This window comes from Pseudomonas sp. AC136 (genome assembly GCF_979258585.1).
In genome coordinates this window covers 3,373,230-3,430,258 of the sequence record NZ_OZ409865.1, presented here as the reverse complement: position 1 = coordinate 3,430,258, position 57,029 = coordinate 3,373,230, and the positions used below count along the sequence as shown (strand labels likewise).

49 protein-coding genes (1 of these 49 only partly in view) are annotated in these 57,029 nt (G+C 62.6%); 14 read left to right on the top strand and 35 right to left on the bottom strand.

The genetic code is table 11. From position 1 onward, the window contains the following. The 6 genes from ACZZZU_RS15160 to ACZZZU_RS15135 form a co-directional block, all read right to left on the bottom strand. Positions 1-11 carry the beginning of a response regulator gene (locus ACZZZU_RS15160; RefSeq protein ID WP_122492358.1) on the bottom strand. It extends 898 nt beyond the left edge of the window, so 11 of the gene's 909 nt are visible here — the first part of the coding sequence; it begins with the start codon at positions 9-11; the stop codon falls past the left edge of the window. A gap of 223 nt (positions 12-234) precedes the next feature. Continuing rightward, complete coding sequence (gene phoU / locus ACZZZU_RS15155) at positions 235-966, bottom strand: phosphate signaling complex protein PhoU (protein ID WP_122450000.1); 732 nt, start codon at positions 964-966, stop codon at positions 235-237. A gap of 148 nt (positions 967-1,114) precedes the next feature. Beyond that, positions 1,115-1,948, bottom strand: a complete 834-nt coding sequence (gene pstB / locus ACZZZU_RS15150; protein ID WP_122492357.1) for a phosphate ABC transporter ATP-binding protein PstB — start codon at positions 1,946-1,948, stop codon at positions 1,115-1,117. 103 nt (positions 1,949-2,051) lie between these two features. Then, the gene (gene pstA, locus ACZZZU_RS15145) at positions 2,052-3,731 is read right to left on the bottom strand and encodes a phosphate ABC transporter permease PstA (RefSeq protein ID WP_463384388.1); all 1,680 of its coding nucleotides are present in this window, start codon (positions 3,729-3,731) and stop codon (positions 2,052-2,054) included. Positions 3,732-3,734: 3 nt separating this feature from the next. Next, positions 3,735-6,023: an ABC transporter permease subunit gene (locus ACZZZU_RS15140; protein ID WP_463551082.1), complete on the bottom strand. Its 2,289-nt coding sequence runs from the start codon at positions 6,021-6,023 to the stop codon at positions 3,735-3,737. 174 nt (positions 6,024-6,197) lie between these two features. Continuing rightward, on the bottom strand, positions 6,198-7,169 hold the full coding sequence (locus ACZZZU_RS15135) for a phosphate ABC transporter substrate-binding protein PstS (RefSeq protein WP_463384386.1): 972 nt from the start codon (positions 7,167-7,169) through the stop codon (positions 6,198-6,200). A 313-nt stretch (positions 7,170-7,482) separates the two neighbouring features. On the opposite strand from ACZZZU_RS15135, the gene ACZZZU_RS15130 reads away from it, so the two are divergent. After that, positions 7,483-8,793: a PQQ-dependent sugar dehydrogenase gene (locus tag ACZZZU_RS15130; protein WP_463551081.1), complete on the top strand. Its 1,311-nt coding sequence runs from the start codon at positions 7,483-7,485 to the stop codon at positions 8,791-8,793. On the opposite strand, the gene ACZZZU_RS15125 is transcribed toward ACZZZU_RS15130, so the two are convergent. Then, positions 8,777-10,066: an MFS transporter gene (locus tag ACZZZU_RS15125; protein ID WP_463551080.1), complete on the bottom strand. Its 1,290-nt coding sequence runs from the start codon at positions 10,064-10,066 to the stop codon at positions 8,777-8,779. The two genes, ACZZZU_RS15130 and ACZZZU_RS15125, sit on opposite strands and share 17 nt — an antisense overlap. A gap of 303 nt (positions 10,067-10,369) precedes the next feature. On the opposite strand from ACZZZU_RS15125, the gene ACZZZU_RS15120 reads away from it, so the two are divergent. From ACZZZU_RS15120 to ACZZZU_RS15110, 3 genes are all read left to right on the top strand, one after another. After that, positions 10,370-10,768 (top strand): acyl-CoA thioesterase, encoded by a 399-nt coding sequence (locus ACZZZU_RS15120; RefSeq protein ID WP_108095192.1) that lies wholly within the window; start codon positions 10,370-10,372, stop codon positions 10,766-10,768. A gap of 151 nt (positions 10,769-10,919) precedes the next feature. After that, positions 10,920-11,822 carry a D-hexose-6-phosphate mutarotase gene (locus ACZZZU_RS15115; protein WP_463551079.1) on the top strand — a complete coding sequence of 301 codons (903 nt, stop codon included), beginning with the start codon at positions 10,920-10,922 and terminating at the stop codon, positions 11,820-11,822. An 87-nt stretch (positions 11,823-11,909) separates the two neighbouring features. After that, positions 11,910-12,959: a GGDEF domain-containing protein gene (locus tag ACZZZU_RS15110; protein ID WP_463551078.1), complete on the top strand. Its 1,050-nt coding sequence runs from the start codon at positions 11,910-11,912 to the stop codon at positions 12,957-12,959. Positions 12,960-12,964: 5 nt separating this feature from the next. Here the strand turns inward: ACZZZU_RS15110 and ACZZZU_RS15105 are convergent, their stop codons facing one another. From ACZZZU_RS15105 to ACZZZU_RS15060, 10 genes are all read right to left on the bottom strand, one after another. Next, positions 12,965-13,885 (bottom strand): ZIP family metal transporter, encoded by a 921-nt coding sequence (locus ACZZZU_RS15105; protein WP_463551077.1) that lies wholly within the window; start codon positions 13,883-13,885, stop codon positions 12,965-12,967. A gap of 99 nt (positions 13,886-13,984) precedes the next feature. After that, on the bottom strand, positions 13,985-14,515 hold the full coding sequence (locus ACZZZU_RS15100; protein ID WP_463384380.1) for a DUF3299 domain-containing protein: 531 nt from the start codon (positions 14,513-14,515) through the stop codon (positions 13,985-13,987). Between the two features lie 36 nt (positions 14,516-14,551). Then, entirely contained in the window at positions 14,552-15,316 is a 765-nt protein-coding gene (locus ACZZZU_RS15095; protein ID WP_463551076.1) for a sulfite exporter TauE/SafE family protein, read from the bottom strand. Positions 15,317-15,374: 58 nt separating this feature from the next. Then, entirely contained in the window at positions 15,375-15,620 is a 246-nt protein-coding gene (locus ACZZZU_RS15090; protein WP_463551075.1) for a GlsB/YeaQ/YmgE family stress response membrane protein, read from the bottom strand. A 118-nt stretch (positions 15,621-15,738) separates the two neighbouring features. Further along, entirely contained in the window at positions 15,739-16,818 is a 1,080-nt protein-coding gene (locus tag ACZZZU_RS15085) for a 5-(carboxyamino)imidazole ribonucleotide synthase (protein WP_463551074.1), read from the bottom strand. Between the two features lie 65 nt (positions 16,819-16,883). Then, positions 16,884-17,375: a 5-(carboxyamino)imidazole ribonucleotide mutase gene (gene purE / locus ACZZZU_RS15080; RefSeq protein ID WP_122449988.1), complete on the bottom strand. Its 492-nt coding sequence runs from the start codon at positions 17,373-17,375 to the stop codon at positions 16,884-16,886. A gap of 220 nt (positions 17,376-17,595) precedes the next feature. Further along, positions 17,596-18,093 (bottom strand): acyl-CoA thioesterase, encoded by a 498-nt coding sequence (locus ACZZZU_RS15075; protein WP_122492345.1) that lies wholly within the window; start codon positions 18,091-18,093, stop codon positions 17,596-17,598. Positions 18,094-18,216: 123 nt separating this feature from the next. Beyond that, positions 18,217-19,014 carry a substrate-binding periplasmic protein gene (locus tag ACZZZU_RS15070; RefSeq protein WP_463551073.1) on the bottom strand — a complete coding sequence of 266 codons (798 nt, stop codon included), beginning with the start codon at positions 19,012-19,014 and terminating at the stop codon, positions 18,217-18,219. A 47-nt stretch (positions 19,015-19,061) separates the two neighbouring features. Further along, positions 19,062-20,429, bottom strand: a complete 1,368-nt coding sequence (locus tag ACZZZU_RS15065) for a glutamine synthetase family protein (RefSeq protein ID WP_463551072.1) — start codon at positions 20,427-20,429, stop codon at positions 19,062-19,064. A 5-nt stretch (positions 20,430-20,434) separates the two neighbouring features. After that, complete coding sequence (locus ACZZZU_RS15060) at positions 20,435-21,835, bottom strand: aspartate aminotransferase family protein (RefSeq protein WP_463551071.1); 1,401 nt, start codon at positions 21,833-21,835, stop codon at positions 20,435-20,437. 203 nt (positions 21,836-22,038) lie between these two features. Between ACZZZU_RS15060 and ACZZZU_RS15055 the strand changes: the two genes are divergently transcribed. After that, positions 22,039-22,734, top strand: coding sequence for a GntR family transcriptional regulator (locus tag ACZZZU_RS15055; protein WP_122492341.1), 696 nt, complete (start codon positions 22,039-22,041; stop codon positions 22,732-22,734). A 301-nt stretch (positions 22,735-23,035) separates the two neighbouring features. Here the strand turns inward: ACZZZU_RS15055 and ACZZZU_RS15050 are convergent, their stop codons facing one another. The 4 genes from ACZZZU_RS15050 to uvrD form a co-directional block, all read right to left on the bottom strand. Next, positions 23,036-23,443: an SMI1/KNR4 family protein gene (locus tag ACZZZU_RS15050; protein ID WP_110615634.1), complete on the bottom strand. Its 408-nt coding sequence runs from the start codon at positions 23,441-23,443 to the stop codon at positions 23,036-23,038. Between the two features lie 127 nt (positions 23,444-23,570). Beyond that, positions 23,571-24,440, bottom strand: a complete 870-nt coding sequence (locus ACZZZU_RS15045; RefSeq protein WP_463384373.1) for a Tim44 domain-containing protein — start codon at positions 24,438-24,440, stop codon at positions 23,571-23,573. 95 nt (positions 24,441-24,535) lie between these two features. Next, a complete protein-coding gene (locus ACZZZU_RS15040; protein ID WP_463551070.1) occupies positions 24,536-26,359 on the bottom strand; it encodes a hypothetical protein in 1,824 nt (607 codons plus the stop codon). A 126-nt stretch (positions 26,360-26,485) separates the two neighbouring features. After that, positions 26,486-28,675 carry a DNA helicase II gene (gene uvrD / locus ACZZZU_RS15035; protein ID WP_463551069.1) on the bottom strand — a complete coding sequence of 730 codons (2,190 nt, stop codon included), beginning with the start codon at positions 28,673-28,675 and terminating at the stop codon, positions 26,486-26,488. Between the two features lie 223 nt (positions 28,676-28,898). Here uvrD and ACZZZU_RS15030 point away from each other — a divergent pair, with 223 nt between their 5' ends. After that, positions 28,899-31,781, top strand: a complete 2,883-nt coding sequence (locus ACZZZU_RS15030; protein WP_463551068.1) for an EAL domain-containing protein — start codon at positions 28,899-28,901, stop codon at positions 31,779-31,781. 214 nt (positions 31,782-31,995) lie between these two features. Further along, positions 31,996-33,189 (top strand): type IV pilus assembly protein FimV, encoded by a 1,194-nt coding sequence (locus ACZZZU_RS15025; RefSeq protein WP_463551067.1) that lies wholly within the window; start codon positions 31,996-31,998, stop codon positions 33,187-33,189. A 557-nt stretch (positions 33,190-33,746) separates the two neighbouring features. Here the strand turns inward: ACZZZU_RS15025 and ACZZZU_RS15020 are convergent. The 4 genes from ACZZZU_RS15020 to ACZZZU_RS15005 form a co-directional block, all read right to left on the bottom strand. Then, on the bottom strand, positions 33,747-36,887 hold the full coding sequence (locus ACZZZU_RS15020) for an autotransporter outer membrane beta-barrel domain-containing protein (protein WP_463551066.1): 3,141 nt from the start codon (positions 36,885-36,887) through the stop codon (positions 33,747-33,749). A 745-nt stretch (positions 36,888-37,632) separates the two neighbouring features. Next, entirely contained in the window at positions 37,633-38,313 is a 681-nt protein-coding gene (locus tag ACZZZU_RS15015; RefSeq protein ID WP_463551065.1) for a GNAT family N-acetyltransferase, read from the bottom strand. Between the two features lie 17 nt (positions 38,314-38,330). Then, complete coding sequence (locus ACZZZU_RS15010) at positions 38,331-38,777, bottom strand: N-acetyltransferase family protein (protein ID WP_463551064.1); 447 nt, start codon at positions 38,775-38,777, stop codon at positions 38,331-38,333. A 10-nt stretch (positions 38,778-38,787) separates the two neighbouring features. Further along, positions 38,788-39,426, bottom strand: a complete 639-nt coding sequence (locus tag ACZZZU_RS15005; RefSeq protein WP_463551063.1) for an FMN-binding negative transcriptional regulator — start codon at positions 39,424-39,426, stop codon at positions 38,788-38,790. A gap of 123 nt (positions 39,427-39,549) precedes the next feature. On the opposite strand from ACZZZU_RS15005, the gene pdxR reads away from it, so the two are divergent. Both pdxR and glsB read left to right on the top strand, forming a co-directional pair. Further along, complete coding sequence (gene pdxR / locus ACZZZU_RS15000) at positions 39,550-41,025, top strand: MocR-like pyridoxine biosynthesis transcription factor PdxR (RefSeq protein WP_463551062.1); 1,476 nt, start codon at positions 39,550-39,552, stop codon at positions 41,023-41,025. Between the two features lie 64 nt (positions 41,026-41,089). Continuing rightward, positions 41,090-41,998, top strand: coding sequence for a glutaminase B (glsB, locus tag ACZZZU_RS14995; RefSeq protein WP_463540654.1), 909 nt, complete (start codon positions 41,090-41,092; stop codon positions 41,996-41,998). Between the two features lie 238 nt (positions 41,999-42,236). On the opposite strand, the gene aspA is transcribed toward glsB, so the two are convergent. Beyond that, positions 42,237-43,667, bottom strand: a complete 1,431-nt coding sequence (gene aspA / locus ACZZZU_RS14990; protein ID WP_122492459.1) for an aspartate ammonia-lyase — start codon at positions 43,665-43,667, stop codon at positions 42,237-42,239. Between the two features lie 173 nt (positions 43,668-43,840). Between aspA and ACZZZU_RS14985 the strand changes: the two genes are divergently transcribed. The 3 genes from ACZZZU_RS14985 to ACZZZU_RS14975 all read left to right on the top strand — a co-directional run bounded on the left by ACZZZU_RS14985 (position 43,841) and on the right by ACZZZU_RS14975 (position 47,219). Next, positions 43,841-44,761, top strand: coding sequence for a LysR substrate-binding domain-containing protein (locus tag ACZZZU_RS14985; protein ID WP_463551061.1), 921 nt, complete (start codon positions 43,841-43,843; stop codon positions 44,759-44,761). Between the two features lie 212 nt (positions 44,762-44,973). Next, complete coding sequence (gene ybaL, locus ACZZZU_RS14980) at positions 44,974-46,653, top strand: YbaL family putative K(+) efflux transporter (protein WP_122492327.1); 1,680 nt, start codon at positions 44,974-44,976, stop codon at positions 46,651-46,653. 89 nt (positions 46,654-46,742) lie between these two features. Then, the gene (locus tag ACZZZU_RS14975; RefSeq protein WP_122492326.1) at positions 46,743-47,219 is read left to right on the top strand and encodes a DUF3301 domain-containing protein; all 477 of its coding nucleotides are present in this window, start codon (positions 46,743-46,745) and stop codon (positions 47,217-47,219) included. Positions 47,220-47,229: 10 nt separating this feature from the next. Here the strand turns inward: ACZZZU_RS14975 and ACZZZU_RS14970 are convergent, their stop codons facing one another. Continuing rightward, entirely contained in the window at positions 47,230-48,114 is an 885-nt protein-coding gene (locus tag ACZZZU_RS14970) for an alpha/beta fold hydrolase (RefSeq protein WP_463551060.1), read from the bottom strand. 65 nt (positions 48,115-48,179) lie between these two features. Further along, positions 48,180-49,157, bottom strand: a complete 978-nt coding sequence (locus ACZZZU_RS14965; protein WP_463551059.1) for a CobW family GTP-binding protein — start codon at positions 49,155-49,157, stop codon at positions 48,180-48,182. A 121-nt stretch (positions 49,158-49,278) separates the two neighbouring features. Between ACZZZU_RS14965 and ACZZZU_RS14960 the strand changes: the two genes are divergently transcribed. Further along, a complete protein-coding gene (locus tag ACZZZU_RS14960) occupies positions 49,279-49,632 on the top strand; it encodes an NADH:ubiquinone oxidoreductase (RefSeq protein ID WP_122492323.1) in 354 nt (117 codons plus the stop codon). 7 nt (positions 49,633-49,639) lie between these two features. Here the strand turns inward: ACZZZU_RS14960 and zigA are convergent, their stop codons facing one another. Both zigA and ACZZZU_RS14950 read right to left on the bottom strand, forming a co-directional pair. Beyond that, on the bottom strand, positions 49,640-50,845 hold the full coding sequence (zigA, locus tag ACZZZU_RS14955) for a zinc metallochaperone GTPase ZigA (protein WP_463551058.1): 1,206 nt from the start codon (positions 50,843-50,845) through the stop codon (positions 49,640-49,642). 199 nt (positions 50,846-51,044) lie between these two features. Continuing rightward, on the bottom strand, positions 51,045-51,566 hold the full coding sequence (locus tag ACZZZU_RS14950; RefSeq protein ID WP_463551057.1) for a DUF3617 domain-containing protein: 522 nt from the start codon (positions 51,564-51,566) through the stop codon (positions 51,045-51,047). A 135-nt stretch (positions 51,567-51,701) separates the two neighbouring features. On the opposite strand from ACZZZU_RS14950, the gene cls reads away from it, so the two are divergent. Next, positions 51,702-53,141, top strand: a complete 1,440-nt coding sequence (gene cls, locus ACZZZU_RS14945; RefSeq protein WP_463551056.1) for a cardiolipin synthase — start codon at positions 51,702-51,704, stop codon at positions 53,139-53,141. Between the two features lie 8 nt (positions 53,142-53,149). Here cls and ACZZZU_RS14940 read toward each other — a convergent pair whose 3' ends face one another. The 5 genes from ACZZZU_RS14940 to ACZZZU_RS14920 all read right to left on the bottom strand — a co-directional run bounded on the left by ACZZZU_RS14940 (position 53,150) and on the right by ACZZZU_RS14920 (position 57,003). After that, positions 53,150-53,650 (bottom strand): GNAT family N-acetyltransferase, encoded by a 501-nt coding sequence (locus ACZZZU_RS14940; protein ID WP_463551055.1) that lies wholly within the window; start codon positions 53,648-53,650, stop codon positions 53,150-53,152. 76 nt (positions 53,651-53,726) lie between these two features. Beyond that, positions 53,727-54,908, bottom strand: coding sequence for a C17 cyclopropane fatty acid synthase CfaB (cfaB, locus tag ACZZZU_RS14935; RefSeq protein ID WP_463551054.1), 1,182 nt, complete (start codon positions 54,906-54,908; stop codon positions 53,727-53,729). Between the two features lie 124 nt (positions 54,909-55,032). Further along, positions 55,033-55,788 carry a precorrin-4 C(11)-methyltransferase gene (cobM, locus tag ACZZZU_RS14930; RefSeq protein ID WP_463551053.1) on the bottom strand — a complete coding sequence of 252 codons (756 nt, stop codon included), beginning with the start codon at positions 55,786-55,788 and terminating at the stop codon, positions 55,033-55,035. Continuing rightward, the gene (locus tag ACZZZU_RS14925) at positions 55,785-56,198 is read right to left on the bottom strand and encodes a cobalamin biosynthesis protein (RefSeq protein ID WP_463551052.1); all 414 of its coding nucleotides are present in this window, start codon (positions 56,196-56,198) and stop codon (positions 55,785-55,787) included. The genes cobM and ACZZZU_RS14925 overlap by 4 nt, the downstream gene beginning before the upstream one ends. 85 nt (positions 56,199-56,283) lie before the next feature. After that, a complete protein-coding gene (locus ACZZZU_RS14920) occupies positions 56,284-57,003 on the bottom strand; it encodes a CbtA family protein (protein WP_463551051.1) in 720 nt (239 codons plus the stop codon). Positions 57,004-57,029: the final 26 nt, after the last annotated feature.

Here is a 57,029-nt window from a genome sequence, read left to right as displayed (position 1 = left end):
ATTTTGCTCATCGACCACCCCTTCAGTAATGGCATAAGCATAGCCTCGCCACGCGGCGAATAGGCAAATCGGCTTACGGAACCCGACGGTAGTGCACAAAAACGACAACGCCCGGGCTGGGCCGGGCGTTGTAGCCGTGCTGCGCATACCTGTAGGAGAGGCTTTAGCCTCGAGCTTTTTGACATCGCAAAAAGCATCGCGGCTAAAGCCGCTCCCACAGGGGGGCGCGTGGGGTCAGCCTTTGTCGGCGATCCCTTTCACTTCTTCTTCCATTCTTGCCAGACCCAGGTGTTTAACGTCGGTGCCGCGCACGAGGTAAATCACCAACTCGGCGATGTTCCGCGCGTGGTCGCCGATGCGTTCCAGCGAGCGCAGTACCCAGATGATGCTCAGCACGCGCGTGATGGAGCGCGGGTCTTCCATCATGTAGGTGACCAATTCGCGCAGGGCGGTTTTGTATTCGCGGTCGATGGTTTTGTCGTACTTGGCTACAGACAGGGCCAGGTCGGCGTCGAAGCGGGCGAAGGCGTCGAGCGATTCCTGCACCATTTTGCGCACCTGATCGCCGATGTGGCGCACTTCCACGTAGCCGCGTGGCGACTCGCCGCTTTCGCATAGTTCGATGGCGCGCTTGGCGATCTTGGTCGCTTCGTCGCCGATGCGCTCGAGGTCGATCACCGATTTGGAGATGCTGATGATCAGACGCAGGTCGGACGCGGCAGGCTGACGACGGGCCAGAATGCGGATGCACTCTTCGTCGATGTTGCGCTCCATCTGGTTGATCTGGTCGTCGATCTCGCGCACTTGCTGAGCCAGACCGGAGTCGGCGTCGATCAGCGCGGTAACGGCGTCGTTCACTTGTTTTTCCACCAGGCCGCCCATGGCCAGCAGGTGGCTGCGCACGTCTTCCAGCTCAGCGTTGAACTGGGCGGAAATATGGTGGGTGAGGCTGTCTTTGTTGATCATGTTCTAGCCCTTGGAAACTGGATGTTTGGCACTTCAACGAATCTGGTCTTTGGCAAAGCGTGTCGGGCAAGGCAGCGGGACGCAGACAGTACAACGAGTACGGCAAGTCCCGCTAACGCCGCCCGGCGCGCTTTGACATGGCCAGGGGCTAGCCGTAGCGACCGGTGATGTAGTCTTCGGTCTGCTTTTTAGCCGGGTTGGTAAACAACGTGTCCGTGTCGCCAAACTCGATCAGCTTGCCCATGTACATAAACGCCGTGTAGTCAGACACCCGCGCGGCCTGTTGCATGTTGTGGGTCACGATGACGATGGTGAATTTCGATTTCAGCTCGTAGATCAGCTCTTCCACTTTCAGGGTGGAGATCGGGTCCAGGGCCGAGCACGGTTCGTCGAGCAGCAGCACTTCAGGCTGCACGGCGATGGTGCGGGCGATGACCAGACGCTGTTGCTGACCGCCGGACATACCCAGCGCCGACTCGTGCAGACGGTCTTTCACTTCGTCCCACAAGGCCGCGCCGCGCAGGGAAGCTTCAACGGCTTCGTCGAGTACGCGCTTCTGGTTGATGCCTTGAATGCGCAGGCCGTAGGCCACGTTCTCGTAAATGCTTTTGGGGAACGGGTTGGGCTTCTGGAACACCATGCCGACGCGGCGACGCAGCTCGGCCACGTCTTCGCCTTTGCGGTAGATGTTGTTGCCGTCGAGGTTGATTTCACCTTCAACGCGGCAGCCGTCTACCAGGTCGTTCATGCGGTTGAAGCAGCGCAGCAGGGTCGACTTGCCGCAGCCCGACGGGCCGATAAAGGCGGTCACGCGCTGCTTGGGGATGTTCATTTTGACGTCGTAGAGCGCCTGCTTTTCGCCGTAGAACAGGCTCAAGCCGGGCACTTCCAGGGTCACGGCTTCTTCAGCCAGGGTCAGGTTCTGCTTTTCACGGCCAAGGGCAGAGATGTTGATGCCGTGTGGCTGGGCTTCGTGCTGCATGGAGAAACCTCGATGCGTTGTGTGCGTTTGGCTGACCGGTGCGCTGGTCAGCGAATAGTCGTTCAATTCTTTACTTCGTCATTTCCCGTTCGCGGGGATGACGTTAGTGATCCAGCGCCTTGTACTTCTCGCGCAGGTGGTTACGAATGGCCACCGCCGACAGGTTCAGGCCTGCAATCACCATCACCAGCAGCAACGCAGTGGCGTAAACCAGCGGGCGGGCCGCTTCGACGTTGGGGCTCTGGAAGCCGACGTCGTAGATGTGGAAGCCCAGGTGCATGATTTTCTGGTCAAGGTGCAGGTACGGGTAGTTGCCATCTACCGGCAGCGACGGCGCCAGTTTCACCACACCTACCAGCATCAGCGGTGCCACTTCGCCAGCGGCGCGTGCCACGGCGAGGATCATGCCGGTCATCATGGCCGGGCTGGCCATTGGCAGTACGACTTTCCACAGCGTTTCCGCCTTGGTCGCGCCGAGGGCCAACGAGCCTTCACGCACGGCACGCGGAATACGCGCCAGGCCTTCTTCGGTGGCCACGATCACCACCGGCACGGCGAGAATCGCCAGGGTCAGCGAGGCCCACATCAGGCCCGGCGTACCAAAGGTCGGCGCTGGCAACGCTTCGGCGAAGAACAGGCGGTCAATGGAGCCGCCCAGCACGTAGACAAAGAAGCCCAGACCAAACACGCCGTAAACGATGGCCGGAACGCCAGCCAGGTTGTTCACCGCGATGCGGATGATGCGGGTCAGCGGGCCTTGCTTGGCGTATTCGCGCAGGTAAACCGCCGCCAGCACACCAAACGGCGTGACGATCATGGCCATGATGAGGGTCATCATCACGGTGCCGAAAATGGCCGGGAAGATGCCGCCTTCGGTGTTCGCTTCACGCGGGTCGTCGGAGAGGAATTCCCACAGGTTGGCGAAGTACATGCGCAGCTTGGTGAACACGCCCATGCCATTTGGCTGGTAGGCGTGCACGATCTTGCCGAGGCTGATTTCAATTTCTTTACCGTCGGCTTCACGCACCACGATGCTGTCGCGGTCGACCGCCTGGTGCAGCTCCAGCAGTTGGCCTTCCAGGCCTTTGTATTTGGCGTCCAGCTCTGCGCGCTCGGCTTCGATGTCGGCCTGGGCTTCAGGCGTCAGGGCTTTGTCGAGTTCGAGCTTGCGGGTTTTCAGACGCAGGCGTTCGAGGTCATGGTTGATCGCGCCGATGTCTTTCTTTTCCAGCTTGCTCAGTTGCTCGGCCAGGCCTTCGACGCGAACGATGCGCTCTTGGAGGGTCGGCCAGCCGGCTTCGCCTTCGGCGATCACCTTGCCGCTTTCCTTGACGCTAACCAGCGTGCCGTAGAAGTTGCCCCACTCGCGGCGCACTAGCGTCATGAGTTCAACCGGCTTCTTCTGGTCGACCAGCCAATCGCCGACCAGCCAGGTGAAGTCACTGCCGTAGATGTCACGGTTACCGACTTTCAGCAGCTCGCGGGTCATGAACTCCGGGCCGTTTTCCGGCACCGGCAAGCCAGCACCTTTCAAACGCGCCAGCGGCACTTCTTCGGCCTGCACCACTTCGCCGACCACGGTGTGGCTGGCTTGGCCGGGAATGGAGTAAGTGGCTTGCAGCAGGTCGGCGGGCCAGAAGTGCCCCAGACCGCGGAAGGCAATAACCAGCAGCAGGCCGATGGTCATGATGACGGCGATAGACACCGCGCCGCCGCTCATCCAGATGCCTGGCGAACCGCTTTTGAACCAAGCGTTGAGAGAATTCTTCTTCACGGCATTCATCCTTTAGAGCGCTGCGTATTTCTTGCGCAGACGCTGACGAATCAGTTCGGCCAAGGTGTTCATGATGAAGGTGAACAGCAGCAGTACCAGTGCCGAGAGGAACAGCACGCGGTAGTGGCTGCCGCCGACTTCCGATTCCGGCATTTCCACCGCCACGTTGGCGGCCAGGGTGCGCAGGCCTTCGAACAGGTTCATTTCCATGACCGGCGTGTTGCCGGTGGCCATCAGCACGATCATGGTTTCGCCGACCGCGCGGCCCATGCCGATCATCAGCGCCGAGAAAATGCCCGGGCTGGCGGTGAGAATCACCACGCGGGTCATGGTCTGCCAAGTGGTTGCACCCAGTGCCAGCGAGCCCAGGGTCAGGCTGCGCGGCACGCTGAACACGGCGTCTTCGGCAATCGAGAAGATGTTCGGGATCACCGCAAAACCCATGGCCAGACCGACGATCAGGGCGTTGCGCTGGTCGTAGGTGATGCCCAGGTCATGGGAGATCCACAGGCGCATGTCGCCGCCGAAGAACCAGTTTTCCATGTACGGGCTCATGCCCAGGGCCAGGGTGCCAACGATCAGGATCACCGGGATCAGGGTCAGCGATTCCCAGCCTTCAGGAACGCGCAGGCGGATGGACTCCGGCAAGCGGCTCCAGCCCCAGCCGGCGAGCAAGATGCCCAACGGCGTCAGCACCAGCAGGCTGAAAATGCCCGGCAAGTGGCCTTCTACATACGGCGCCAGGAACAGGCCGGCGAAGAAGCCGAGAATAACGGTGGGCAGTGCTTCCATCAGTTCGATCACCGGCTTCACTTTGCGGCGCATGCGCGGCGCCATGAAGTAGGCGGTGTAGATGGCGGCGGCGACGGCCAGCGGCGCGGCCAGCAGCATGGCGTAGAACGCGGCTTTCAGCGTACCGAAGGTCAGCGGTGCCAGGCTCAGCTTGGGCTCGAACTCGGTGTTGGCGGCAGTCGACTGCCAGATGTACTTAGGTTCGTCGTAGCTTTCGTACCAGACCTTGCCCCACAGCGCGCTGAAGGATACTTCCGGGTGCGGGTTCTTCAGCGTCAGCGGGTGCAATTCGGTGCCGGCTTCAACCAGCAGACGGTTGGCCCGTGGCGACATGGCGAGGGCGCCTTTGCCCTCGACAATTTTTTCCACCAGCAACGTGCGTTCGGCGGTGCTGTGGTAAACGCCCAGCTCACCGGCCGCATCCAGGGCGACGAAGCCTTTGCGACGCTCTTCCGGGTTGATCTGCAGAATCGCCGAATCGCCTTGCTGGAAGTCGCGAATGTGTTTGAAGCGCGAGGAACCGTCCGGGTCGCGGGCCATGAACCACTGGCTGATGCCACCTTTGGAGTTACCCACCATCAGCGAAATACCACCGAGCAACTGGGCGCTGGCGGTGACTTCAGTGTCGGCGTCTTCCAGCAGTTTGTAGCGGCCGTTGAGGCTGCGCTCACGCAGGTTGAACACGTCGGCTTGAGCGCGACCGTTCAACACGTACAGCCACTGTTGGCGCGGGTCGATGTACAGCGCTTTGATCGGGTCGGCGATCTGCGGCAGGGCGATGCGGTCCTGCGTCAGCGTAACTTCGCCGGTCATCATGTTTTCTTCGCTGGTCAGCGACAGCATCAGCAGCTCGCTGCCACTGGAGGCGCCGAGCAACATGGTTTCGTCGTTGGCGTTGATGCTCACGTGTTCCAGCGGGCGACCCTGCGGGTCGATGGCCAGCGGCGCTTCGCCGTAGGGGTAATCGAGCTGCGGGGTGATGGTTTTGTGGTTGTCCGGGTAGGTGACGACGTAGGTGTGTTTGAACACCAGCGCCTGGCCGTTGGACAGACCCAGCACCACCAGATTGTTACCGGCTTGCGCCTGGCCGATGGACGCCACGGTGGCGCCGGCTGGCAGGGTCAGGGGGAAGCGTTTGATTTCGTCGCCGGTTTTGGTGGTGAAGAAAATCACCTCGCCCTTATCGGAAACGCGCATGGCCACCTGGTTCTGCTCTTCAATGGCGAGCAGCAGCGGTTTGCCAGCGTCTTGTTGCAGCCATGCAGGCGTCTGCACCTTCTTCTCGGTCAGCTCGGCGCCCTGGAACAGGGGGAACACCACGTAGCCCAGATAAAAGAAGATCAGCGTGATTGCGCCGAGCACGGAAAGGCCGCCGATCATTACGTACCAGCGGGCCAAATGGTCTTTAAGCGCACGCATACGGCGCTTGCGTTGCAGCTCGGGCGTATTGAAATCAATGCGTCCGGAGGAAGAATTCGCAGTCATGGGGGAATTTGCCAGATCGTTCATGCGCACACCCTAGCGGCTCTGTATGACAGAAACATGACAAAGCAGTGACGCAAAAAACCCACTGAGCAATAACACCAAGTGCAATTGACAGCGGGCTTGCGAAATACGCCGCTCGGGATCACCAAACGGCGCTTATGTGTTCAACGGAGCGGCGGTTAACCGCTCCTGCTGGTCTTAGAGACCCAGGTCTTTCAACGCCTTCTCAGCCACTTTGGCTGGCAGCGGGATGTAGCCGTCTTTGACGACCACTTGCTGACCGGATTGCGACAGAACCATCTTCACGAATTCAGCTTCCAGCGGAGCCAGAGGCTTGTTCGGCGCCTTGTTCACGTACACGAACAGGAAGCGCGACAGCGGGTAGGAACCGTTCAGGGCGTTTTGCTCGTTGTCTTCTACGAACTCGCCGCCTTCTTTCTTAGCCAACGGTACGGTGCGAACGCTGGCAGTTTTGTAGCCAATGCCCGAGTAGCCGATGCCGTTCAGCGAGGAGCTGATGGACTGAACCACCGAAGCCGAACCTGGCTGCTCGTTCACGTTGGCTTTGTAGTCGCCTTTGCACAGGGCTTCTTCTTTGAAGTAGCCGTAGGTGCCCGATACCGAGTTACGACCGAACAGTTGTACTGGCTTGTTGGCCAAGTCGCCGGTGATGCCCAGGTCGCCCCAGGTTTTGATGTCTTTCGGGCCACCGCACAGGCGGGTTGCCGAGAAGATCGCATCAACCTGAGCCATGGTCAGGCCTTTGATCGGGTTGTCTTTGTGTACGAATACAGCCAGGGCGTCGACGGCTACCGGAACGGCAGTCGGCTTGTAGCCGTATTTGGATTCGAAGGCTTGCAGCTCAACGTCTTTCATTTTGCGCGACATTGGGCCCAGGTTAGCGGTGCCTTCAGTCAGAGCGGGTGGCGCGGTGGAAGAACCGGCGGCCTGAATCTGGATATTGACGTTCGGGTACAGGCGTTTGTATTCCTCAGCCCACAGGGTCATGAGGTTGGCGAGGGTGTCGGAACCAACGCTGGACAGGTTGCCGGATACGCCGGTGGTCTTGTTGTAGGCCGGGATCGACGGGTCAACAGCGGCAACCGCGCTTGCGGTGGCGACGCCAGCGGCGACAAAAGTCAGGGCCGCCATCAAACGCTTAAGTTTCATGCCTTGCTCCTAGCAGGATAGGGTTGTGATGGAACGGGCCCAAGTATCTGTAGGCCGTGTGAAGACTCTATGACTTGAATGTGACAATTAGATGAAAGGCCATCATGGAAGCTGCTGCGCTCGGCCATGCGGCGTTGAAGCGCGGGTCGCGATGCTCGCGCATCCCGTCACCCCCGCGAAGGCGGGGGTCCAGAATCGCGAAGCTGCCGTATAACTAAAAGCTGCCAATAAAGCCGCAGCGCAGGTTTTCAAAACAGTGTGAACGTTGTGCTGTCACTTATTGAGCCACTAGCAACGACCCGGAGACCGCCCCATGCATTTCGCTCGTTTACTGCCGCTATCCCTACTGACCGTCGCGTGCGTGAGCTGCGCGGAAACGCCAACCGCCGATGCGCTAAAGGGCTACGGGCCGAAGCCGACCCTGCCGGAACCCGAGTCGGGCCTGCTGCCGACGGTGAACATTGCCAACGCGGTCGGCTGGCCAGTGGGTGGAACGCCGGAAGCGGCGCCGGGCACCAAGGTGAATCTTTTTGCCGAAGGGCTGGACCATCCGCGCTGGCTGCACGTGTTGCCCAACGGCGACGTGCTGGTGGCCGAGAGCAACGCGCCGAAGCCGCAAGATGAAGGCGATTTCAAAATCAAGGAATGGGTGGCCACGAAGATCATGGCCAAAGCCGGCGCCGGCGTGCCGAGCGCCGACCGCATCACCTTGCTGCGCGACGCCGACCACGACGGCATCGCCGAAGTGCGCACCACCTTTTTGAAAAACCTGCACTCGCCCTTCGGCATGGCCCTGGTTGGCAACGACTTGTATATCGCCAACGCCGACGCAGTGGTGCGCGTGCCGTATGTGGCAGGCCAGACCGAAATCAGCGCCGAGCCGACCAAAATCACCGCGCTGCCGGCCGGCCTGAACCATCACTGGACGAAAAACCTGATCGCCAGCCAGGACGGTAAAAAGCTGTACGTCACGGTTGGCTCGAACAGCAACGTCGGCGAAAACGGCCTGGATATAGAAGAAGGCCGCGCCGCCATCTGGGAGCTGGACCCCAGCAGCGGCGACAAACGCCTGTTCGCCACCGGCCTGCGCAACCCCAACGGCCTGGCGTGGGAACCCACTACCGGGGCGCTGTGGGTAGCGGTGAATGAGCGCGACGAAATCGGCAACGACCTGGTGCCGGACTACATCACCTCGGTGAAGGAAGACGGTTTTTATGGCTGGCCCTACAGCTACTACGGCCAGCACGTCGACGAGCGCGTGGAGCCGCAACAGCCAGACCTGGTCGCTAAAGCCTTGGTGCCCGATTACGCGCTGGGCTCGCACACAGCCTCGCTGGGCATCACCTTTGGCGACAAGAGCGCGCTGCCGGATTACAAGGAAGGGCTGCTGGTGGCGCAACACGGCTCATGGAACCGCGAGCCGCGCGCTGGCTACAAGGTGATCTTCGTGCCGTTCAGCGGTGGCAAACCCAACGGCATGCCGCAAGACGTGCTCACCGGCTTCCTCAACCCTGAAGGCGAAGCGCAAGGCCGTCCGGTGGATGTCGCCGTCGACAGCCAGGGCGCGCTGCTGGTGACTGACGACGTCGGCAACAAAGTGTGGCGGGTCAGCGCTTCGAAGTAAGCAGGTACACGCCTACGCAAAAGCCCAGGCCGCACAGCGCGGCCACGTAATAGGCCGGCCCGAGGGGGTCGGTCTTGAGCAGCAGGGTGACGAGCATCGGTGTCAGCCCGCCGAAGATGGCGTAGGCCAGGTTGTAGGAAAACGACAACCCGGAAAAACGCACCACCGGCGGGAAGGCATTGACCATCACAAACGGCACCGCGCCGATGGTGCCCACGAACAGGCCCGTTAGCGCGTAGAGCGGGAATAGCCATTCGGGATGAGCGCTGACCTGCGTGTAGAACGTCCACGAACTGGCCAACAGCAGCAAGCTGCCGACGATAAACACACGGCCCGCGCCGAATCGATCAGCCAAGGCACCAGCCGCTACGCAACCCATACTCAAAAACACGATGGCCAGGCTATTGGCCTGCAGCGCCGTGGCCGCGTTGAAGTGGTAGAGGGTTTGCAACAGCGTGGGCGTCATCAGAATGACCACGATGATGCCGGCCGACAGCACCCAGGTGAGCAGCATCGACAACAGAATCGCGCCCCGGTGATCACGCACCACGGCCTTGAGCGGCACTTCGTCGGCCAGGGCTTTGCGCTGCTGCAGCTCGGCGAACACCGGCGTTTCGTGCAGCCAGCGGCGCAGGTACACCGAGAACAACCCAAACACGCCGCCGAGCAGGAACGGCCCACGCCAGCCGTAGGCCAGCAGTTCTTCGGGCGTGAAGATGCTGTTGAACAAGGTGGCCACCAGCGAGCCCAGCAGAATGCCGGCCGTTAGCCCCGAGGTCAGCGTGCCGCAGGCATAGCCGATGTGCCGTGGCGGCACGTGCTCGGCGACAAACACCCAGGCGCCGGGCACTTCACCGCCAATAGCGGCGCCCTGAATCACCCGCAGCACCAGCAAGGCGATGGGCGCCCAGATGCCGATTTGCGCGTAGGTCGGCAGCAAGCCCATCAGCAAGGTGGGCACGGCCATCATGAAAATGCTCAGGGTGAACATTTTCTTGCGGCCCAGCAGGTCGCCGAAATGCGCCATGACGATGCCGCCCAGCGGGCGGGCCAGATAGCCGGCGGCGAAGATGCCGAAAGTTTGCATCTGCCGCAGCCACTCGGGCATTTCGGCCGGGAAGAACAGCTTGCCGACCACGGCCGCGAAGAACACGAAAATGATGAAGTCGTAAAACTCCAGCGCACCGCCCAGAGCGGAGAGCGACAGGGTTTTGTAATCGCTGCGAGTCAGCGGTCGGGTGGGGACAGGCGTGGGCGAGGCGGCGATGGACATAAAAGAGGGCTTCTCAATCGGCTGAAAGCGCAGCCACAACGGGCGCAAAGCCCCGCGCGGCAGGGCGGCACGATAGCAAATTGCGACAGTTCGACACAGCAATGTAACCATCTCGGTCAATTCTGGAACCCGGCAGTCGTGCTAGGACAAAACCCCCGATATACTGCGGCCTGTCCGCGTCTGGCCCCAGCTAGAGCGGCCGGGTCTTCTGCGAACCCAACTTGCGGCCTGTTAGCCGAGTGAGCAGTCAAGCCCGAGACTGACCACAACCAATAAGAGTGACGGGTAAGAGGCACCCTAGGCATGATCGAACTCGAACAAGAAGACCCAACGCCGCAAGGCGATCTGGCGCTGCAAATTACCGCCCTCCCCCGCGAAACCAATGGCTTCGGCGACATTTACGGCGGCTGGCTGGTCTCGCAGATGGATCTCGCCGGCACGGCCATGGCGAGCAAAGTCGCTGGCGGCCGGGTATCGACTGTCGCCATCGACCGCATGGCCTTTCTGGTCCCGGTTGCCGTAGGCGCCCAGCTTTCCTTCTACAGCCAAACCCTGGAAATCGGCCGCAGCTCGATTCAGATGCTGGTGGAAGTGTGGAGCGATGACCCGCTCTCCAGCGAATGGCGCAAGGTGACCGAGGCGGTGTTTGTGTTTGTGGCTATTGATGGCAGCGGCCGGACACGGCCCGTGCCACGGCGTTAAGCCGCTGTGATTCCCCTCTCCCTCCGGGAGAGGGGCGAGGGGTGAGGGTTGGCCGTTGCGCCAGTCAAGACCGAGTCGCCTGCTGCCCTCACCCTAACCCTCTCCCGTAAACGGGAGAGGGGACTGAATTTCGTACGTCAGGAGCCCCCGAATGTCCCTCGCCACCACCGCCCCCCACGTTGAACGCATCGAACTGGACGAACTGGTGTGCTGGCGCATTCGCACCGCCCACGCCAATTTGCTGATCGCCCAACAGGGCGCGCAGGTGCTGACTTACCAGCCCCACGATCAACAACCGGTCGTTTGGCTGAGCGAGCAAGCCGCCTATAAAAAAGGCCAATCGGTGCGTGGCGGCGTGCCGGTGTGCTGGCCGTGGTTTGGCGACCTGGCGCGAAACCCCGAGCCGATTCAGCAGCAACACGCCGGCGCGTCGGCACCCGCTCACGGCCCGGTTCGTGGCCTGGACTGGCAGTTGCAAGGCATCGACAACGATGACCAGCGCGTGACCCTGCGTTTCACCTTGCCGGCCAACAGCCTGCCCGCGCTGCCCGCCGGCATTGAACTCAGCCTGGACGTTCAGTTGGACGAACGCCTGACCCTCAGCCTGACCACCCGTAACGGCAGCAATCAGCCGTTGGCGATGAGCCAGGCGTTGCATACCTATTTTGCTGTGGGTGACATCCACCAGACGCGCCTCGAAGGCTTCGACCAGACCCGCTACATCGAAACACTGGCGAACTGGGAGCAGCGCACCCAGCACGGCGACATCACGTTTACTGGCGAAACCGACCGCATCTATCTCGATGTACCGGCGCAGGTGAGCATCTTCGATCCGCTGTGGAACCGGCGCATTCACCTGGCCAGCAGCGGCTCGCAATCGGCGGTGGTGTGGAACCCGTGGACCGATAAAGCCCAGCGCTTGAGCCAGTTCGCCGACGACGCCTGGCCCGGCATGTTGTGCATCGAAACCGCCAACGTGCTGGACGACCACCTCACCCTCGCGCCCGGCGCCGCGCACACTATGGCCGTCACGCTCTGGGCTGAATCCGCCTAAACACGGGGGCTCTGCTCAAGCGCCCCTTGCCAATCGCCCGGCACTGTATTGCAATGCGCCATCACTCTTCGCCAGTGCCCGGCTCCCATGCTCAGAAAATTCAGCGCTTCGGCGGGTAAGAACGGCCTGGAAGACACCGGTAAGCGCACGCTGATGCGCCTGATTCTGGTGAGCACGGGCGTAACGCTGAGTTGCTTCGCCGTGCTGCAGTTCCTCGCTTCGCATCCCGCCATCGCCGTGTTCGAGCTGGTCATCAGCGCGCTGCTGGTATGGGGTGGCTGGAAGATTGTGGCGGTGCGCAACCTGGTGCCGTGGATTTACCTGTACCTGATCCCGACCTTCTTTTTTCTTCTGTACATCATCGTCATGCCCGAGGCGTCGAGCGCCGCCTACGTGTGGATTTACATCATTCCGCTGCTCTCGTATTTGCTGCTGGGCCGGGTGCGCGGGTTCCTGTTGACCATGCCGTTCACGCTCACCGCCATTGCCCTGTATTTCGACAAATACCCGCTGCCGGCCGATTCCGCCGCGCTCATCGATGTGCTCAACGCCGTGCTGTGCGGGGTGATGATCATCATCTTTGTGCACCTGTACGAATTCCGCCGCGCCGCTGCCTACGACCAGCTCGAACGCCAGGCGCAAACCGATGCGCTGACCGGGGTGGCCAGTCGCGGCAGTTTTCAGCAGGCGCTGGAGCGCAGCATTCTGGAAGCGGAACGCAGCAGCTTGACGGTGGTGTTGGTGATCATGGATGTCGACCATTTCAAACGGGTTAACGACACCTGGGGCCACGACGCGGGCGATCAGGCGCTGAAGCATATTTGCGAGGGTTTGCGGCTACGGCTGCGCGCCACCGACAGCCTGGGGCGGCTGGGCGGCGAAGAGTTCGGGCTGATTCTGCCCAACACCGAATTGGCGGCCGCCACGCCGCTGGTGGAAAACCTGCGTGAGCACATCGCCAGCCATCCGCTGCGCTATGGCGACGAGGTTATCGCCCTGTCGGCCACCTTCGGCCTGGCCCAGTGGCCGACCGATGGCCTCAGCGCGGCCGAACTCTACCGCTGCGCTGACCAGCGCTTGTTCAGTGGCAAAGCGCTGGGGCGCAACCGCCTGATGGCTACCGACGCCAACGCCTGAGGGCGTTAGCCCAGCGCCGTGTCGAGGAACATCATCACCGCGAAGCCCGCCATCAGGCCCAGCGTGGCCGGGGTCTGGTGGCCGTTGCGGTGGGTTTCCGGAATCACTTCGTGGGACACCACAAAAATCATCGCGCCAGCCGCCAGGCCCATGCTGATCGGATACGCCAAGGCGAAGCCGCTGGAAACGCCAATGCCGATCAATGCGCCCAACGGCTCCATGGCACCGCTCAAAACGGCCAGCAGCGCGGCTTTCATCGACGACATACCGGTGGCCCGCAGCGCCATGGCCACGGCGAGGCCTTCGGGAATGTCTTGGATGGCGATGGCGGTGGTCAGCGGCAGGCCAACACTCATGTCGCCGCCGGAAAAGCTCACGCCAATCGCCATACCTTCCGGGATGTTGTGCAGCGTCACGGCCAACACAAACAGCCACACACGGTTAATGCGCTCGGCTTCCGGGCCGCAGGGGCCGGTGCTGTCGTGTTCGTGCGGGGTAAAACGGTCGAGGCCGAGCATCAGCAACACGCCCAGGCCGAGGCCGACAACCACCGTTAACGCAGCCATGGGGCCGTTGCCGGTAATTTCTTTGGCTGCGGCCAGGCCCGGCAGAATCAGCGAGAAGGAGCTGGCGGCGAGCATCATGCCGGCGGCAAAGCCGAGCATGGTGTCTTGGGTGCGGGCTTTGATCGAGCCCAAGGTCAGGGCGAAAATCGCGCCCAGCGCCGTGGCGCCGAAACCGGCCATGCCGCCGTAAAAGGCGATGTGCAAATGCCCGGAGCCGTCGCCCTGAAAGGCGTTGTAGATGCTCATCACCAGCAACACCAGCACCGCGACGGCAGCGGCGCCGAAACCCAAGGTGGTGAACGGGTGGTTATGCGCCTGGCTAACCCAGGCGTTTCGCATGGCAAGAATGGAAGTCGGCATAGCAGTGAACCGGCGCTGAAAAATGTAAACGCAGATTAAAAGCTATCGCCGCTTGATGGCCATAAGAAAAAATCTATCGTGGAGCACCGGCAACGATGATTACAAATCCGCCTCGGTCACCGCTCGCACGTTGCTGGCATCCAGTGCGTAGGCGGCGTCGGCCAGGTCGTTGCTGACCTTTTCCACTTTCAAGGTGCCGGTCACCCAGAGTGGGTTATAGATGTCGTCGAGCTTCAGGCCTTTGGGATAACGCACCAGCACCATTTGGTTCGGCGGCGGTGGCGGCACGTGGATGCAGGCGCCGGGGTATGGCACGAGGAAAAACAAGGTGCTGCGGCCTTTGGCGTCGGTTTCCAACGGCACCGGGTAGCCGCCGATGCGGATGGTCTTGTTGTTCATCGCCGCCACCGTGTGGGTGGAATACATCACCGCTGGCAGGCCTTTCTCCTGCTTCAAGCCGCCTTTGCTGCTGAACGTACCGTCGCCTTCGGGGGTGTTGTGGCTAATTTCCGGCATGGCTTCCAACGCCTTTTGATCGGCTTTGGGCATCAGCGACAGCCAGTCGGTTTCGGGCAATTGTGCGTGGGCAAAACCACTGAGTAGCAACAGGCTGAACAATAAGCGGCGCATGGAAAAACTCGGGGAAGACGGACGCCGGCGAGTCTATCAGCCGCTAATTGCCAGGTGCAGACCCAGCAGCGCCAAGCCGATAAAGAACAGGCGCTTGAACAGCAGCGCGCTGATGCGCTGCCGCAGCCATTGGCCCAGCGCCATGCCCAACAGCGCCGGCAGCAGCGCCACCAGCGAGGCGCCCAATTCAGCGCTGCCCAACTCGCCACGCCAGAACAGCGCCGCGCCCAACGCCACGGTGGACACCGTAAACGACAGCCCCAACGCCTGTACCAGTGCATCGCGCTGCAACCCCAGGGCTTGCAGATAGGGCACAGCGGGAATCACGAATACGCCGGTGGCGGCGGTCACCACGCCCGTCAGCAGGCCGCACAACGGACCCAGCCACAGTTCCCACGCGGCGGGCACGCGCAGGGTCGGCAGCAACAAACCGCTCAGGGCATACACCAGCAACGCAGCGCCCAACGCATGGGTCATCCACTGACCCGAGCCCAGCCCTAGCCACCAGGAACCGAGCGCCGTGCCGACCACGATCGTCAGCAGTAACGGCCACAAGCGCAGCCACAACGGACGCAACGCGCCGCCGATTGCCAGCTGCCAGAGGTTGGTAACGGTAGAGGGAATGAACAACAGCGCAGCGGCCTGTGGGGGCAGCATCGCCAGCCCCAGCAAGCCCATGGCCACCGTGGGCAGGCCAAGGCCGATCACGCCTTTGACGGTGCCGGCCAATACGAACGTGGCCAGCACCAGCACGGTCAGGGCAACGCCAAGGTGCTGATAAAACGCGAAGAAGTCAGTCATCGCGCCATGCTGCGCGAATCACGGGCGGCGAATCAACCGCCCGTTGCGGCAATGCGGCTTAGCGCTTCTTAACGATGCCGTAGATGACCAGCAGAACGATCGCGCCGACTACCGCGCCGACAAAGCCGGCCGCTTCGCCCGCCTGATACAGGCCCAGCGCCTGGCCGCCGTAGGTGGCTGCCAACGAACCGGCGATACCCAGCAGGATGGTCATGATCCAACCCATGCTGTCGTCGCCCGGCTTGAGGAAGCGCGCGATCAGGCCCGCGAAGAAACCAATAATGATGGTGCCGATAATGCCCATGGAAATCCCCTCTCAATGGCAAAGGTGCCAACGCTGGCACCTGAAATCAGAGAGTAGGCGAACGGGGAGGTTCCATGTTTAGGTCCAGGCAACCGCGACCCAGGCGAAAGGCCGGCGCTTATTTGATCAGCGCTTGAACCTTGGCCACTTGCGCATCCAGCGTGGCGCGGTCGACGCTGCGCACGGTGGCGTGGCCCACCTTGCGGCCAGCCTTGAACGCTTTGCCATAGTGGTGCACGTGGCAGTCATCGATGGCGATCACCTGCTCAACCGCCGGCACTTCGCCGATGAAGTTGAGCATGGCGCTCTCGCCCAGCTTGGCGGTAGAGCCCAACGGCAGGCCGGCGACGGCGCGCAGGTGGTTCTCGAACTGGCTGCACTCGGCGCCTTCAATCGTCCAGTGCCCGGAGTTGTGCACCCGTGGCGCGATTTCGTTGGCCTTGAGGCCGCCATCCACTTCGAAGAATTCGAAGGCCAACACGCCCACGTAATCGAGCTTGGTGAGCACGCGGCTCACGTAGTCCTCGGCCAGCGCTTGCAGCGGGTGGTCGGTGCTGGCGATGGACAGGCACAAAATGCCGTTCACATGGGTGTTGTGCACCAGCGGGTAGAAACGGGTTTCGCCATCGCGGGCGCGCACGGCCACCAGCGACACTTCGCCGGTGAACGGCACGAAGCCTTCGAGCAAGCACGGTACGCTGCCCAACTCGGCGAAGGTGCCGACTACATCTTCAGGCTTGCGCAGCACTTTCTGGCCTTTACCGTCGTAGCCCAGGGTGCGGGTTTTCAGCACCGCAGGCAGGCCGATGGTGGCGACGGCGGCGTCGAGGTCGGCTTGCGACTGAATGTCGGCGAACGCGGGCGTGGGAATGCCCAGGTCTTTGAACATGCTTTTTTCGAACCAGCGGTCGCGAGCGATGCGCAGGGCGTCGGCGCTGGGATAAACCGGCACGAACTGCGACAGGAAGGCCACGGTTTCAGCCGGCACGCTTTCGAATTCGAAGGTCACCAGGTCCACTTCGTCGGCCAGTTGGCGCAGGTGCTCCTGGTCGTTGTAATCGGCGCGCAAGTGCTCGCCCAAGGCAGCTGCGCAGGCATCTGGCGCCGGGTCGAGAAAGGCGAAGTTCATGCCCAGCGGCGTGCCCGCCAGCGCCAACATGCGACCCAGTTGGCCGCCACCGATTACACCGATTTTCATCTTTTACCGCCCCATTCGAAACTCAGACACAGCGGCGCTCGGCGCCGCATAAAACCGGCGTGGCATCAGGCGATGCGCGGGTCCGGGTTATCCAGCACGCTGTCCGTTTGCTCGGTACGGAATTGCTTCAGCGCGGCGTGGAACTGCGGGTGTTGATGGCCAAGAATGCTCGCCGCCAACAAGGCCGCGTTCACCGCGCCGGCCTTGCCGATGGCCAGGGTGGCGACCGGAATGCCGGCTGGCATTTGCACAATCGACAACAGCGAATCGACGCCCGAGAGCATCGACGACTGCACCGGCACGCCCAGCACCGGCAGGTGCGTTTTGGCCGCGCACATACCTGGCAAATGGGCCGCGCCGCCAGCGCCGGCGATGATCACCTGAATGCCACGGCCTTCGGCTTCTTCGGCGTACTGGAAAAGCAAATCCGGGGTGCGGTGAGCGGACACAACCTTCACTTCGTAAGGAATGCCCAGCTTCTCCAGCATATCGGCGGTGTGGCTAAGGGTGGACCAATCGGACTTGGAGCCCATGATCACGCCAACCAGTACGCTCATCGTCGTGCCTCTTCTCATTGGCGCCTGGCGGCGCGGCAAAAACTAACAAGCCACGCTGGAAAACCAGGCGTGGCTTGTATGCGAGACCGGAGCGAAGCCGGCCAAAGGCCGCGCAGTATAACGTAAAGATTCGGGAAAACAGTACCCGCCAAAAGCGACCGTTTGGCGGGGCATTCGCGCCACGTTCGAGCCATTTGAACGCGGCGCGGGCACTGGCCTGTCAGGCCTTGGCGGGGTCGCCGTCTTCCCGGATCTCTTGGTAGCGACGCTCCAGTTCCTGGCGCAAATCGCGGCGCTGTTGCGCTTGGCGGAAGCGGCGCTTTTCATCGGCGCTTTCCGGCTCCAGCGGCGGCACCACGGTTGGGCTGCCGTTATCGCCCACAGCCACCATGGTGAAAAAGCAGCTGTTGGTGTGGCGCACCGACTTTTCACGGATGTTTTCGGTCACCACTTTCACGCCGATTTCCATCGACGTGCGCCCGGTGTAATTCACCGAGGCGAGAAAGGTCACCAGCTCACCGACATGCACCGGCTCGCGGAAAATCACCTGGTCCACCGACAAGGTCACCACGTAAGTACCGGCATAGCGGCTGGCGCAGGCGAAGGCCACTTCGTCGAGGTATTTGAGCAGCGTGCCGCCGTGCACGTTGCCAGAGAAGTTGGCCATGTCGGGCGTCATCAAGACGGTCATTGTCAGCTGGGAGTTTCCGGGTTCCATGGTCGTCTCGTTTGCCCTGAGAAAGTGAGCGCGCAAGCCTGACGGCAAACGCGCACTGGCGCTGTTTAGCATTGGCTATGGGAACGATGCAACGCCCTTGCGCGTCACGTCCGGGCGAACCGCTTAGCGGCTGCCGGCCAGACTGCGCGCGCGGCAGGCGGGCAACTCTTCGACCAGGTCGCTGGCGCTGCAAGCCAGGCCATAGCGTTCGCGCAATGCCGCCAGTTCGCCGGCGTGTTGTTCAAGGAAGCGGTTGAAGCGTTCCAGCAACTGCGGATGCTCGAGCGTGCTCAAGTGAAAACTGGTGCGCGCCAGCGGCAACTGCGGGTCTGCCACCAGGCGCTCGCCCGGCTCGCCCATTTCCTGCAATTGCAGACGCACCACTTCGGCGTTGGCGTACACCGCATCGATGCGCCCGCGCAGCGCCATGCGAATCAGCCCACCAATGTCATTGGCTTCAAGCAACTCCACCTCACCGCTGGCCATCTGCTCAGCCCAGGCTTGCGGGGTGAACCCACGCACCGTGCCGAGCCGCTTCACCGCCGCTCGGCCCATGCCCAGGCGTTCGTGCAGCACCAGCGTGGCGTCCACCAGATTGATGGCGGCATGGCTGTAATACATGCGCCGGTCGCCCTTCAACTCGCGCGACCATTGCGGGTTGTCGGGAAAGATCACGTCGAGGTTTTCGCTATTGAGCAAATCGTGGTGCAGGCGATTGAGCGGACGCGGCAGCAGTTGCAGCGTCATCTTTTGGTCGTCGGCGAAGCGCTGCAACAGCTCCACCGCATAACCTTCCACCGGCTGCCCGGGCTGGGCGCGAAAGTACGGCATGTAGTCGTGGCTTTCGATGCCCACACGCAGGGTTTCGGCTTGAGCCGAGCCCACCGTCAACACCATTGCCAGCCACCAACACCACCGCATACGCCCGCTCCGAAACGACTGATTAAAACGTAGCAGCTAACACGCCGTCAGGCATGAACCAGATACCAGCGCCAATCCTGCTCACCGACCTCGCCCATGAACTCGCGGTATTCGGTGTACTTGATGGCCAGATACACCTTTAGGTACGCCTCGCCGAACGCCTCTTTGGCCCAGTCGGACTGCTCCAGCGCTTTCAACGCCGTCAGCCAATCGGTGGGCAAGAACTCCGTGGCCTGGGCATAGCCGTTGCCGGTAATCGGCGCGCCGGGGTCGATTTGCTGGCGAATGCCGTGCTGCATGCCCGCCAGAATCGCCGCTGCCGCCAGATACGGGTTGGCGTCGGCGCCGCAAATGCGGTGCTCAATATGCCGACTCACCGCCGGCCCGCCTGGAACCCGCAGCGACACGGTGCGGTTGTTAATGCCCCACGTCAGCGCCAGCGGCGCATAGCTGTTGGCCTGGAAGCGGCGGAACGAGTTGGCGTTGGGGCAGAACAGCGCGAGCGAGTCGAGCAGCGTGTGCATCATGCCGCCGATGGAATGGCGCAACAGCGGCGTGCCAGCCGGGTCTTCGCTGGCGAACAGGTTATTGCCCTCGGCATCGGCCAGGCTGACGTGCATGTGCATGCCGGTGCCGGCCAAATCGCCAAACGGCTTGGCCATAAAGCACGCCTGCAAACCGTGTTTGTTGGCCACGCCTTTGACCAGCCGCTTATAGCGCACGCCTTCATCGATGGCCTGCAACGCGTCGAAACGGTGCTCCAGAGTGATTTCCACCTGCCCGGGCGCGTATTCCGAAATGGCCGTGCGCGCCGGCAAGCCCTGGGCTTCGCAGGCGTCGTACAGATCGTTCAGAAACGGCTGCAACTGCTCCAGCTCGTACACGCCGTACACCTGAGTGGCATGGGGACGCGCGCCGTTGGCCTGTCGCGCCGGCAGCGGTCGGCCGTTCTCGCCACGCTCGCGGTCGAGCAAATAAAACTCCAGCTCCACCGCCATCACCGGATAAAAACCGTCCGCTTTCAGGCGTTCGATCACGTTCACCAATACGTGACGCGGATCGGCCACCGCTGCCGGCAATCCCTGTTGCGGATGCATGCTCACCTGCACCTGACCGGTGGGCGGTGTGCGCCACGGTTGCAAGGTCAGGCTGCCGGGCAGCGGGTAGGTCCAGCAATCGGCGTCGCCGACTTCCCAGACCAGACCGGTGTCTTCAACGTCGTCGCCATTAATGGTCAGGCCAAGAATGGTGCTCGGCAGCGGTCGGCCGTTGGCGTACATCGCCAGCAGCTCGTCGCGGTGCAACAGCTTGCCGCGCGGCACGCCGTTGCTGTCGATTAGGAACACTTCGATGCTGCGCACCTGCGGATTGGCAGCGAGGAAATCGTGGGCTTCCTGAATGTTGGCAAAGTCCATGGGGGTTACTCGCTCTGTTCGCGCGCGCCGGGCAGAGCCAGCAATTCGGTGAGTGCCTGATCGAGGGTGGCGAGCAGGCGGTCGACGTCAGCGGCCGTGGTGTCGGGGCAGCACAGAGTCATGTTGTGGAACGGCGTGATCAGAATGCCGCGGTTGATCAGGTACAGGTGCAAAGCCATTTGCAGCGCATCGTGGAACGCCGCCTCGGCTTCAGCCCCGGTGGCCGGCAGCCGCGTGCAGAACTGGAACTCGCAGCGCGCGCCCAATTGCGTGACTGACCAGGCCAACTGGTGCTTGCCGATCAGCGCCGCAAAGCCCTGAGCCAGGCGCTCGGCCAACGGCAACATGTGGGCGTAGGCGCTTTCAGTCATTACCTCTTCAAGGTTGACGCGCATGCAATGCATCGCCAGCGCATTGGCCGATAACGTGGTTCCCATGCCGCTGTGGCCGTGGCTTTGCCCGTGACTGCTGGCGCGGCTGCGCGCTTCGATCATGGCCTGGGCCATGGCGGCGCTGCAGCCATACACCGAACATGGCACGCCGCCGGCAATCGGTTTGCCGAGGGTGATGAAATCCGGCTCCAGGTTCCACACGCGGGTGCAGCCGCCGGGGCCGGTGGAGATGGTGTGGGTTTCGTCGATGATCAGCAGCGTGCCGTAACGGCGCGTGAGTTCACGCAGCTTCGCCAGGTAACCGGGCGCGGGCAGCACCATGCCGATGTTGGTCATCGCCGGCTCGCAGAGTACGGCGGCGACGTCTTCGCTTTGCAGCGCTGCTTCCAATGCGGCGAGGTCGTTGAACGGCACGCTGCGGCTGTGCTCGGTGAGGTCGTAAGCCTGGCCGAGCAAACCAGGGCGGTGCACGGTGCGGCCGTCTTGCCAGCGCACCATCACGTCATCGACGGTGCCGTGGTAGCAACCGTCGAACACCAGCAGGGTTTTGCGCTGGGTGATCGCGCGGGCCCAGCGCACCACAAAGCGGTTGGCGTCGGTGGCGGTGGTCGCCACCTGCCAATAGGGCAAGCCGAAACGCTCGGCGAGCAATTCGCCCACCACCACGGCGTCTTCGCCTGGCAACATGGTGGTCAGGCCATTGGCGCCCTGCTCGGCCAGCGCGCGGGCAATCGGCGCGGGGGAATGGCCGAACATACTGCCGGTATCGCCGAGGCAGAAATCCACGTACTCATGGCCGTCGACATCGTAAAACCGAGCGCCTTGCGCGCGGCTGACAAACAGCGGCGAGGGCGTCGACCAATCGCTCATCCAATGCATCGGCACGCCACCAAACAGCGAACCGCGTGCCCGTTCGGCGAGGGCGACAGACTTGGGATTATCGGCAAGAAAACGCGCGCGCTCTTGGGCGGCAAATTGTTCGATTACGCGGTCACTGATGCCACTGGCAGTCATGGGAAACGTCTCGTTAGAAAGTTGCCACATGCTGATTTGTGATCACAGTTGTGTCAAGCGGACTCCGTATTGCGTATTTTTGGCGAAATTCTTAAAGTCTGTGATCACAAACATCAGCCAGTGAGCGACCGTCATGACCCACGAATGCAGCCTGACCCTGAACCAACTGCCGGCGCCGCCGGTTCTGGCCGAGTAACGCACCCATGGCCGAGAACCTCCAGGACCTGCTCTATCAGCAACTGCGTGCCGGCCTACTGGCCGGGCAATTCAAACCCGGCGAACGCCTGAAAATCCGCGACCTCGCCGCCGCACTCGGCACCAGCCCCATGCCCGTGCGCGCCGCGCTACAGCGATTGGTGGCCGAAGGCGCCCTGGAGGGCGAACCGCAACGGTCGCTGCGGGTTCCAGCCATGACCCGTGAACGGTTTCTGCATATTTTCCAGGTGCGTTTGGCCCTCGAAGGCCTGGCCGTAGAGCTCGCCGCAACCCAACTGAGCGCCGATGACATGGCCGTGCTGCAAGGCTGCGTCGAGCGCATGGAAGAAGCGCTGGAACGGCGCGATGTGCAGGGTTATCTCAACGACAACAGCCAGTTCCACCTGACGCTGTACACCGCCTGCCGAAATCCGATTCTGCTGCGCCAGATCGAGAGCCTGTGGCTGCAAGTGGGGCCGTTCTTTAACCGGCTGTTTACCGAGGCGGATCTGTCGCTGCGCCTGAATGACTTCCACGACGACACGCTGAAAGCGCTGCAGGCCGGAGACGGCAAAGCCGCCCGGGCGGCGATGGAGCAGGATTTGACGTATTTTGGGAATTTTTTGCTGAATTTGCTGGAGCTGGAGGGGGTTCAGGCGGGGACATCCGTCATTCCCGCGAAGGCGGGAATCCAGAATCTTTAGTCAGGCGCTATCTTGGGCGCGCCACGAAAATAGCCTCCAAGTCCGAAATACTGGATCCCCGCCTTCGCGAGGATGACGGCTGTACGTGTTGGAATCGCCGTCAACCTCGCGAAACCAGCGATCCGCCGCCTGCGCGGGAATGACGGATGTGTGGTTAAAACTCCGTCATCCTCGCGCACGCGGGGATCCAGAATCTTGAGTCAGGCGCTGTCTTGGACGCGCCACGGAAATAGCCGCCAGGTCCGACGATTCGGGTTCCAGCGTATCCAGCCGAGCGCCTCTCCCAACCCCCAACAACCACTCAACTCTCCAGCCACACCTCACGCGCCCACTTCCACACCGAGTCCCAGCTTTCGTCGGTGAGGTCTTCTTCATCGCCGTCCCACAGCAACACGGTGCCGTCGAGTTCGACGCAGTAGTAGTTGCCGTTGTCTTCGCACAACGGAATCAGTTCGCGCGGCACGCCGAGCGACCAGGCCACCGAGGCCACTTCCGGCAAATAGGTGTGGGATTGCGGGTCGGTGACGGTTACCGGCTCCAGGCGCCCGTACACCACGTCGCTGACTTTGAGCAGAAACTCGCGGAATTCGAATGGAATATTGATCAGCAGCTGCTCTTCAATTTCCACCAGCAGCTCTTCATCCGGCAGTTCAAGGGGCACCGGTACCTTCTCGTTGAGCTCACGCAGCTCGTCGATCACTTCTTCCATGGCGGGCTCTCCTCGGGCAATGGGATGGGCTTTATACAGTAGCTGGCGGGTAGAAAAAAACTATCTGGCCGTAATCGAAAAAACCCGGGCAAGCCCGGGTTTTTTACTGTCGCGACGCCGCAAAGGTTTAGCTGTTCTGACGGATACCCGCCACCAGCCAAGGAGCGTTCTCGCTGTTGGCCCGCTCCATGCGCCAGCTTTCGCTGAACGCTTCGCCCTGGTCAAAACGCGAAGTCTTGACGATGCCGCGGAAGGTCAGCGTGGCGACGGTTTTGTCCGCCAGCTCGTCGATACCGTCGAGCTGAGCCTGCAGTTCTTCCACGTAAGTGGACTGGAAGCCCTCGCCCAATTCGTCGCGCTCGGCCTTCAGGAAGCTGAGCATCTGCGGGGTCACGAATTCGGCGATCTTGTCCATCTCCGCCGCGTCCCAGTGTTGCTGCAGGGCCATGAAGTGCTCTTTGCCGGCTTCGACAAAACGCTGCTCGTTAAACCAGCTCGGTGCATTGATGACCGGCGCTGCTGCAGCCGAGCTGCCACCGCCGAAAATCGAGTTACTGGCCGGAGCAACCGGCTGATTCACCGGCATTTCACGTTGCATCGGCGCGTAACCACCGGCAGCGGCTGGCTGGCCAGCGTTCTGCTGACGACGACGGGCGGCGATGAAGCGGAAGATCACAAAGGCGATCAGGGCAATGATCAGGAAGTCGAAAATCTGCATGCCTTGGAAGCCGTCGCCCATAAACATCGAGGCCAACAGGCCGCCAGCGGCCAGACCGGCCAATGGGCCCAACCAACGGGACGCGCCACTGGTGGCGGCAGCAGCCGGAGCGGCTTTGCCCGGTGCGGCGGCCTGGTTGGCCGGCGGGGTGGCTTGACGGGTTTGATGGGTTGGCGCGGAGCCGAACGATTTACCGCCGCCCATGCGCTTTGCATTGGCGTCGAGGCTGAGCGTCAACGCGACGCAGAGCATCATGGCCAGGCTGATGAAACGTTTCATGGTTCGCAACTCTCTTTAAAAGGACTCAACGCGCGCCATGTTGCACACGCTTCCCGGTGATGACCAGCAGCAGAATGTTTCCGGATTTATGCCGTTTAGTTCTGTCCGCCATCAGAAGCGCAGCCGTGTTTGACGCGCAGTTGATGATCTTTACGTAGGACAATGCTGCCAGCCTTGCCGTTCGTGTAATCGAAATTGCGGCTGAACCAGGCGGCAGACTGCGCCAGCGTGGCGTTGACAGGCGGAACGGCAAATTCCCAGTACGGATCGTCGTCCATCCTGCAGCTACCGCTCAGGGTTAAACGCGGTGCGTCTTCGCCGGTTTCACGCTGCTGCGGCTCCGGCTGGAAATTCTTGGCGAGCAGCACCAGGTCGTCGTTGTCGTAGTCGGTGTAGTAATAAAGCAGCTCGGTGCCGCGCACATCGAGCAAGCCCTTGCCGATGCGCTCGAATCCAAACGGCTGCGCCCTCATCAGGAAACCCGCGCTGCGCTGGTACACCCAGCCCGGCTTGCTGGTGTCGAACGGGGTGGCCGGGAACGGCACGGTGTCGAGAAACTCCAGCAGCAGTTTGCCGTCAGCGCTGGTAGACAAGCGGAACAGCTCATACGCCCCTTCGCCACGCCCCTTGATCAGCGCCTGGCCCTCGCCCGTTATCGCCACTTCACGCAAGCGCAGGCCTTCGCCCAAGGCCCCGGCAATGGCGCGGTGCACCTGCTTGCCCTCGTGTAGCTGGTAAACCACCTGCTCAACCTGGGCCTTGCCGCCTTGCGGGCGATAGGCGAAGCGCACCTCTTCCAACTGCCACTGCGGCCCTTTGGTGAGCACTTTTGTGGTGGCCGGAAGTACGCAGCGCTGCTTGCGCATGGCATCGGTGATGCCGGGCATGTCGTCGCCCAGGCACAAGTCTTCGGCCATGATCGACTGCGTCGGGTACGGCGCCTTGCCGGCATTGATGCCCGGGTTGGGGTTGGTGCTCGCGCAGGCGACAGGCTCGGGGTCGATGGTGTCGTCATTTTCTTCATAAGACGGCGTAGACGCGTAGTCGAGCTCTTCGGGCTTGCGCGGCGGGCGGCCGAGGTCCGGCTCGCGAACCGTCACCGACCAGCGCTCCACTGGCGGCTTGGGCAATTGCTGGGTGCTTTTGAGCTGCAACTGCGGCGTGGCGCCGGTGGTCAGGGTGAAGTTGGTGTCGAACCAGGTCGGGCCATCTTTAAATAGCAGGGTTTCCAGCGTGGACGTGTCCATGTCGCCGTAGACCGCCGGGTGGGTGAACTCGAAACGCGGCAGCGCAAAGCAGGCAGTGGGCAGCGACAGTTCGGCCACTTGCTTGGCCTGGCCGATGCTCACGGCGCGGATGGTCGATTGGGGTTCGCGATAACCCTCTTTGGCCAACAGCGCGGTATCGCCGCGCACATCGAGCAACACGCCGGGTCCGACATCCACCATTTTCAACGGACTGAGTTGCACCAAGTGCAAATGACCCTCCTGCTGCACCGACACCCAGCCGTCCATGCGCGCATCGGTAAACCAGTTTTGCGTCACCTCATTGAGCAGCGTTTTGCCCGTTAGCGCTTTGCCTTCAACGTGCAGCGTGGCCAGGTTGTACAGCCCGTTTGAGCCATAGAGCACCAACGCATCGTTAGGCCCGGCGCTGATGGCGGCGAAGATGTTGGTCGCGTAGAGCCTCTCTTCCTTCGCACCCACGGCCTTGGTGATGGTCTCGTCACTGAGCTTGCGGCCGTTCATACGCAGAACGTACGTCACCCGTTCGCGCTGCATGCCGGTGTTCCAGTCGAGGTACTTGCTGACGTCGCGCTCTACACTCAGCGGCGGGCCGTCTTTGCCAAACAGGCCGGCGACGGCATGCAGCGGCACGAGTAAGGAGGTAAGCAAGGCGACAAGGGGGGTCAGGCGCACGGTGAAATCCTTTCAGCCGAAAATAGGGGCGGGAAATGCATCGCGGCTAAAGCCGCTCCTACAGAAAACACACGATCCTGTGGGAGCGGCTTTAGCCGCGATTGGTTCTAACAGAAAACGAAACCTTCAGAGCGGTTCTAACTTCGCATAACCCATCATCAACCACTTGGTGCCCTCAGCCGCGAAGTTCACCTGCACCCGCGCCTGCGCGCCGGCGCCTTCGAAGTTGAGAATCACCCCTTCGCCAAACAGGGCGTGCTTAACCGCCTGGCCCAAGCGGAATTCGGTGTCGGGCACTTCGGCGTTGGCAAACATGCTGCCGGTGTTGGCGCCGCGATTGCTGTTGCCATAAGGGCGGCTGACGCTGTTGGACAGGCGCACTTCCTGAATCAACGCCGGCGGCACTTCGCGTACAAAGCGCGAGACTTTGTTGTACGTCTCGCTGCCATATAAACGGCGCGTCTCGGCGTAAGTAAGCACCAGGTTCTGCATGGCGCGGGTGATGCCCACGTAAGCCAGGCGCCGCTCTTCTTCCAAGCGACCCGGTTCTTCCAGGCTCATCTTGTGCGGGAACAGCCCCTCTTCCATGCCCACCAAAAACACCAGCGGGAATTCCAGGCCTTTGGCGCTGTGCAGCGTCATCAACTGCACGCTGTCTTCGTGTTCGTCGGCTTGCGCGTCGCCCGCTTCCAGCGAAGCGTGGCCGAGGAAGGCGGCCAATGGCGTCTGGTCGTCTTCTTCGCTGTTTTCGAAATTGCGCGCGGCGCTGACCAATTCCTCAAGGTTTTCCACCCGAGCCTGGCCTTTCTCGCCTTTTTCTTCTTTGTGATAAGTGATGAGGCCGGACTGCTCGATCACCGTTTGGGTCATCAGGTGCAGCGGCATTTCCATGACCTTGGCCGCGAGGTTTTCGATCAGCTCGATAAACCCGCCCAGCGCACTGGCAGCGCGACCGGTCACACCTTTATTGGCCACCAACTGGCGCATGGCTTCCCACATCGACAGATCGCTGTGACGCGCGTGTTCGCGGATCGCTTCCACGGTTTTCTCGCCAATACCACGCGCCGGCACGTTGATGATCCGCTCCAGCGCCGCATCGTTCCCGCGCCCTTCTAGCAGGCGCAGATAAGCCATGGCGTTTTTGATTTCGGCGCGCTCGAAGAAGCGCTGGCCGCCGTAGATGCGGTACGGAATACGCTCGCGCAGCAGCGCCTCTTCCAGCACCCGCGACTGGGCGTTGGAGCGGTAAAGAATGGCGATTTCGCTGCGCAACAAGCCGTTTTTACGCAGCGCGTCTCCGATGGTTTCGACCACGTAACGCGCTTCGTCGTGTTCGTTGAACGCGGCATACAGGCTGATGGCGTCGCCGTCGCCGCCGTCGGTCCACAGCTCTTTGCCCAGGCGCCCACTATTGTTGACGATCAGCGCGTTGGCGGCCTTGAGAATGCTGGCCGTGGAGCGGTAGTTCTGCTCCAGGCGAATGGTCTCGGCATCCGGGAAATCGCTGGAGTACTGGTGAATGTTCTCAATTTTGGCGCCGCGCCAGCCATAGATCGACTGGTCGTCATCGCCCACCACCATCAGGCTGTCGCCGCCTTTGCCGAGCAGGCGCAGCCAGGCGTATTGCACGGCGTTGGTGTCTTGGAATTCGTCGACCAGAATGTGGCGGAAGCGGCGCTGGTAATGCTCCAGCAGGCCCGGGTTGTCGCGCCACAGGTCGAGGGCACGCAGCAGCAGTTCGGAGAAATCGATCACCCCGGCGCGCAGGCACGCCGCTTCGTAGGCTTCATAAACAGAGCGCATGGTGGCGAGGAACATGTCGCCGCCCGGCTGGATATGCTTGGGCCGCAGGCCTTCGTCTTTCTGACCATTGATAAACCACTGCGCCTGACGCGCCGGCCAGCGTTGTTCATCCAGGCCCAGCTCACGCATCACGCGCTTGACCAGGCGCTGCTGGTCGTCGCTGTCGAGAATCTGGAAATTCTGGTTCAGCCCCGCTTCCTGCCAATGCGCCCGCAACAGGCGATGGGCCAGGCCGTGGAACGTGCCCACCCACATGCCGGCCGGGTTGAGCCCGAGCAGTTGCTGAATGCGGTGACGCATTTCGGCGGCGGCTTTGTTGGTGAACGTCACCGACAGAATCGAGTGCGGCGAGGCGCCTTCAACCTGGATCAACCAGGCGATGCGGTGCACCAGCACGCGGGTTTTGCCGGAACCAGCGCCGGCCAGAACCAACTGACGCCCCACCGGGGCCGCTACGGCCTGGCGTTGAGCGTCGTTGAGGGAATTAAGCAGAAGGGAGAGATCGTCGCGCATCGCGGCATTCTAGGGGGCCGGGGTAGTGAGGGCAAACGCCGCACGACCGATGCGCGCCGCAACGCTTTGCCGACGACCGGCAGGTCAACGCAGCGGCGCTGGCCGCGCTATCGAAAGTAAGGGGTATTCACCATGAAAATGCCGAGATTGAGCCTTGGGCCAACGGCTTCGGTTGTGTATGCTCCGGCCACGACTAGGCATAACCATTACAAGAAAAGGGCCTATGACCGCACATTCCAGGCGTCCTCTCGAACTGCCACTGGCAGAGACCGATCGAGACATTCGCCAGCTGTTCGCTACCGACATCGCCGTTGAGCGCACTCGTTTGTTGTACGAGGGCTCACGCATTCCCACCCTGTTCATGCTGCTTTGCGGCCTGGCCTGCGCCTACCTGTTATGGGAGCCGCGCGGCGACCTGCTGCTCGCCGGCTGGCTGGTGGGCGTGGTGACGCTGGCGGTGCTGCGCCTGATTCAGGTGGCCGCGTTCAATGCCGCGCTGCCGTCGCGCCAAGCCAAACCCCATTGGCGGCAGATGTTTTTGCTCGGCGCCTTCGCCTCGGGCGTGGCCCTGGCCATTGGCGCCATCGCGCTGGTGCCGCCGAACGCCTTCTTCCAGCAAGTGCTGATGTTCGGGCTGATCAGCGCGGCCATTTTGTCCGCCAGCGTCGCCTACGCCGTTAGCCTCACCGCCTTTCTGACCTTCGCCCTGCCCTGCTTGGTGCCGGCGGTGGGCTATTTGCTGCTGTCCGGCAACGACACCCAACAAGGTTGGGGCCTGCTTGGCCTGATCCTGTTCGGCGCGTTGCTGGTCGTGGCCTGGCAGATCAACCGGCTGGTGCAGCGCAGCCTGGTGCAGCGCTTTCATAACCAGGCGCTGATCAGCCGTCTGGAACACGCCAAAGGCCAGGCCGAAGGCCTGAACGGCGAGCTGGCGCGGGAAATAGAACAGCGCCGTCGCGCCGAACGCGAACTGCGCGACGCCCACAATGAGCTGGAAATACGCGTGGCCCAGCGCACGCTGGAGCTGGATGCTGCCAGCCATGCCCTGAGCAAAAGCGAAGCGCGCTTGGCCATGGCCCTGGAAGCCAGTGAGCTGGGCATGTGGGACTGGAACCTGGAAACCGACGAGGTGCACCATTCGCGCCTCAAGGAACTGTTCGGCCTCGACCCCAACGCCGTCACCGCCATGCTGCGCGACCTGAAACCGCGCCTGCACCCCGAAGACCTGCCCCTGCTGCGCCGCACCTTGGTCGAGCACATGAAAGGCCTGACCGACGGCTACGAAATCGAATACCGCGTCCGCCGCGCCGACAACCAATGGCTGTGGGTGGAAGACCGCGGCCGCGCCGTGGAGCGCGACGCCAGTGGCCGTGTCACGCGCATGCTCGGCACCCGCCGCGACATCACCGCCTGGAAAAGCCGCGACGAAGAACAGCGCCTGGCCGCCATCGTGTTCGAGGCCGCCAGCGAAGGCATCATCATTCTCGACCCCGACTACAAAGTACTCGCCGTTAACCAGGCCTACAGCGACGTGACCGGCTACGGCGCCGAGGAAGTCCACGGCCAGAGCGTGACGCGCATGATCGGCAGCCGCGACAACCGCGGCCAATACGAAGTGATCCGTCAGGAGCTGGAGCAGCACGGCAAATGGCAGGGCGAGCTGGTGGAAACCCGTAAGAACGGCGAGCTGTACCCGCAATGGCTGCAAATGAACGTGGTGCACGACAGCCGTGGCCGGGTCAGCCACATCGTCGGCTTCTTCGCTGACCTCACCTCGCGCCGCGAAGCCGAGGAACGCCTGCGTTACCTCTCGCACTACGACGAACTCACCGGCCTAGCCAACCGCACGCTGTTCAAAGCGCGCCTGCACGAAGCGAGCGAACGGGCTCGCCAAGGCGAGCGCACGTTGGCGTTGCTGCACATCGACCTTGACCGTTTCAAACTGCTCAACGACAGCCTGGGCCACGAAGTGGCCGATCAGTTGCTGCGGCAAATGAGCCGCCGCCTGACCCAATCCATGCCGGAAGCCGACACCCTGGCGCGGCTCTCGGGCGATGAATTTGCCGTGATTCTCGACAGCTACGGCAGCCTGTCGAACCTGGCCCGTCTGGCCAGCCGCTTGCTCGCCAAATTGCGCACGCCCATGACCGTGGGCGGCCAGGAACTGGTGGTCAGCGCTTCCATCGGCATCAGTCTGCTGCCGGAAAACGCGCGGGAAATGAGCGCGCTGATCAGCCAGGCCAACATGGCCATGCAGCACGCCAAGCACCTGGGCGGCAACACCTTCCAGTTCTTCACCGACAACCTGCAAGCCTGCACGCTGGAGCGCCTGCAACTGGAAAACCAACTGCGCAAAGGCATCGAGCTGGGCCAGTTGGAAGTCTTCTACCAACCGAAACTGTGCATGGTCACCGACACCCTCAGCTCGGCCGAGGCGCTGGTGCGCTGGCGTCACCCGGAACACGGCCTGGTGCCGCCCGGCGACTTTATCGGCCTGGCCGAAGAAACCGGCTTAATCGCGCCCATCGGCGAATTCGTGCTGCGCCAAGCCTGCCGTCAGGCGCGCGAATGGCAGACCATGGGCCTGGCCGATATTCGCGTGTCGGTGAATCTTTCGGTGCACCAACTGCGCCAAGGCAACCTCACCGCACTGGTGCGCCAGGTGCTCGACGAAACCGGGCTGGCACCGCACCTGCTGGAACTGGAACTGACCGAAAGCCAGTTGCTCGACAACGTCGAGAACGTGATCAGCACCTTCCACCAACTGCGGCAGATGGGCGTGAAACTGGCCATCGACGACTTCGGCACCGGCTATTCCTCGCTGAGCTACCTCAAGCGCTTCCCGGTGGATTACGTGAAGATCGACCAATCCTTCATCCGCGACCTGTCAGCCAACGGCGAGGACGCCGCTATCACGCGCGCCATTATCGCCATGGCCCACAGCCTGGAACTGAAAGTGGTGGCCGAGGGCGTGGAAACCCAGGCGCAGATGAACTTCCTCAAAGCCCAGCAGTGCGACGAGATCCAGGGCTTCCTGATCAGCCGGCCGTTGGCGGCGGAGCATTTCGTTAAATTGTTGCTGGAGCAGAGCAGCATCGCCTCCTGAAAGTCCGCCACCCTGTGGGAGCGGCTTTAGCCGCGATTGGCCCTAGAGGAATGCGACCGTCTCGAGGTTTTTTCCGTACCTGCTGCACAGTTTCAACCTCTGCTCGCCACGCCTTCGCCAGCCTGTGGCGAACCTCGCAATTGCTCATCGCCAACCTCGCCATCATGCGCGGCCGCACGCGCCCTGCGTGGTCTTAACGATGAGGAGAGCCGACATGCTCAAGAAGTATCCCCGCCTGCTGACGGCTCTGGCCCTGGCCTCGGCATCGCTGTTGCCGACAACCGCCATGGCCCTGAGCGTGGGCGAAGCCCAGGTGCTCTCAAGCCTCAGCCAACCGCTGCGCGCGCAAATCGAATTGCAGGGCGTGCGTGATCTCGGTCCGGAAGAACTGAAAGTGCGCCTGGCCTCCCCCGAGGCGTTCAAAAAAGCCGGCATCGACCGTGACAGCGCCGTACTGGCGCTGAAATTCGAGACCACGCTGAACGCCAAAGGTCAGAGCATGATCCGCGTGACCACCAGCCGCCCGATCACCGAGCCGTACCTGAACTTCCTCGTGGAAGTGGTTTCCCCGGATGGTTTGCAGCTGCGTGAATACAGCCTGCTGATCGACCCGCCAAACTACGCCTACGCCGCGCCGGCACCGGTGAGCGCCCCGGTGGCAGCTGCCGCGCCCGTGACCAAGCCGAAAGCCCCGGTCGCCGCGCCAGCTGTTGCCCCGGTTGCCACCGCGCCTGCCGTAGCCAGCACCGCAGCCGCTGCCGACGCGCCTGTTGCCGGCGGCCAATACCGCACGCAGACCAATGATCGGCTCTGGGACATCGCCCAACGCATTCGCGGCGATGCCTCGCCGCAGCAGGCCATGCTGGCCATCCAGCGCCTGAACCCGGACGCCTTCAGCAACGGCAACATCAACCGCATGAAGAGCGCGCAAACCCTGCAACTGCCTAACCGGGAGCAACTGCACGCCACCGACCGCAGCGACGCCCTGGCGCAAACCCAGCAGCAACAACAAAGCTGGAAAGGCGAAGGCGTGGCCCAGCTGGACGCGCGCAAACGCACCGAAGCCGGCAGTGCGCCTGCTACCCAGGCGGCCAGCGACACGTTGAGCCTGGTAGGCGAACAAGGCAGCGGCCGTGCCGAACATAAAGACGGCGCCAAAGGCAGCAAGGCCGCCGCCAAGCAGGAAGCGGACAACCGCTTGGCATTGGCTCAGGAAGAACTGGCCCAGGCCCGGCGCGAAGGCGAAGAGCTGTCCAGCCGCGTGGCGGATTTGCAGTCGCAGCTGGATAAATTGCAGCGCTTGATCGTGTTGAAGGATGGGCAACTGGCCGAGTTGACGGCTCGGTTGGCTAAGTTGGATCGCGAGGGGCAGGAAGGCGGGGAATTGGCGCAGGTGCAGGGGCACTGAGGTTGGGGCGCAGGACGATTATTTGCTGCGCCGCTCATTGCGCTTCGGGGAGGGATTCTGGATTCCCGCCTGCGCGGGGATGACGAGGGTCTGTGCAAAAACTTCCGTCATTCCCGCGAAAGCGGGAATCCAGAATTTTACGTGGAACGAACATCCACGTAGCGCCGCCAATTGCACTCCGGCGAGACACTCTGGATCCCCGCGTTCGTGAGGATGACCGGGGGTCTGTACAAAAACCTCCGTCATTCCCGCGAAAGCGGGAATCCAGTATTTACCGCCGGACTAACATCCCCGTAGCGCCACCAATTGCACTCCGGCGAGAAACTCTGGATCCCCGCCTACGCGGGGATGACGGTGGTCTGTGCAAAAAACTTCGTCATTCCCGCGTAGGCGGCGGTTCGACGATTCGAAATCCAGAATTTCACGTGGAACGAACATCCCCGTAGCGCCGCCAATTGCACTTCGGTCCGAAACTCTGGATCCCCGCATTCGCGAGGATGACGGGGGTCTGTGCAAAAACCTCCGTCATCCCCACGCTTCCTGAGATACACCTAACCTCAAAACCCCATCTGCCACTGCGCCACAACCCCATGATTCTGCGCGTTATCCCCCATCTCCCCCACATACCCCAGCCCCAAACTCTGGGTAGCCGTAATCCCCACATCAAACCCGGCCTCAACCAGCAACGTATTGCGATCCAGGGCCGTACCCTGGGCGCTGAAGCTGGTGCCGCCGCTGACAAACGCCTGGCGCGTTTCGCTGTCGACGTTGCCGTAGGTGTGGCGCCAGCCCACGCTCATGCGCGGGGTGAAGCTCATGCCGTTGTCGAGGTGGTTGAGGCCGGCAAGGCGCAGGCCCAAGGTGGTGCTGAGGTTGTCTTGGTCTTGCGACTCCACGCGTAGGGCCGAGTTGCCGCCTTTTTCGCTGTAAGCGTCGCGGTCGTAGCGTTGGTAGCCGACAGCGGCGAACGGCTCGGCGAGCAGGCGGCCGCTGGCGTAGGGGTACGCCAATTCGGCAAAGGCTTGCTGGCTATCAGCGTCGTAGTCGCCGTGCAGTTTGTCGTCCACGCCGGCGAAGCGAACCCGCCGTTTGTTTTCGCCGTCGTGACGGCTGTAGGCCGCGCCAAGGCGCAGGGCCAATTGGTCGAGTTGGGTCAGGGCGTAAACACCCACGTGGTAGCTGTCGACATCACCCGAGGCGCCCTGCCCGGCGTCGATGTCGGTGCGTGAATAACCGCCGACCACACCCAAACGCCAGTCCGGGTTCAGCGCCCAATCCGCACCAAACAACGTGCCGCCGGTGTTCTGGTCGACATCGCTGCTGCCGTGCTCGCCATCAACCGTGCCGTGGCTGCCGAGGGCCTGCACCCACACGCGGCCAGCGGCTTTGGGGTCGTGCAGACCACGTGCTTCATTCGGTACGCCGACGGCCACCAGTTGCGGACCGTCATCACGCAACACCGAGGCTTGCAAGCTGCTGCCGAAGCCGCCGAGCTGGCTCATGGCGCCTTGCATCACGCTGCTCACCTGGCTGGAGCCGGCCATGGTGGCGGCCGCCATGCTGGCGTTGCTGGTGCCGGCCAGCTGCTCAAGGGCCTGGCTGGCGGTGGCTTTGTCGGTGGTCAGCAGAGCGTTGTACACGCTGCTGTCGCGCTGGGCGGCGAGATTGTTTGCCAGGTTGCGCGCGTTTTCGCTGCTGGCGAGCGCGGCGAAGGCGGTGTCGTTGCGGGTCAGTTGCAGCTCAACCGTGTTGGCGGTGTAGGTGACGGTTGGGGTCAGGAAGGCAAAGTTGTGGGTCACGCTGCCGAACTGCCCGTTAACGCCACCGGCTGCCGTCAGCAAGCTGCTGCGCTCGGCGTAACCGCTGCCGTTGGCGGTCAGGTTTAGCGCGGCGTTGCCCAGGGTGGCGCTGCCGCTCAGTTGCACCGGTGCGCCGCTGGCGTTGAGGGAATAGTCGAACGTGGCGCCGCTGCCCAGTTGCAGGCTGCCCAAGCGACCGGTGCCGCCATAACGGGCGCCGTTGGCAATGCTGAGCACGCCGCCAATGCTGCCCTGATTGATCAGCGTCGCGCCGCTGGCCACGTTGCCGCCAGCGCTGAAGTCGTTGCTGCTGACGGTCCACTTGCCGCCCGTGACGGCCAAGGTTTCGAAGTTCTGGCTGTTGCCAAACTGACCGACACCGCTGCCGCTGAGAGTCAGCGTGTCAGTGCCGGCGCCGCCATCTACCAGGCCGCCAAAGGTGCCGCCGGTGAGTACAGTGAGGCTGTCGTCACCGGTGCCCATGTCCACGGCCAGGCCATTCAAGCCAACGATGGAGCCGGCGTTGCTCAGGGTGTCGTTGCCCGCGCCCATTTGCACCGCGGCGGCTGCCGTTGTGCTGCTCAATTGGTCAACGCGCACCGACTTGGCGCCGCCGCGAATCACGCCGCCGGCCAGGTTGGTCAGGCTGTCGGCAAAATCGCCGACCAGGCCGATGGCGGTGCTGTCCGCACCGATGATGCTGCCGCCGTTGGTGATCGTCGCCACGCCGCCAACCGCTGTCGCCGTGCCGCGTTGCGCTGCGATGGCAGAGCCATTGGCGCCGTCGTCGATGAGGATGCCCTTGGACTGGCCAAAAATTTCAGCGCCCGCGTGGTTGATGATCGTGCCGCCGCCCGCCGCGATGCCATCGGCGCCATTGGGGAAGCCGCTGGAATCCACACCGCCGGCGCCCACGCCTTCGATACGGCCGTAGTTGGTGATGCTGGCGATGCCATCGATGTCCACGCCGTCGCCATCACCGTTGTTGGCGGTGCTGAAACCAGTGTTGCCGCCCAGGTGCTCGAACACCTTGCCGGCGCCGGCATAGCGGCCGCTGATCAAGCCGTAGTTAAGCACTGTGCCCACGCCATCACTGCCGACGCCGGAGCCGTTGCGACCGATGATTTGCCCGCCTTGGTAGTTGGTAACGGTGACGCCAGCATCGGAGGTCACGCCATGGCGCGGCCCGGAAATGGTGCCCCAGTTGTTGACGGTGACGGCCAGCTTGGAATCGATGGCGTCCATGGCGCTGGCAGCGCCGCTGCAGGCGCTGATGTAGTCCGGGCATTTGGTGTTGACCGTGCCCGTGCTGGTGATGGTGCCGTAGTTGTTGATGGTGGTGTTGCTGCCGGGGCGCAGGGCGTCGTCGTTGCTGGATTCGATCAGCGCGTTGCGGTTGGTGGCGGAGCCGTTGTTGATGATTTTGTTGCCGGTGCCATCGGCGCCACGCAGGTCCAGCGCTTGCCCGCCGCTGGTGCCGCTGCCGGTGACTTTGATGGTGCCGTTGTTGTTCAGCACCAGCGAGGAATTGGCCTTGTTCAGGCGAAGGGCGTCGCTGCTCACGGCGCTGATGGTGCCGTTGTTGTTGACCACAATGCTGAGGCCATTGGTGTTGTTGTCTACGGCGCGACCGCTGCCCGTGTTGGCGAGGGTGCCCGAGTTGTTGAGCGTGACCGTGCCGCTCGTGCCGGTGATATCGACTACCGGGGCGTTGACGCCATTTTGCAGGCTGCCGCCGTTGGCGATGGTGCCGGTATTGCCGCTGGTGAGGGTTTTGGCGGTGTTGTCGGTGGTGCCGGCGCCAACGCTGAAGTCGGTGGCCTGGGCCGTGGCCAGGGTGATGGCTTGCACGGCCAGAATCAGGGGGAGAAGCCGGAATTTGGGGGTGTGGGAATGCATGGGGTCACCGCTCTTATTTGAAGTGCGGGGGACTATGCGTGGGGGTTGTTACAAACAGTTGACGATGGAATCGAGGTTTAAGGATGGATGATGCGAGGCCATTAAGTGCACTTCGGTCGGAGATTCTGGATCCCGAATCGTCGGACCGCCGCCTGCGCGGGGATGACGGTGGTCTATGCGAAAACCTCCGTCATTCCCGCGAACGCGGGAATCCAAACATCCCCGTAGCGCCACCAATCGCACTCTGGCGAAAGACTCTGGATCCCCGCCTACGCGAGGATGACGGGGGTCTGTGCAAAAACCTCCGTCATTCCCGCGAACGCGGGAATCCAGAATCTGAAGCCGTGCAGGTTGGAGCTGCAGAGGTATTCATTACCGCATTTGCTGAACGTTTTGTTTCGCGCCTTACGCGCGACTCACTTTTTAGCAGTCGCCCTAAAAAGTAAGCAAAAACGGCTTGCCCCTACCTTGGGTCTCCGCTGCGCTCCGACTTCCCTCCTTCCGTCGCCGCTCCGGGGGCACGGCGAGACGGGCCATCCATGGCCCGACACGCCTTTCGCGGCTCCCGGCCGCTCAACCCCCTCCACGTCGACTCCACTCGGCCTGCGATGAACGGGGCGGGTAGATCACAAGCGGAAGATCAAAAGCGGTGGATCACGAGCCAAATCACAAGCATCGCGGCTAAAGCCGCTCCCACAGGGTGGGGGCTGAATGGCTGGAAAAGGGAATATTAACGCCGGCACTTTTATCCGTTTCGCAACGCTTCCAACCCCTGAATCTGCTGCCCATTCCCATCGAAGTTGCTCGATTCCAGCCACCGTTCATACCCCCTGGCAATCGGTGCCCATTCGCTGTCGATGATGGAGTACCAGGCGGTGTCGCGGTTGCGGTCTTTGATGACGAGGTGTTGGCGGAACAGGCCTTCGTAGCTGAAGCCGAAGCGTTCGGCGGCGCGTTTGGAGCGGGCGTTGCCGTTGTTGCATTTCCATTCGAGGCGGCGGTAGCCGAGGTCGAAGGCGTTTTTGGCGAGCAGGTGGATCACTTCGGTGGCTTGCACGCTGCGTTGCATCACGCGTCCGTAGCAGATGTGGCCGATTTCGATGCTGCCGTGGGCGGGGGCGATGTTGAGGTAGGCGAGCAGGCCCTGGACCTGGCCGCTGGTTTGCTCGATGACGGCGTAGAACTGTGGGTCTTTGCTCGCGGCGTTAGCGCTCAGCCAAGCGTCGAAGGCGGCGCGCTCGGGGAAGGGGCCGTAGGGCAAATAGTCCCACAGCAGCGGGTCGGAATCAGGGCCTTGCAGGGCCAGCCACAGGTCGTCGCCGTGGCGCGTCGGGTCGAGGGCTTCCAGGCGCACGGTGCGGCCTTGCAGGGTGTCGCGACTCGGGGCGGCGACCGGTTTCCAGTTCAGGTGCGGGGTGAGGCTCATGGGCGATTCCTGGCGAATTAGTTGAAGAGTTTGCGGTATTGCACGAAGCCCGAACGGGTGGCGATTTTGTCGTACAGGTGCATGGCGTCGGTGTTGGTTTCGTGGGTCAGCCAGTGCACGCGTGAGGCGCCAGCGGCTTCGGCGCAGGTGTACACGTGGTCGATCAACTGACGGCCAATGCCGGCGCCACGAATGCCCGGTTCCACATACAAATCTTGCAGGTAACAGTAGTTGCCGACGGTCCAGGTGGAGCGGTGGTAGATGAAGTGCACCAGCCCCACGGCGACGCCGTCTTGCCAGGCCAGGGCGGCGTTGATTGGCTCGCTGCGGTCGAGGAAACGTTGCCAGGTGATGGCGCTCGTCTCGTCGCTGATCACGGTGTTGTAGAAGCGCTGATAGCCCTGCCACAACGGCAGCCAGGCGGCGTGGTCGGCGGCGGTGATGGCGCGGATGGTGATGCTCATGTCTTCTCCTTTATTGCGAGCCGTGGGGCGGCATGCGGGCGGCGAGTTCGGCTTCGCTGGCCAAGCCGCTGCCGGCCAGGTTGGCGCGCACGCTGTCGTAGTCGGTTTTGTCGCGGTTCTGGCCCAGTTTCCATTTGCCTTCGATGCGCTCGATGGGCAGCTCGAAGCCGACGATGGCGCGCAGCATGCTGTCGATGTACGCCGGCGGCGCTTCGTCAATCGTCCACGGTTGGGCGCGGCCTTGTTCGTGACGGTGGGTCAGTTCGGTGAGCAACTGGCGCAAGCGCTGCGGGTCGTCGAACGTTTCGGCACGGCCGTGGGCGTGAATGGCGATGTAGTTCCAGGTGGGCACTGCTTTGCCGTGTTCGGCTTTGCTGGGGTAATAACCGGGGCTGATATAGGCCTGCTCGCCCGAAAAGATCACCAGCACCTCGGCACCGGCTTGCAAGGTTTTCCATTGCGGGTTGGCTTTGGCGAAGTGGCCTTTGAGCGTGCCGAAGCGGCCCTCACCCGGCACCAGCAGCAATGGCAAGTGGCTGGCTTGCAGGCCGTTGTCATCGTGGCTGACGATAATCGCCAGCGGCGTTTGGGCCATTTGCTGGTGCAGCGTGGGCAGGTCTTCTTCGCGGAAGGCAGCGGGCGTGTACATGGTGAATCTCCCTGTGGATGGGCTGATCCTAGGGCAGGCATTGGACTTGTGTAAGAGCCATTTATGGCAAATCTCATAGGGCCAATGTTAGGTTGGGCTTCGCTCCACGCATTCGAGTCTGTTATGTCGCCATCACCTCTACCGTTCGACCCGTCCGGCATTCAGCTGGACCGCAGCAAAGGCTTGTCGCGCCAGCTGTATGAAGCCTTGCGCGAACGTATTCTCGGCGGCCAGCTCGGCAGCCGCGTGCGTATGCCGGCCACGCGCGACTTGGCCGACGCGCTGGGCGTGTCGCGCAATACCGTGGTGCGCGCGTATGACCAGCTGTATGCCGAGGGGTATCTGGAAGGTCGCGTGGGCGATGGCACTTATGTGGCGGAACTGGCGACCAAGGCGCGCAAAGCTGCCAGAACGCCTGCCACCCCGCCCACGCAAACCGCGCAGAGCACCGCGCTGCAGCGCCTGGAAACCGAGCATTTGCCGGCGGCGCGCCTCGACGCACCGCGGGCTTTTCGCGTTGGCATTCCGGCCTTCGACCTCTTCCCTTTCGACACGTGGGCACGCCTGCAAGCCAACTTCTGGCGCCGGCCGCCGATGACTGCCCTGGGCTATGGCTCGGCGGCGGGCGACCCGCGATTGCGCGAGCTGATTGCCGCCTATTTGCGCAACAGCCGAGGGCTGGTCTGTGACCCGGCCCACGTGATCATTACCAGCGGCGCGCAACAGGCCATCAGCCTTTGCGCGCAGGTGTTGCTCAACGTCGGCGACGGCGTGGCGATTGAAAACCCCGGCTACCGCGCCGCCGGCAAGGCCTTTGCCCTGGCGGGCGCTCATCTGCACGGCGTGGCAGTGGACGCAGACGGCTTCGACACAACGGCGCTTGCCACCCTGAAAACCTGCCGGCTGGCCTACGTAACGCCGTCGCACCAATACCCCACGGGCGTCACCCTGTCGTTGCCGCGCCGCCTGCAATTGCTGGAATGGGCCGCGCGCGAAAACGCCTGGATTGTTGAGGACGATTACGACGGCGAGTACCGCTACCGCGGCACGCCGTTGTCGCCCTTGGCCGCCCTCGACCAGCATGGCCGGGTGCTGTACGTCGGCACCTTTTCCAAAATCGCCTTTCCGGCCCTGCGTCTGGGTTATCTGGTAGTACCGCCGTCGCTTAGCGAGGCCTTCAGCCAGGCGCGCGCATTGGCGGTTCGTCACTCGGAAATCGGCACCCAGGCGGTAATGGCCGAGTTCATCGCCGCCGGCCATTTCCAGCGCCATATCCGCCGCATGCGCCGCGCCGCCCAAGCGCGCCGGGACGCCTTGATCAAAGGCTGGCCCAGCAACGTGCCGGGCTGCCAGCCGTTGCCGCAGGTAGACGCCGGCCTGCACCTGAGCGTGCGCGTCAGCAGCCGCGCGCGGGAGCAGGAGCTGGTGGAAAAAGCCGCCGCCGAGGGCGTTGAACTCAATGCGTTGAGTGACTATTGGTTGCCGGATTCGCCAGCTAACGAGGACGAGCGCGCCGGGCTTGTGCTGGGGTTTGCCGGCGTCAGTGAAGCGCACATTGCCACCGCGTTAAGTGCGCTGAAAAAGGCCTGGAAAGGTTGAGCCATTTTTAGGTGATGCCGCCTGCAAAACCATCGTCTAGCAGTGATCGCCACGGAGCCCAACCATGCAAGCGCTGTTGACCGAAATTCTCGATGAAGTCCGCCCGTTGATTGGCCAGGGCAAAGTGGCCAGTTACATCCCCGCGTTGGCCGAGGTGCCTGCCGCGCAGTTGGGCATTGCCGTGTATGGCAACGACGGCGAGCTGTTCCGTGCCGGCGACGCCGACACACCGTTTTCGGTGCAGAGCATTTCCAAGGTGTTCAGCCTGGTACAGGCCATCGAGCATTCCGGCGAGACCATCTGGGAACGCCTCGGCCATGAGCCCTCGGGGCAGCCGTTTAATTCGCTGGTCCAGTTGGAGTTCGAGCGCGGCAAACCGCGCAATCCGTTTATCAACGCCGGGGCGCTGGTGATTTGTGACATCAACCAGTCGCGCTTCGCCGCGCCGGTGTTGTCGATGCGCGATTTTGTACGGCGGCTGTCGGGCAACGCCGAGGTCACGGTGGATCGCCATGTCGCCGAGTCGGAGTACCAGCACCGTGCGCGCAATGCGGCGATGGCGTACCTGATGCAGTCGTTCGGCAACTTTCATAACGATGTCGAGGCCGTGCTGCGCAGTTATTTCAATTACTGCGCGCTGCGCATGAGCTGCGTCGACCTGGCCCGCGCCTTTTGCTTTCTCGCCAACGATGGCTTCTGCAAACACAGCGGCGAACAGATTTTGACGGCGCGACAAACCCAGCAGGTGAATTCGATCATGGCCACCAGCGGGCTGTATGACGAAGCCGGGAATTTCGCCTATCGGGTTGGGCTGCCGGGTAAGAGCGGCGTGGGCGGCGGCATCGTTGCGGTGGTGCCGGGGCGGTTTACGGTGTGCGTGTGGTCGCCGGAATTGAACGCGGCGGGCAACTCGCTGGTGGGCATGGCGGCGTTGGAGTTGTTGAGCCAGCGGATTGGGTGGTCGGTGTTTTAACCGGGATTGGTGGCGTTTGCGGCCCTCACCCCTAGCCCCTCTCCCGCCAGCGGGAGAGGGGAATCCATCGCCTATCTCGCCTCAACCTCGGTTAGGCCCCCTCGCCCGCGAGCGTGAGAGGGCGGGGGGTGAGGGTCGGCGCCACTCGCAAAAAAAAGGAGACACAGCTTTCACTGTATCTCCTGAAGGGCTTGGGAAGAGTGGCCCCAAAGCCTGGTGACTGTGAAACGGTGGCGCGTTACACCGCTGCTTTGAGCGGCACCAAACGCGGGGCGATCATGTTTTCCGGGCGCAGAATCTCAGCCAGGCTGGCGTCGTCCAGCAGCTTCTCTTCACGCACCAATTCCAATACCCCACGGCCGCTTTCCAGCGCCTGCTTGGCGATGCGCGTGGCGTTTTCGTAGCCGATGTAGGGGTTCAGCGCGGTGATCAGGCCGATAGAGCTTTCCACCAGTTCGCGGCAGCGCGCTTCGTTGGCGGTGATGCCGACGATGCAGTGCTCGCGCAGCATGTCCATGGCCCGTTGCAGCAGGCGGATCGAGTCGAAAATCTTGTAGGCGATCAGCGGCTCCATCACGTTCAGTTGCAGTTGGCCGCCTTCGGCCGCCATGGTCAGGGCCAGGTCGTTGCCGATCACTTCGAAGGCCACTTGGTTGACCGCTTCCGGAATCACCGGGTTGACCTTGCCAGGCATGATCGAGCTGCCGGGCTGACGCGCTGGCAGGTTGATTTCGTTGATGCCGGTGCGCGGGCCGCTCGAAAGCAGGCGCAGGTCGTTGCAGATTTTCGACAGTTTCACGGCGGTGCGTTTGAGCATGCCGGAGAACAGCACGAAGGCGCCCATGTCGGAGGTCGCTTCAATCAGGTCGGCGGCCGGCACCAGCGGTTGGCCGCTGATCAATGCCAAACGCTCGACAGCCAGGGCCTGGTAGCGCGGGTCGGCGTTGATGCCGGTGCCAATCGCGGTGCCGCCCAGGTTCACTTCGGTGAGCAGCTCGGGCGCCAGGCTTTTCAGGCGCGCCAGGTCTTCGCCCAGGGTCGTAGCGAAGGCGCGGAATTCCTGGCCGAGGGTCATCGGCACGGCGTCTTGCAGTTGGGTGCGGCCCATCTTCAAAACATGACCGAACTCTTCACCCTTGGCGGCGAATGCCTGAATCAGGCTGTCGAGGCTGGCGAGCAAGGTGTCGTGGCCCAACAACAGCCCCAGGCGAATGGCGGTCGGGTAGGCGTCGTTGGTGGACTGCGCCATGTTCACGTCGTTGTTGGGGTGCAGGTACTGGTAGTCGCCTTTTTGGTGGCCCATGGCTTCGAGGGCGATGTTGGCGATCACCTCGTTGGCGTTCATGTTGGTGGAGGTGCCGGCGCCGCCCTGAATCATGTCGACTACAAACTGGTCATGGAACTCGCCGCGCACCAGACGGGCACAGGCTTCGCTAATCGCCGCATGTTTGGCGGGGCTTAGGTGGCCCAGCTCGCGGTTTGCGTCGGCCGCCGCTTGCTTCACCATCGCCAGGGCAACCACCAGTTTCGGGTAGTGCGACAGCGTCACGCCGGACAGGCGGAAGTTGTGCACAGCCCGTAGGGTCTGGATGCCGTAGTAAGCGTCGGAAGAAACTTCGAGGGTGCCGAGCAGATCTTTTTCGATGCGCGATGATGCAACAGGGGACATGATGAGGTTCATCTCAGGGTAGGCACGGGCTTGGCCGCGATGCAGGCTAGACTAGGACTGAGCAGTTTCTAAGGCCAATGCTGTTAAACGCTGGGGTATGCACAAACGGCATAATGTTGGTGTGACTGCCGCTTGTCGGCGAGCGTAATAAGCGGTATCGCAACGGAGCCCACATGAACCTCGAAAGCAAATGGCTGGAAGACTTCGTCACCCTGGCCGGCACCCGCAGTTTTTCCCAGGCGGCGCAGAAGCGCTTCGTCACCCAGCCGGCCTTCAGCAGACGGATTCGCAGTTTGGAAGAGTCGTTGGGCCTGACATTGGTGAACCGCTCGCGCACGCCTGTGGAACTGACAGAGGCCGGTCAGCTATTTCTGGTGACCGCCCGCAGCGTGATCGAGCAACTCGGTGAAGTGGTGCGCCATCTGCACCATCTGGAAGGCCAACAAGGCGAAGTGCTGCAATTTGCGGCGGCGCATTCCCTGGCGCTGAGTTACTTCCCGGCGTGGATTGCGCGCCTGCGTCAGGACGGTTTGAACATTGCCAGTCGTCTGGTGGCCACCAACGTCGGCGAGGCGGTGCACGCGCTGCGCGAGGGCGCCTGCGATTTGATTCTGGCCTTCTACGACCCCGACGCGGCGCTGCAAATGGACCCGGAAATCTTCCCTTCCATGCTGTTGGGGCGCAGCGAAATGCTGCCCGTGTGCGGCGTGGACGCCGACGGCAACGCGTTGTTCGATTTGGAAAGCGGCCAAAGCGTGCCGCTGCTGGCCTACAGCGCCGGCGCGTTTCTGGGCCGCTCGGTAAACGCCTTGCTACGCCAACGCGGCCTGCGCTCCACCACGGTGTACGAAACGGCGATGGCCGACAGCCTGAAAAGCATGGCGCTGCAAGGGTTGGGCGTGGCCTGGGTGCCGCGCCTGAGCATCGAGCCGGAGCTGGCGCGTGGCGAGTTGGTGGAGTGCGGCGGCGCGCATTGGCAGTTGCCGCTTGAGATTCGCCTGTACCGCTGCGCGCTGGTGCGCAAAGCGGCCATCCGTTTGCTCTGGCGAAAACTGGAAGCGGGCGCGGGCAGCGCGTCGGCGAGCGCGGGATGATCCTGCGCAGCGCACAAACATCTTGTTTAACAATGCCTTGAAACAGCCGCCCGGCTTGGCATATTCGCTGCGCTAGACTGAGGCCCGCATCGCTTCACTTACCGGTTTGCTGAACTGCCTCCCCTCCAGTTCCGGCCGGCGGCGCGATGTTTCAGCCTGGCCCACACTGCAATGCAACGGCGCCCGCCCCTCGCACCAATTCGGGAGAATTCATGGTTCATCACACCCCTCTTATCGCGGCCCTGGCGACCGGCTTTGTGCTGGCCTTCGCGCTTGGCACGCTGGCCAACCGCCTGCGCTTGTCGCCCTTGGTTGGCTACCTGCTCGCGGGCGTGTTGGTCGGCCCGTTCACACCGGGCTTTGTCGCCGACCAGGACCTTTCCAACGAACTCTCGGAAATCGGCGTCATCTTGCTGATGTTCGGGGTGGGCCTGCACTTCTCGCTCAAAGACTTGATGTCGGTAAAGAACATCGCCATTCCCGGCGCCTTGGTGCAAATAACCGTCGCCACGCTGATGGGCATGGGGCTGTCGTGGCTAACCGGATGGTCGTGGGGCGCCGGTTTGATCTTTGGCCTGGCGCTCTCGGTGGCCAGTACCGTGGTGCTGCTGCGGGCCTTGGAAGCGCGGCAACTGATCGACAGCCGACGCGGCAAAATCGCGGTGGGCTGGTTGATTGTCGAAGACCTGGTAATGGTGCTGGCGCTGGTGCTGATTCCGGCGTTGGCCGGTGTGCTGGGCGGTAGCGAAGCGGCGCCGGACGAAGGTATCTGGCTGCAGTTGGGCATTACCCTGGCGAAAGTCGCGGCGTTTGTGGTGCTGATGATTGTGGTGGGCGGCAAGGTGATTCCCTGGCTGCTGGAGAAAAGCGCCGGCACGGGTTCGCGTGAATTGTTCACCCTCGCCGTGCTGGCGATTGCCATGGGCGTGGCGTACGGCTCGGCGGTGTTGTTCGGGGTGTCGTTTGCCCTGGGCGCATTTTTCGCTGGCATGATTCTCAACGAGTCGGAATACAGCCACAAAGCCGCCGACGATTCGCTGCCGCTGCGCGATGCGTTTGCGGTGTTGTTCTTCGTGTCGGTGGGCATGCTGTTCAACCCGATGGTGTTGATTAACGAGCCCCTGATGGTGCTCGCCACGCTGCTGGTCATCGTGTTCGGCAAGTCGCTGGCGGCGTTGCTGATCGTGCTGGCCTTCGGCAAACCACTGAGCACGGCGCTGACCATTTCGGCCAGCCTGGCGCAGATTGGTGAGTTCTCGTTCATTCTCGCCGGCCTCGGCGTGGGCTTGGGGCTGATGCCCGAAGCCGGGCGTGATTACATTTTGGCCGGCGCGATTTTGTCGATCGTCATCAACCCCATGCTGTTTACCCTGATCGACCGCATTCAGCCTTGGCTCGATGGCCGCGAAAAAACCGCGCCAGCAGCCACGGTTGAGGAAGAAGCGCCCGAGGAATTCCAGCCAATTACCGAAACCGGTCACGCCATTTTGATCGGCCACGGCCGCGTCGGCAGCCGCATCAGCGCGCGGCTACGCGAGGAAGGCGTGCCGTTGGTGATCATCGAAGACAACCGCACCCAGGCTCAGGAACTGCGCGAAGTCGGCCACAGCGTGGTGCATGGCAATGCCGCCAGCGCCCGCGTGCTGGAACTGGCCAATGTGGCCAACGCGCGCTGGCTGCTGATCGCCATTCCTAATGGCTTGGAGGCGGGGGCCATCGCGATTCATGCGCGCGCCGCCAATGCCAATCTGGACATCATCGCCCGCGCCCATTTCGACGACGAAGTGGATTACCTGCAGCAACACGGCGCCGACCTGGTGGTGATGGGCGAGCGGGAAATCGCCCGCATCATGTTCGAACGCCTCGGCCTGCACAGCGCAACGACAAGCTGAGCCGGCCACCCGCTTGACGGTCATAGCCGACGCTGGAGTTGGTCACAAAGACGCGAGTAAGCTTGGCCCTCTTGTAGGAGTGCGTCGCGATGTTGACCCTGGGCAATATGTTCGTGCTGATGTTGCTGGCTGCCGGTGCCGCCTGGCTGTGGCATGCCCATGGCTTGCGCGAACGCGCGTTGGAGCGGGTGAAGCAGCACTGTCAGCGCATGGAAGTGATTCTGCTCGACGACAACGTCGCCCTGCGCCGCATTGCATTGCTACCGGATGCTCGCGGCCGCCGTCGCCTGGCGCGGGTGTATGGCTTTGAATTCACCGTCACCAGTGAACAGCGCCACTCCGGCACCATCACCATGTTTGGCCAGCACGTGGGCACCATCGAGCTAGCGCCCCACCCGTTCGTGGAAAAGCCGGGGCAACCGGTGGCGCAGCCCAACGTGGTGGGCGACAGCGTGGTGATGGACAACGCCGCGCCCCATGCCGTGATTGACGTGGTGCCAGAACGTGTCAGCGGCAACGTGGTGCAGCTCAGCGACTGGCGGCGCAAGCACGACAAGCTGCACTAAGCCCCACGCCTTACTCCTTCAGCAAAAAACCGCGAACCCGCTCGGCGCTGTCCAGCGGGGTCTGCTGCATAAAACAATGCCCGCCTGCCACCACTTGCCCGCGCACATGGCTGTTAAGTGCGCTGACACGCGCCACCGCTTTGGCCACGAACGGGTAACTGTCCTGGCCGTGCACGATCAGCGTCGGTGTGACGATTTTGCTTAGCGAACTCCAGAGCCGGCGCGGGTAGGAGCTGAAAATCTCGGCCTCGCGGCTGGGCCGGCATTTCAGCTCGACGCCGTTTTCCACGTCCTTCAACGCGTGCTCCACATACGCCCATAGCGCCGCGTCTTCCCACCCTTTGAACGTGCCCCGGCCATGCAAGCCGGCATACGCCGCCGCGCGGTCTGGCCACTGTTTGCGCCGCGCGGCGGATTTGCGCGCCATGCTGTGCTGACGCTGCAAGCCGAGCACTTCCGACACCGCCATCACACCGATCAACGTTGGCGGAAACAACACCGGGTCGAGCAACACCGCGCGTTGAAACAGCTCTGGGTGCTTGGCCAGGATCAAGCTGCTGAGCACGCCACCAAAACTGTGGCCGAGGGCGAAACGCGGCACGTGACCGAATACGCTGCGGCCGGCATCGAACGCTTCCACCGCCAGTTCGGCGCTGCGATTCCAACCGTGGAAACGGCCGCCGTGGTCGCTGTCGCCATGGCCTTGAACGTCGCAGAGCCAGAGGTCGAAATCTGCGGCGAGGTGTTTGAGCATCGGCTCGTACGTGCGCCCGCAAAAGCCGTTGCCATGGATGAAGTGCAGCAAGGGCTTGCCGCTGGGCTTGCTGTGCCAGCCGCGCAGGGTGAAGTGGGCGGAGCTGGCGTGGGACCAGGGGTGCAGGGTGAAGGCGGTCATAAGGGGCGGACTTCTAGGGAAACGTGAGCGCAAGTTTAATGGTTTTGCGTTGGGCTTCGCTGCGCTTACCGAACGCGGACCGACCCAAACCTACAGGCTGCCATTCCAGCGTTGAGCTGGTGCTCGTTTTGCGGTTCGCTGAAGATCAGTTCCAGGCGCGAGTCTTTGCGCCATTCGCTGCTTTGCCAGTGCAGCGGCTCGCCGTTCAAGGCGTTGGCCGATAGCCAGCCGGCGTTGCTGTGCATCACCAGTTTGGCGCGCCGCCAGGGCAGGCTCGCCAGCCAGGTTTGCAGGCGCATAAGTTCGAATTGCTGGCTGGGATGCCAGCGCCAGCCGATGCTCCAGCCTTCGGCTTGGCCGCCGCTCTGGCAGATAGGTTGCGTGGCATCGAGCCAGACGCTGGCCCGGCTGCCGGCCTCGCTGTTTGGCAGTTCCGGCGCGCCGGCTGCGGCCTGCGCGGTGGCGCCGGGGAGTTCGGCCAGCGGCACGGCGCCCTGGCTGGTCCAGAAAATCGGGCGCGCTGGCAGGCGGTTGACGATGGCGGCGCGGGCGTCGGCGTCAAGCTGTTCGGCTTTGTTCAGCACCAGCAAGCCGGCCTCGGCCAAGGCCGCTTGCTGGCTGTCCGGCAGCGGCAAGCCGGCGGCCAGCGCTTGGGCGTCCAGCACCAGCACGCTCGGCTGCACGGCCAGCACACCTTCCCAGGGCGGATCACGCAATTGCGCCAGCAGTGCCGCCGGATGGCCCAGGCCTGACGGCTCGATAAACAGGCGATGGGGTTTGGCTTTGCGCAGCAACCGGGCAAGGCCGATTTGAAACGGCGCGCCATTCACGCAACACAGGCAGCCGCCCGCCACTTCGCTCAGGGCGATGCCATCGTCGCCGGTGGTCAGCAACGCAGCGTCGAGGCCAATCTGGCCGAATTCATTGATTAGCACGGCCCAGCGCTCGTCGGCAGGCCGCTGCGCCAGCAGATGACGAATCAAGCTGGTTTTCCCGGCGCCCAGCGGGCCGGCAATCAAATGCGTGGGAATGTCGCTGAGCACGTGGGTTCTCGGGGAGTGTTTTTCAGGGTGGATAACCATCGGCGAAAAGCGCCACAGGCACAAGCGTGGGGCTCGCCGTGCTAGAGTCGCCGGCACATTTTTTCGGCGCCGGAGACCCACGATGCGCGTACTGCTGTTGCCTTTGCTGCTTCTTCTGTCCGGCCAGGTGATGGCCGAGGCCTGCGTGGTGCACAGCCAGGCTGAACGCCTGGATGTGAAAGTCTGCCAGCAGAACCGCAGCATTCCGCCCAACCTGTTTCACAGCGGTTTTTGCCAGCCGACGATGAAGGGCCAGCAGGTGACGGTGGATTACGTTGAGCAGTGCCCGCAGGGCTCGTTCGGCGTGTGCCGCTCGGCCAAAGTGCCGGGCACGCCGTATCAGCAAGACATCCACTACTACGGCGTAGCCAGCGACTCCGCCTACCTCAAGCCGGCCTGCGAAAAGCAGAACCGTGGCGTGTGGATGGATCGCTGATCCGCCCTCACGCGGCCTCGTGCCACGGGCCGAACGGGTCGGCGTAATGTGCCCAGCCGTCGCTGCCCAGGGCCATTTCGGCATCGCTTAACAGGCAGTCGTCCAGCTCGCTACCGAGTTGGGCGAAGTCGATGTTCTGACCGATAAACACCAACTCCTGACGGCAATCGCCCACCTCCGCGCTCCAATGACGCATCACCGTGGCGACGCCCTCGTCGTCTTGCGGCCACTGCTCTTTCGGCACGTGGCGCCACCAGCGCCCGGCAAAGCCATAGCGCATCAGACCGCCCGCCTGCGACCAACTGCCGGCGTCCTGATGTTTGCTCGCCAACCAGAAGAAACCTTTGGAGCGCAGCAGCCGGCCGTTGCTCCATTCGCGGTTGATGAAAGCGTAAAAGCGCTGCGGATGAAACGGCCGCCGCGCCCGATAAGCAAACGAGGCGATGCCGTATTCCTCGCTTTCCGGCAGGTGCTCGCCGCGTAGCTCCTGAAGCCAACCGGGTGCTTGTGCGGCGCGCTCGAAATCAAAGCGGCCGGTGTCGAGAATTTTGCCCAACGGCACTTGGCCCATCACCATCGGTAGGATTTCGGCGTGGGTGTTGAGGCTGGCCAGAATGCTCATCAGCTCGCGGCGATCTTCGCGGGAGATCAGATCAATTTTGCTCACCAGAATTACGTCCGCGAATTCCACCTGCTCAATGAGCAAATCGGTAATCGAGCGTTCGTCGTCCTCGTCCACCACTTCGCCACGGCTCGCCAGGCTGTCAGCTTGTTGGTAATCGCGCAGGAAGTTCAGGCCGTCGACAACGGTAACCATGGTGTCCAGGCGCGCCACGTCGCTGAGGCATTGGCCGTCTTCACCGCGAAAGGTGAAGGTTTCGGCCACGGGCAAAGGTTCGGCGATGCCGGTGGATTCGATCAGCAGATAGTCGAAACGGCCATCGCGGGCCAGCCGGTTCACTTCTTCGAGCAAGTCTTCGCGCAGGGTGCAGCAGATGCAGCCGTTGCTCATTTCCACCAGCTTTTCTTCGGCGCGATTGAGGCTGACGTCGCGCTGCACTTCGCTGCCGTCGATGTTAATTTCGCTCATGTCGTTAACGATCACGGCGACGCGCAGATTGTCGCGGTTACGCAGGATGTGATTGAGCAACGTGCTCTTGCCCGCGCCAAGAAAGCCGGACAAAACAGTGACGGGTAAACGGGGCGCTTGCATGGCGGATTCTCATCAGAACAGGAGCCGGTTTAGCTCAACGATTGTTATAGTATTACACGTTATACAATAACAAAACTTCGGACTTTAACGACCGTCCCGATTTTTCCGAATGCCATAAAAAACCCCTGCGCCGCGCTGTAAGCCAGCAGGGCCAGGGGTTTCACGTGGAACTGGCAGTAATTGCGCCGAGCGGGCGCCATTAACGCGTGTTGGCAGGCAGGCCTGAACAGTCGGCACCCACCCAACGACCCGTCGATTCGAGGCGGCCTTGCTGCTTCTGTCCGCCCATCAAAAACGTGCCGTTAACGGTGGTGGCGAACTCACGAGAGCTGAGGAAAGTCGTCTGCCCTTGCCCTTGTCCCTGCGGGCAACTGACGGTGAATTTCATCATTTGCGGAGTGCGTTCGGTGATCTGCTGCTTGCAGCCGGAATGGGCGCCTTGGGTTGGGAAGTTGTCGGTTTGCGCCTGCTCCGGGGTGATGCACATGCGCACGCCGTTGCCCGCCATCGCCACGCCTTGTTTGGCCATGGCCTGCTCAGCCATTTTGCGTTGCTCAGGCGGCAGGCTGCCCATTAGCAATTGCAGATCGGGCATCTGCTGGCCATTGACCTGCATGTTTTTCGACTGGATTTCCCACAGCCCGGGTTGCAGCTTCTCGGCCTGTGCCATGGACGACATTCCGAGCGCGGCGGTGCAGGCAAGAACAAGGCGAATCTTCATAAATCACGGTCCTTCTGGCAGGTGGGGAAGCGGCGCAACTATGGCGCGGCCAGCCATGTAGACGCCAGCTACAGTCGACAGTTGCACCGGCACACGGCACATTGCGTGTCAGCACATTGCCCAAGCGACCCCGGCATGGACCTGATTATTCCACCGCTGTTCGGCTACCTGATAGCCCTCACCCACCTGCTCGGCATCTGCGCCGCGCTGCACGCCATCCTCACGGTACGCACCGCCCAGGGTTCCATCGCCTGGGCGTTGTCGCTGCTGTTTATTCCGTACCTGACGCTGATTCCCTACCTGGTGTTTGGCCGTAGCACGTTCGATGCGTACATCCGCGCGCGCCGCCACGCCGACCGAGAAATGCGCACCGCCATGAGCACCCTGAACTGGCGCCCCTGGGCCGAGGAGGCCCTGGCCGCGCAAGACACCGACGCCTACCGCACCCTCGGCGCCCTGCCCTCGTTGGGCCACATGCCGTGCCTGGCGAATAATCAGGTGCGGCTGTTGATCGACGGCAACGCCACGTTCGAAGCCATTTTCGCCGCCATCGCCAGCGCCCGGCAGGTGGTGCTGGTGCAGTTTTTCATCATCCACGACGACGACCTCGGCCGTCGTTTACACGCCCTGCTGCTGGAGCGCGCGGCGGCCGGCGTGGCGGTTTATTTGCTGTACGACAGCATCGGCAGCCACGCCCTGCCGCGCCGCTACATCCAGACGCTGCGCAACGGCGACGTCAATGTGCGCGCCTTTAGCACGCGCCGTGGACTGATCAATCGCTTCCAGCTGAACTTCCGTAACCACCGCAAAATCGTGGTGGTCGATGGCGACTTCGGTTTTGTCGGCGGCCTCAACGTAGGCGACGAATACCTGGGGTTGAAAGCGCCGCTGGCACCGTGGCGCGACACCCACGTGGAACTGCGCGGCCCGGCGGTGGCGTGTTTGCAGGAATCGTTTGCGGAAGATTGGTTTTGGGCCACGCGCCAGCTGCCACCGCTCATGCTGCCCGAGGCCTACGGCGGCGAAGGCAAGCTGTGCCAGGTGCTCACCAGCGGCCCGGCCGATGCGCAGGAAACCTGCTCGCTGTTTTTTGTCGAAGCGGCCAACTGCGCCCGCGAGCGCCTGTGGATAACCAGCCCGTATTTCATTCCGGACGAATCGGTGTCCGCCGCCCTGCGCCTGGCCGTGCTGCGCGGCGTGGACGTGCGCATCTTGCTGCCGTCACGGCCGGACCATCGCACGGTGTATGCCGCCTCCAGCCTGTACGCCTTCGCGGCGTTGCACAGCGGCGTGCGGGTGTTTCGCTATCAGCCGGGGTTTGTGCACCAGAAGGTGGTACTGATCGATCAGAAGATCGCCGCCATCGGCAGCGCCAACCTCGACAACCGTTCCTTCCGCCTGAACTTCGAAATCATGTTGATCACCGTCGACGAAGCGTTCGCCCTGGAGGTGGAACGCATGCTCGACAATGACTTCGGCCAGGCGATTGAACTGGCGGCGGGCGATGACCAAAACATCCACCGCCTGCGCCAGTTGGGCATGCGCATCGCCAGGTTGATTTCGCCGATTTTGTAACCGCCGATTCAGGCTTCAACTTCTTCCTTGTAAACCTGCAACCCGCGCGCCTGGTAATTGCCCAGCGCGCTCGGGTGATCCAGCGTGCAGGTATGCACCCACACCCGCTTGGTGCCCGGCCAGGCCCAGGCCGACTCCAGCGCGTGCGTCAGCATCGGGCCGCCAAAGCCTTTGCCGAAAAATTCCTGCACCAGGCCGAAGTACAGAATCTCCACGTCACCGTCGGCGCTGCGTTGCAGCTCGTAGTAGCCGGCGATAGCGCCCTGCTCGTAGGCGACGAAGGTGCGGTGGTTGTCTTGTTCTACCAGCTCGCGCCATTGCGCGTCGGTCCACACCAGCTTGTCGGTCCACTCCCACGGCCCGCCCACCAGTTGGTACAGAAAACGGTTTAGCGGGAACTGCTTGATCACGCACTCGACAATGCTCAGCGCTGCCGGCAGCGGTTTGCCGCGCACCTGCTCGGGGCTTTGCATGTCCAGGTAATAGGTAATGTTTTCAATGGCTGCCATGGCCGGCCCCAACAGGAAATGTGCGCCGAGGCTACTGCACCGGCGCGTTCAGGGGCATACGCAGCTAACGGTTTTTTCATCCGTACAGATCGGCGCGCGACCACGGGAGGCTATGGCTGCCATCGGCCAGTGGTTTTACCGCGAGAATCTGATGCAAGTTCATCCAGCCGCGGGCAAACCCATAGGCGCAGCCGGCCAGGTACAAACGCCAGATGCGCAACGCCTGCTCCGGCACCAGCGCCCTGGCTTCGCTGAGCCGGCTTTCCAGGTTGGCACTCCACATGTCCAAGGTGCGCGCGTAGTGCAACCGCAGGCTTTCCACATCCACCACTTCCAAACCGGCTTCGCTGAGATGCGCCGTCATGCGGCTCACGTGCGGCAGCTCGCCGTGGGGAAACACGTAACGGCCAATGAATTCGCCCGCGCCGCGCCCAACCGGGCGGCCATCGGTGTACCGCGAGGTGATGCCGTGGTTCATCACTAGGCCGCCTTCGCGCACTGCACCGAATAGCTGCTGGCAGTACAGCGGCAGATTGGCGTGACCGACATGTTCGAACATGCCCACGCTGACCACTTTGTCGAAACGGCCGTCCTGCGGCACGTCGCGATAGTCCATCAGCTTAAGCTGCACCGCGTCTTGCAGGCCGTCGGCCGCCACCCGCCCACGAGCGAGGTCCAGCTGCGCCTGGCTCAGGGTGATGCCGGTGACCTGCACGCCGAACTCACGGGCGGCAAAGCGCGCCAAACCACCCCAACCGCAGCCGACGTCGAGCAGGTGCTCGCCGGGTTGCAGCCGTAACTTGCGGCACAAGTGGCGCAGCTTGGCCTGCTGCGCGGTGGCCAGGCCTTCTTTTCCGGTAGGAAAGTAGGCGCAGGAATAGACCATGTCCGGGTCGAGCCACAGTTCGTAGAAGCCGTTCGACAGTTCGTAGTGATAGGAAATCGCCTCGGCATCGGTGGCCTTGTCGTGCGCTTCGCGCGGCAACGCCCGTTGCTCACCATCGCTTAACGCTTCGCTCAGGGCATCGCCCAGGCGGATCACCTCCGAAATCGGCCCCTCCAGCTCCAGCCGTCCTTCCACGTATGCACCGCCGAGTGCATCCAGGCTCGGATGACTGAGCTGACTGATCAGGCCAGGGTCCTTGATCACCATGGTCACCTGCGGCTGCGGCCCCAGGTCGAGTTCGTAGCCGTTCCATAAGCGCAGGCGCAACGGCAGTTGCAGATTGCGCAGGGTCGGTGGAAGTTGCGCCAGCATAAAAAGCCCCCCGTACAGACGTCATGCAGTGGCTCTGACGAGCCCAAAGCTACTGACCGAGGCAAGCGACGCGCAGTTGCACTGCTTTGCCGGGCGGGCGATGTGCGGCCGTTTCGCCGGGCGTTTAGTCACTGGCCGGGCGAAACAGGTGCGCATGCCCGGCGCGGTACAGGTTGGAGTCAGCGAAGGCGTCGGCGCTGAGCACCCGACCGACCACGATCAAGGCCGTGCGCTGAAAGCCTTTCGCCGTCACCGCCGCTTCGATATCGGCCAGGGTGCCACGCACCCAATCCTGATCGGGCCAACTGGCGCGGTGCACCACTGCGATGGGGCAATCGGCGCCGTAATGCGGCACCAGCGCTTCGACGATTTTGCCCAGGTGCTGCACGCCCAAGTGAATGGCCATGGTGGTGCCATGGCGGGCCAGGTCGGCTAGCTCCTCGCCTTCCGGCATTTTCGAGCGGCTGCCGTAACGCGTGAGAATCACCGTTTGCGCAATGCCGGGCAGCGTCAGCTCGCTTTCCAGCAAGGCCGCGCAGGCTGCCGTTGCGGTGACGCCGGGCACGATTTCGAAGGGAATATTCAGGCGGCGTAAATGGCGAATCTGCTCGCCGATTGCGCCGTATAACGACGGATCACCCGAGTGCACGCGGGCAACGTTCTGCCCCTGGCTGTGGGCCGTCTCGATCAGGCGGATGATTTCATCCAGATGCAGCTCGGCGGTGTTCACCACGGTATCTGCGCGATGGCCCTCCAGCACCGCCTCTGGCACCAGCGAACCGGCGTACAGCAACACCGGGCAGCTGCGTATCAAGCGCTGGCCTTTCACGGTAATCAGCTCGGGGTCGCCAGGGCCGGCGCCGATGAAATACACCGTCATACGCATTCCTCCACGCCGGCGATGGCCACGGTGGCGCTCGCGCTGATGTGTTTACCGATTAAAAGCCCGGCGCGTTTTCCCGTCACCGCTTCCACCTGCGCCAGAGCGCTTGCCTCGGCGACGCTGACTGCGCCAGTTGCGCGCAGGGCAATGGCCGACACGCTGCTGACGCGATCACTGGCTGCGTCCAACTGAGCCGGTGGCAGCCACGCGAGCGGCAAGCGCAACGTCGCGGCGAGCGCGCGAAGGCCGGCTTCATCACGTTTATGTTCAACGCTGGCGAGGCCGGCGACGTCGCCGAGGCCCAACCCGTGCGCGGCCAAGGTGTGTTCCAGCAATTGGCGAAGTTCAGCCTCGCTACAACCCGCGCGGCATCCGATTCCAGCGATAAAAGGCGCAACGATAGGCACAGAGAAAAACGCCTGAGTAGGTAAGAAAAAAACCCGCTGAGAGCATGGCCCTTCAGCGGGTTCTTGCGCAGCACCAACGAGGGGGTTACACCGCGCTCTTGCCCGCAAACCGGCGATACAGCCAGGCGCTCAGCAAGCCCAGGGCCGACCAGAACAGCGCGTTGGTAATCAGCGAGGCCCAGATGAACTGATGCTCCAGCGCCTCGGGCGCCAAGCTCGAATGCACCTCAGGCTGCGGCGCGCCGATGACATGTGGCACCACCAGCAACACAGCGCCGATCACTTTCACCGCCCAGTGGCGGGCGAATACCAAAAAGGCCAGGCCCACGGCGGTCGCGGTTGCGGTGCCGATCCACCAGTACTGACGCAGCTGCAAATCAGCAGCGGCGGTGCCAGGCAATTCAGGCGGCAGACCGAGCGAAGGTGCCAGCGAAAAGGTGGCGAAACCCGCCAGGCCCCAGAACAGACCGTCTCGGGTACGACCCGGCGCGCGCAAGGTAAACAAGCCCGCCAACATCAGCGCGAAACCAACGGCAACCACCAGGTTGGCGCCCGTGGTCGACGCGACGCGTTGCCAGCCATCTTCCGGCGACCACGCTTCGCTGCTGTGTTCATGGGAATGGGCGGCGGCGCCCGGTTCGTGGCTGTGCTCAGCCGGCGCCACTTGCACGGCGGCGGGCTCAGCGCTTTCAAAGGTTTCGCCCTGAAGAATCAGCGGCGCCACCCAGAAGCTTTGCAACAGGGTCAGAAACAGGGCACCCAGCAGCCCGGCAAACCCGGCGGTTTGCGCAATACGCTTAATCATTTCGCGGTCTCTTCAGTCGCACGCAC

Coding starts and splice junctions, on each gene's coding strand:
- phoU (WP_122450000.1), bottom strand. CDS start 966: ATGATCAACAAAGACAGCCTCACCCACCATATTTCCGCCCAGTTCAAC.
- pstB (WP_122492357.1), bottom strand. CDS start 1,948: ATGCAGCACGAAGCCCAGCCACACGGCATCAACATCTCTGCCCTTGGC.
- pstA (WP_463384388.1), bottom strand. CDS start 3,731: ATGAATGCCGTGAAGAAGAATTCTCTCAACGCTTGGTTCAAAAGCGGT.
- ACZZZU_RS15140 (WP_463551082.1), bottom strand. CDS start 6,023: ATGAACGATCTGGCAAATTCCCCCATGACTGCGAATTCTTCCTCCGGA.
- ACZZZU_RS15135 (WP_463384386.1), bottom strand. CDS start 7,169: ATGAAACTTAAGCGTTTGATGGCGGCCCTGACTTTTGTCGCCGCTGGC.
- ACZZZU_RS15130 (WP_463551081.1), top strand. CDS start 7,483: ATGCATTTCGCTCGTTTACTGCCGCTATCCCTACTGACCGTCGCGTGC.
- ACZZZU_RS15125 (WP_463551080.1), bottom strand. CDS start 10,066: ATGTCCATCGCCGCCTCGCCCACGCCTGTCCCCACCCGACCGCTGACT.
- ACZZZU_RS15120 (WP_108095192.1), top strand. CDS start 10,370: ATGATCGAACTCGAACAAGAAGACCCAACGCCGCAAGGCGATCTGGCG.
- ACZZZU_RS15115 (WP_463551079.1), top strand. CDS start 10,920: ATGTCCCTCGCCACCACCGCCCCCCACGTTGAACGCATCGAACTGGAC.
- ACZZZU_RS15110 (WP_463551078.1), top strand. CDS start 11,910: ATGCTCAGAAAATTCAGCGCTTCGGCGGGTAAGAACGGCCTGGAAGAC.
- ACZZZU_RS15105 (WP_463551077.1), bottom strand. CDS start 13,885: ATGCCGACTTCCATTCTTGCCATGCGAAACGCCTGGGTTAGCCAGGCG.
- ACZZZU_RS15100 (WP_463384380.1), bottom strand. CDS start 14,515: ATGCGCCGCTTATTGTTCAGCCTGTTGCTACTCAGTGGTTTTGCCCAC.
- ACZZZU_RS15095 (WP_463551076.1), bottom strand. CDS start 15,316: ATGACTGACTTCTTCGCGTTTTATCAGCACCTTGGCGTTGCCCTGACC.
- ACZZZU_RS15090 (WP_463551075.1), bottom strand. CDS start 15,620: ATGGGCATTATCGGCACCATCATTATTGGTTTCTTCGCGGGCCTGATC.
- ACZZZU_RS15085 (WP_463551074.1), bottom strand. CDS start 16,818: ATGAAAATCGGTGTAATCGGTGGCGGCCAACTGGGTCGCATGTTGGCG.
- purE (WP_122449988.1), bottom strand. CDS start 17,375: ATGAGCGTACTGGTTGGCGTGATCATGGGCTCCAAGTCCGATTGGTCC.
- ACZZZU_RS15075 (WP_122492345.1), bottom strand. CDS start 18,093: ATGGAACCCGGAAACTCCCAGCTGACAATGACCGTCTTGATGACGCCC.
- ACZZZU_RS15070 (WP_463551073.1), bottom strand. CDS start 19,014: ATGCGGTGGTGTTGGTGGCTGGCAATGGTGTTGACGGTGGGCTCGGCT.
- ACZZZU_RS15065 (WP_463551072.1), bottom strand. CDS start 20,429: ATGGACTTTGCCAACATTCAGGAAGCCCACGATTTCCTCGCTGCCAAT.
- ACZZZU_RS15060 (WP_463551071.1), bottom strand. CDS start 21,835: ATGACTGCCAGTGGCATCAGTGACCGCGTAATCGAACAATTTGCCGCC.
- ACZZZU_RS15055 (WP_122492341.1), top strand. CDS start 22,039: ATGGCCGAGAACCTCCAGGACCTGCTCTATCAGCAACTGCGTGCCGGC.
- ACZZZU_RS15050 (WP_110615634.1), bottom strand. CDS start 23,443: ATGGAAGAAGTGATCGACGAGCTGCGTGAGCTCAACGAGAAGGTACCG.
- ACZZZU_RS15045 (WP_463384373.1), bottom strand. CDS start 24,440: ATGAAACGTTTCATCAGCCTGGCCATGATGCTCTGCGTCGCGTTGACG.
- uvrD (WP_463551069.1), bottom strand. CDS start 28,675: ATGCGCGACGATCTCTCCCTTCTGCTTAATTCCCTCAACGACGCTCAA.
- ACZZZU_RS15030 (WP_463551068.1), top strand. CDS start 28,899: ATGACCGCACATTCCAGGCGTCCTCTCGAACTGCCACTGGCAGAGACC.
- ACZZZU_RS15025 (WP_463551067.1), top strand. CDS start 31,996: ATGCTCAAGAAGTATCCCCGCCTGCTGACGGCTCTGGCCCTGGCCTCG.
- ACZZZU_RS15020 (WP_463551066.1), bottom strand. CDS start 36,887: ATGCATTCCCACACCCCCAAATTCCGGCTTCTCCCCCTGATTCTGGCC.
- ACZZZU_RS15015 (WP_463551065.1), bottom strand. CDS start 38,313: ATGAGCCTCACCCCGCACCTGAACTGGAAACCGGTCGCCGCCCCGAGT.
- ACZZZU_RS15010 (WP_463551064.1), bottom strand. CDS start 38,777: ATGAGCATCACCATCCGCGCCATCACCGCCGCCGACCACGCCGCCTGG.
- ACZZZU_RS15005 (WP_463551063.1), bottom strand. CDS start 39,426: ATGTACACGCCCGCTGCCTTCCGCGAAGAAGACCTGCCCACGCTGCAC.
- pdxR (WP_463551062.1), top strand. CDS start 39,550: ATGTCGCCATCACCTCTACCGTTCGACCCGTCCGGCATTCAGCTGGAC.
- glsB (WP_463540654.1), top strand. CDS start 41,090: ATGCAAGCGCTGTTGACCGAAATTCTCGATGAAGTCCGCCCGTTGATT.
- aspA (WP_122492459.1), bottom strand. CDS start 43,667: ATGTCCCCTGTTGCATCATCGCGCATCGAAAAAGATCTGCTCGGCACC.
- ACZZZU_RS14985 (WP_463551061.1), top strand. CDS start 43,841: ATGAACCTCGAAAGCAAATGGCTGGAAGACTTCGTCACCCTGGCCGGC.
- ybaL (WP_122492327.1), top strand. CDS start 44,974: ATGGTTCATCACACCCCTCTTATCGCGGCCCTGGCGACCGGCTTTGTG.
- ACZZZU_RS14975 (WP_122492326.1), top strand. CDS start 46,743: ATGTTGACCCTGGGCAATATGTTCGTGCTGATGTTGCTGGCTGCCGGT.
- ACZZZU_RS14970 (WP_463551060.1), bottom strand. CDS start 48,114: ATGACCGCCTTCACCCTGCACCCCTGGTCCCACGCCAGCTCCGCCCAC.
- ACZZZU_RS14960 (WP_122492323.1), top strand. CDS start 49,279: ATGCGCGTACTGCTGTTGCCTTTGCTGCTTCTTCTGTCCGGCCAGGTG.
- zigA (WP_463551058.1), bottom strand. CDS start 50,845: ATGCAAGCGCCCCGTTTACCCGTCACTGTTTTGTCCGGCTTTCTTGGC.
- ACZZZU_RS14950 (WP_463551057.1), bottom strand. CDS start 51,566: ATGAAGATTCGCCTTGTTCTTGCCTGCACCGCCGCGCTCGGAATGTCG.
- cls (WP_463551056.1), top strand. CDS start 51,702: ATGGACCTGATTATTCCACCGCTGTTCGGCTACCTGATAGCCCTCACC.
- ACZZZU_RS14940 (WP_463551055.1), bottom strand. CDS start 53,650: ATGGCAGCCATTGAAAACATTACCTATTACCTGGACATGCAAAGCCCC.
- cfaB (WP_463551054.1), bottom strand. CDS start 54,908: ATGCTGGCGCAACTTCCACCGACCCTGCGCAATCTGCAACTGCCGTTG.
- cobM (WP_463551053.1), bottom strand. CDS start 55,788: ATGACGGTGTATTTCATCGGCGCCGGCCCTGGCGACCCCGAGCTGATT.
- ACZZZU_RS14920 (WP_463551051.1), bottom strand. CDS start 57,003: ATGATTAAGCGTATTGCGCAAACCGCCGGGTTTGCCGGGCTGCTGGGT.